Consider the following 55,972-nt stretch of genomic DNA (forward strand, 5'->3'; position numbering starts at 1 on the left):
CCGCCCATCCGTCACGCCACAGGACGTTCAGAAACCAGACACCCTTGAACACCAGCTGAAGCCCGCCGGCTGGCCCTCAGGGCTGCCTCACGGCCGCTGACACAACCACCAGCGCCAGCTGGGACCCGGCGGCTGGTCCTCAGGGGTACTTCGTGGGCGCGGGCCCCAGCAAGGTCAGCCGGCCTCTTGCCACGGTCAACAGGAACGTGCCTCCGACCACGACCGTCAGCGCCACGAAGCCGAGGTTCGCAAATCCGGCCAAGACCGCCGAGGCCAGCAGCACGACCCGGCCCTCCAGGGCGAGCACCGCCATCCGGGCCTCGCCCCTCTCCATCCGCGCGGTCAGGTCGTAGTGCCGCAGCGCCAGCACGAACAGCAGCCCGAACACCACCGGCCACGAGACCCCACCGACCAGCCCGGCCAGCACCACGAGCAGGTACTCCGCACCCCGCAGCACCGCCGGCACCAGCCAGTCCAGGGGACGATCGTGCCGCGCGCGTGCGGTCATCCCGGCGGCGAGCACGGCCGGGATCGCACCGGCCAGCATCCCGGTTCGCAGTGGTTCACCAACAAAAATCCCGATTACCGCGTACGCCACCAGCACCGCCCCCACGATCAGGGGAAAGTCCATCCGCCCCCGGGCGAGCACGGTCCGCGCCAGCCACCCGTCATCCCGATGCCGCCCCGCATCGACCCCGTTCGGCACCGCACCACGCCCGGCCAGCGCACGCAGCGTCAACGTGCCGAGAAAGGCCAGCGCCCCGAACCCGACGAGCACCCCGAGCGCGACCCGCCCGTTGCTCAGCACCGCCGCCACCGCGATCAGCGCCCACCGCTCCCCGATCGGGAAGGCCACGATCCGTTCCAGCGGACCACGCCGCACCGCGGCCAGCCGTGCACCCAGCCCCACGTCCTGCGCCGCAGCGAGCCCCACGTCCTCAGTCCGGCGGCCATCCGCGCCCGCCCCGGCCGCCCGCAACGCTTCCACGCCACCCCCTGCGCCTGCGCCCGCTTCGTCGCGCAGCACGCCATACCACCGGTCAACCAGATCCCGGACCGTCTGCAGCACGATCGCACCGATCGCCAGCGGCCAAGCATGATCGAGCCCGAGCCGATCCGCCCCCGCCGCGAGGCCGGCGTAAACCAAATACTCCTTGGCCCGGTCGGCGATCGGCTCCAGCCGGCCGCCGAACCGACGGGTGTACCGCGCCAGCTGACCCTCCACACACCCCAGCACAAGTCCGAGGTAGACGAGGATCCCGCCGAGGATCATGCCCCCTCGCGAGCCCGGCCAGAACGCGAGCGCTGCCGCCCCGGCCGTCGCCACCGAGAGCATCGTCACCCCGGCCGGCCGCAACCCGAGCCGCGCCGCGGCCTGGGTCACCAGCGGAGACCAGCTGTTCACCGCGTACGTCAAAAAGAAGTCGTCTTGTTCGTCAACCGCGCTCCGCAGCCGCGCCTTGTCCTCATCGATCGCCGCAACCCGCTGCCGAGCCGCCGCAAGCTCCTCCCCGGTCCGGACCCGCTCCGCATGAAGAAGCCGCGCTTCCACTCCGACAGCCGCCAGCCCACCTTCGAGCAACGCGTCGAGCAGAACCCCTTCCAGACCGTTTTCGCCCACACCCGCCGCCGCGTCGGCCGGGGCCGCGACCTCCGCCTCGGTCCGGGTTTCGGCCTCGGCCCCGGCGTCCGCTTCGGGCCAGATCAACTTCCCCTTCGCGTACGCGGTGAGCTGCTCAGCCGCCTTCTCCAGCAACGGAAGATCGCCCGTGGCCAGGAACAACGCCCCCAGGTAGCGAAACTCCCCCGGCTCGGCCGCGATCACCCGCCCGCGATCCACACGGAATTCGCCCGCCGGGTCAGCGGCGAGCAGCACACCGCTGCGACCGCCCGGATCGGTGGCCAGAATCCGCAGCAGGCTGTGCTGGGTGACCAGGTCGTCCACGCAGATCAGCAGCGGCTCACCGGCGTCCCGCGCGCGACGGGCGGCAGCCCGCAGGCGCTCCGGCAGGTCAGCCCCCCGCTCGACCCGGTCGATGATCGACGCCCCGGCCTCGCGCAGCGCCACGGTCAGGTCGTAGGCCAGGAGACCAGCGTCACTTGAGGTGAGCGCGGCGCCGGAACTCGCGTGAAGTACGGCCAGCGTCACCGGTTGTCTCCCATGGATGTGCAGCTGAGGGGCCCTGCGAGGGGCTAAAGGTTAACAGCGAGACCCATTCGGGTACGGGTCCCCCTTACGGGAACTCGGTCGTCGCTCTCCCCCTCGGGAATGAGGGACGGCCGCGCCACCGTACCTACCGTCTAAGTGGTCCAGGGCAGACCGCCCCGGCCACCACTGAAGGAGTGGATTTACGTGACCCGCCCCCTCACTCGCCCCCGCGACAACCGCATGCTCGGCGGGGTCTGCGCCGGCTTGGCTCGCCGTTTCGGCCTCTCCACCGGCGTGGTCCGACTGCTCTTCGTCCTGTCGTGCCTGCTCCCCGGCCCCCAGGTCATCGCCTACTTGATCCTCTGGGCCCTGATGCCCAGCGAGTAACCACCTCGCCGCCCTGATGCCCAGCGCGTAACCACCTCGCCTGCGGCGGCCCCGCCCGGTGTTCACGGTCACCATCCGACCGGAAACGCCCACCAGCACCAGGCGGGGTCCGCGCAGCTGGGCCGGCTTCCTCGATCAGGGGCGAGAATTCGCATCGATCCGGGTGAGTAATTCGCCGGCCATCCGGGCACATATCCGATAAGCGACACCAGACCGCAGGAGCCCCAACACATCGGACATCTGCGGTCCGCCCGAGAACTCCCGGCCGGGCGGAAGCCGGGCTGGCAGCCCGGCCGGGACCAAGCCCCACCACAACCAGCCCAACCCCACAACCAGCCCAACCGCTCAACCAGAACACCGCCCGACCGCAACACGGCTCCACCCGCAACGCCGCAGGTCAAACGCAGCGCGGGCGCAGGCCACCCGCGGCACAGGCCAAGCGCAGCGCGGCGCAGGCCAGGCGCAGCGCGGCGCAGGCCAACTGCGGCGCAGGTCGGGCGCAGCGCGGTCGACCGCGACACCGCCGGCCCACGGCGTGGTCACGGCGTGGGCCGACTGCGGGCCCGCCGCACAGGAAGACGTGAATCGTGACCCGGCCACCACCGGGGCGCGGTTCCCGGCGCCGCCGCCCTATCCCCCGAGGGCGGCGGCGTCACCTGTCTCAGGGGTTGGTGAACGTAACCGTCACCGTCGAATATCCCAGCCGCGTGAACAGGCTCTCCAGCATCTGCTGCGTGTTCTGCTGCGCCCGCTGATCAAGCCCGCTCGACTTGGCCGCCTCGGTGATCTTCTGCTGAGCCATCTCGTACACCCGCTGCTGTTTGTCGGTGTCGCTGCGGAAAGCGTCACCGATGCTGGTCAGCAGGCCCCGATTCTCCTCGACGACGTAGCTCTTGGACATGTCGAGCGCCGCCTGGGACTGCTGCGGCGGGGGCAGGGTCAGCTCGATGGTCTTCTTCTCGTTGTCGACCTTGAGCGCGTCCCCGCTGAGGGCGCTGAAGTCGACATAGGTCTCCACGGTGCCCGAGCCGACGAACAGGATCCGCCGGTTGACCAGGAAATCCGGAATGTTCTCCTTGTTCTGCTGCAGGTCGACGATCACCTGGAAGGTGCCGTCGGCGGCGACGTAGCGATGCAGATCGCGCATGGACTGCAGCAGCACGGGCTGGCTGCGGTCGACGGTCTGGTCGGAGAACGGGTTGTCGAAGGAGGGCAGCACGTTCATCGCGCGCAGCCCGAAGCAGGACGCGACGATCAAGGCGAAGACGACGAAGACAAAGATCAGCAACCGCGCGAAGAAGCTCGGCTTGTGCTCGGGCGGCACGGCCGGAGCAACCGGCTCGGCCTCCTCGGGCACGGCCGGGTACTCCGTCGTCGGTTCTTCGACATCCGGTGAGTGGGCCATGCCTAAAAGGTACGGAGGGGGTACGACAATTCGCATCCCGAGGCCCGTCCACCGCTGGCTAGTGCGAAAAAGCGTTCAATCCGGTCAGTTTCTGACCAATCGACAGTTGGTGGATCTCCGAGGTCCCCTCGTAGGTCAGCACGCTCTCCAGATTGCTGGCATGCCGCATCACCGGAAGCTCCCCGCGGATCCCGTTGCCTCCGAGGATGGTCCGGCACTGCCGAGCGATCTTGATGGCTTCCCGTACGTTGTTGAGCTTCCCCACGCTCACCTGCTCCGGCCGTAGTGGCTTGCCCACGGTGTCCCGCAGCCGGCACAGGTGCAGTGCGAGCAGGAACCCTTTCTGCAGCTCCAACGCCATGTCGGCGAGTTTCGCCTGGGTCAGCTGGAAGCCGCTGATCGGCCGCCCGAACTGTTCCCGCCCGGCCGCGTAGTCGAGCGTCGCGTCCAGGCAGTCCCGGGCCGCCCCGAGCACCCCGAAGATGATGCTCAGCCGGGCCTCGGTCAGGCAGGAGAGCGGCGCCATCAGGCTGCGCGCGCCCGGGAGCCGGGCACTGTCCGGCAGCCGCACCCCGTCCAGCACCAGCTCGCCGACGCTGGACGCGCGCAGCGACATGTTGTGCCGGAATTCGTGGGCGGTGAAGCCGGATGCGCCGGCCGGCACGACGAACCCGACCACGCCCTTCTCGGCTTTGGCCCAGATCACCGCCACGTCGGCGATCGGCGCGTTGAGGATCCAGGTCTTCACCCCGTCGAGGACCCAATCGTCGCCGTCACGGCGGGCCCGGGTGGACATCCCGGTCGGGTCGGAGCCGTGGTCGGGCTCGGCCAGGCCGAAGGAGCCGATCGAGCGGCCGGCCGCCAGCGCGGGCAGCCAGTGGTCCTTCTGCTCGTCCGAGCCGTAGCGCCAGATCGCGTACATCACCAGGGAGCCCTGCACCGACACCAGGGAACGGATCCCGGAGTCGGCCGCTTCCAGCTCCATGCAGGCCAGGCCGTAGGCGACGGTGGAGACGCCGCCGAGGCCGTACCCCGTCAAATGCATGCCGAACAGGCCGGCCTTTCCCAATTCGAGCGCAAGATCGCGAATTGGCGGATTGCCGTTCTCGAACCAGTCGGCCACGTCCGGGCGAATATGATCATTCGCTACCTGGCGGGCCAGAGCGCGCGCGGCACGCTCGTCATCACTCAGCAGGTCGTCAAGATCCAGCAGGTCAAGCGGTCGAACAACCATGCATTTCAAATTAACGGAGTTGTCAGCCCTCTACGACCAATACACGGGCGTGAATCTGATTGCGCTGCTGGAGCGCAGCGCGTAATGCACGGTGCAAACCGTCCTCGAGATACAGGGCGCCCCGATACTCCACCACGTGCGGGAAAAGATCTCCGTAGAAGGTCGAATCCTCGGCCAGCAGCTTGTCCAGCGCCAGCTCACGCTTGGTGGTGATCAGGTCGGCGAGCCGGATCGGCCGCGGCGGAATCTCCGCCCACGCTTTCAGCGTGGTGTGGTGATCAGGGTACGGGGCGCCGTCCCGAACCGCTTTGAAGATCACGGCGGCTGCCCCTCTCCCTGCGAAACGTCATCGTTGCTATCAGCCTAGCCGCGACAAAATCATGCCTCCGCGGCCGGAGCCCATCGGCCATGATGCACCACATCGTCCACCGGCCGGTGGCCGCGCTTGAGTGACGGAGACCTCTTGTCGTCTCCCCGATAGCCGACGCTGAGCACGCCGACCGGGTTGAACTCCTCGGGCACCCCGAAAGCGGCCCGGAAGTTCGGGATCCGTGCAGGCGGGATGCCGAAGAAGCACGATCCGAGCCCCTCGTTCACCGCGGTCAGGTGCATCAGCAGCGCGGCGAAGCCGGTGTCGACGTCCCAGTACGGCACCGGCCAGCGGTTCTCGTCCCGATCCGTCCAGCCTTTGTCGCTCTGCGCGTAACGGTCCAGGTAGACGGACTTGTTGGAGAGCGCGACGATGAGCAGCGGGGCGGTCCGCATCCGGTCCAGCCAGCCGCCGGCCTCGAACTCCGGAGTGGCCGTCACCGACCAGTAGAGCTCCCGGTCCTCGGGCGAACTGAGGACCAGGAAACTCCAGCCCTGCGAGAAGCCGGCCGACGGCGCGCGCAGCCCGTGCCGGACGATCTTGTCGACCAGCTCCGGCGGCACCGGACGCGTGGGGTCGTACGCCCGGATCATCCGGCGCCGGCGGACCACCTCGTCGAACTCCATCAGGCGCGAATCCCCCACGCGGTGGTCCAGGTCTCGCCCGGCGCCAGCACGATCAGGTCCCGGCCGGAGCGGAACGCGTCCGGCGGGCAGGTCATCGGCTCGACCGCGACGGACCGGCGGTGCCGCTCGCCGTGCAGCGTGTCGCCCGAGAAGACCTGCCAGTACTTGAACTTCTCGTCGGCCCAGACGGTGATCTTGGTGTCCGAGTCGGGATCGGCCAGGACGACCTCGGTGATCCCGTCCGGCCCGAAGTCGATGTCGCCGAACGTGGTGTCCAGGACCGCGGTGCCGATCCGGCGCGGCTCGGCGTAGTCGAACTCGGTGCCGGCCACCTTGACCGCGCCGAGCGGGAGCAGCCGCGAGTCGGCCAGCAGCCGAGTCTTGGCCGGCACCTGCAGGACGGTGTCGTCGACCGAGACGCCGGGCAGCCGCAGGTACGGGTGCACGGAGTAACCCCACGGCGCGTCCGACTCGCTGGTGTTCACGACCTCCTGCACGCTGCGCAGGCCCTCGGCCGAGACCGACCAGCGGGTCCGCAGGGTGAGGCCCCACGGGTAGCCCACCTGCGGCGGCAGGTCGAATTCGAGCGTCACCGCGGACGCGGTGTGCTCGGTGGCCCGCCAGCGGGCCCAGTTGACCAGGCCGTGGATGGCGTTGTGCCGGGCCGGCTCGGAGAGCGCGAGCTGGTAGGTCTGCTCCTGGAAGGTGTAACGCCCGTCCCGGATCCGGTTCGGCCACGGTGCGAGGATCTGGCCGGCGGAACCCGGGGAGATCTCGTCCACGCCGAAGCCGTCGAGCAGCTCAACGCCGCCGGACGAGAAACTGCGCAGCGTGCCACCGACCTCGGCCAGGACGGCACGTCGGCCGTCCGCCTCGATCGACCACTGAACCCCGGATTTCGCGGCTGTCTGTGTCATACCCGCGACACTATCGTTCGGCGTTCTCCACGGGTTCCGGGACGGGCCGGTAGCGGATCAGCGCCGGGAACGCGAGCGCCAGCACCAGGGCCAAAGCCGCGGCGACCAGGCCGCCGCCCACCCAGGAGGCGCCGACGCCGGTGAACTGGGCGGTCGCACCCGCGCGCAGGTCACCCAGACGGGGACCGCCGGCCACCACCACGGTGAACACGCCCTGCAGCCGGCCACGCAGCCGGTCCGGGGCGAACGTCTGCATGATCGTCTGCCGGTAGACCGCGCTGACCAGGTCGGCCGCGCCGGCCACGGCGAGCAGCAGGACGGCCAGCCAGAGCTGATGGGCCAGGCCGGACAGGGCGATGGCCACACCCCAGCCGACCACCGCGGCGGTCAGCGCGATGCCCTGCCGCCGCACCCGGCTGATCCAGCCCGAGGTCAGGCCGCCCAGCAGCGAGCCGATGGCGATCGCGCTGAACAGCCAGCCGACCGCGGTCGGGCCGCCGAACCGTTCCTCGGCCACCGCCGGGAACAGCGCACGGGGCATGGCGAAGACCATGGCGATCAGGTCGACCGCGAACGAGAGCAGTAGCACCGGCTGGGTGACCAGGAACTTCAGGCCGACCACGATGCCGCGCAGGCCGGCTGTGGGCTTCTCCCCGGACTCGTCCGGCTCGATCGGCGGGATTGGGGGCAGCCGCCAGGTGGCCCAGAACGTGAGGGTGAACAGCAGCGCGTCGACCGTGTAGGCGACCGCGACACCGGTCCCGGTCGACCAGATGCCCATGATCACACCGGCGGCCAGCGGGCCGAGCACGCCACCGGCCGTCGTCGTCGTGTAGTTCAGCGTGTTCGCGGCCGGCACCATCGGCGTCGGCACCAGGCGCGGGACGATCGACTGCCGGGCCGGGGAGCTGATCGCGAAGCCGACCGACTGGACCGCCGTCAGCGTCAGGAGCAGGTGCGGACTCCGTACGCCAAGAATCGCCTGCGTCAGCAGGCCTAGAGTGACCACCCAGGTGAGCGCTGAGCTGGTCAGCAGCAGCCTGCGCCGGTCGACGACGTCGGCGATGGCACCGCCCCAGAGCCCGAAGATCAGCAGCGGGACCAGGCCGGCGACGCCGAGCAGCCCGACCCAGAACGTCGAGTGCGTGATCGCGAACATCTGCACCGGCACGGCCACGGCGGTGAACTGGAAGCCGAAGAACGACGCTCCGGTGCCGATCCACATCCGGCGAAAGGCCACCACCCGCAGCGGGGTGGTGTCGATCATCCAGGACTTTTTTTTATTTTCCTCGACCACGCTCACGGGGCCAGCCTTTCCACGATCCAGTCCCCGTTCTGCCTGCGGAAACGCAGCCGATCATGTAGCCGGTTGCTGCGCCCCTGCCAGAATTCGACGGTCTCCGGAATCACCCGCAAACCGCCCCAATGCGGCGGAGGCGGCACCGGCCCGTCACCGAACCGGTCGGCCGCCGCGCTCAGACCGGCCTCCACCGCGTCGCGATCGGGCAGCACCCGCGACTGCGGACTCGCCCACGCGCCGAGCTGCGAGCCGCGCGGACGCGACGCGAAGTACTCCTCGGTCTCGGCCCGGGACACGCGTTCCACCTGACCGGAAACGATCACCTGGCGTTGCATGACGAACCAGGGAAAGACCAGGCTTGCGTACGGGTTGTCGGCCGCTTCCGTGCCCTTGCGGGACTCATAGTTCGTGAAAAATACGAATCCCGCCGAGTCGTACCCCTTGAGGAGCACTGTCCGGGCCGACGGGTGACCGTCCGCGCCCGCGGTCGCCACGATCATCGCGTTCGGCTCGGGCAGTCCGAACGCCGTCGCCTCGGCGAACCAGGCCGCGAACTGGGCCGTCCACTCCTTCGCGAGCGAGCTCTCCAGCAGCGGCCCGTGCTCGGTGTAGTCACGGCGCATCCCCGCGGGGGACGGCGGATCGGATGACATCCGGGTACTTCCTTTCGGCTGCAAGCACGTTAAGTCCGCAACCGCGTGGTGTCAGTTGAACCAGGATGGGTGTCATCGAGAGCACAATCGCCACGGGTCGACCCGGCCGTTACCCGCCGGGCAAGATGAATCACTCACCGCAGCTCACGTCTCCCAGGGAGTGCCGTGTCCGACTTCAAGCCGGGACTCGAGGGCGTCACCGCGTTCGAGACCGAGATCGCCGAGCCCGACCGGGACGGTGGCGCTCTGCGGTATCGCGGCGTCGACATCGAGGACCTGATCGGCCAGGTGTCGTTCGGCAACGTCTGGGGCCTGCTGGTCGACGGCAAGTTCGGGCCGGGGCTGCCGCCGGCCGAGCCGTTCCCGGTGCCCGTGCACTCCGGTGACATCCGGGTCGACGTGCAGTCCGCGGTCGCCATGCTGGCGCCCTACTGGGGGCTCGACCAGCTGCTGGACATCACCGACGAGCAGGCCCGCAAGGACCTGGCCCGGGTCTCGGTGACCGCGCTCTCGTTCGTCGCCCAGGCGGCCCGCGGTCTGGGCCTGCCGGCCGTGCCGCAGAAGGACATCGACAAGGCCGAGACCATCGTGGAGCGGTTCATGCGCCGGTGGCGCGGCGAGCCCGACCCGCGGCACGTCAAGGCCGTCGACGCGTACTTCATCTCGGCCGCCGAGCACGGGCTGAACGCGTCCACGTTCACCACCCGCATCGTCGCCTCCACCGGGGCCGACGTGGCCGCCTGCATCTCCTCCGGGATCGGCGCGCTCTCCGGTCCGCTGCACGGCGGCGCACCCACCCGGGTGCTGCACATGCTGGAGTCGGTCGAGCGCGCCGGCGACGCCGAGGGCTATGTGAAGGACGTGCTCGACCGTGGCGAGCGGCTGATGGGTTTCGGTCACCGCGTCTACCGCGCCGAGGACCCGCGGGCCCGGGTGCTGCGCCGGATCGCCAAGGAGCTGGGCGCCCCTCGCTTCGAGGTGGCCGCCGCGCTGGAGAAAGCGGCGATGGCCGAGCTGCGCGAGCGCAAGCCCGACGGCGAGCTCTGGACGAACGTGGACTTCTGGGCCGCCGTGGTGCTCGACTTCGCCGAGGTGCCGGCCCACATGTTCACCTCGATGTTCACCTGCGCCCGGGTGGCCGGGTGGAGCGCGCACATCCTGGAGCAGAAAAAGCTCAACCGGATCCTGCGACCCAGTTTGAGGTACGTGGGTCCGGCGCCGCGCACGCCCTCGGCGGTCGAAGGCTGGTCCCAACTCACGCATAATGTGTGACCGTGGCTGAGCTAATCCGCGGCGGAAAACCGAGGCAAAATCGTGAATGAGATCCGGATCCCTGACGCGATCAAACCAGTCGACGGCCGTTTCGGCTCGGGGCCGAGCAAGGTCCGGCCGGAAGGTGTCGAGGCCCTCGCCGCGGTCTCCCGTACCTTCATGGGCACCTCGCACCGCCAGAAGACGGTGAAGGAGCAGGTCGCCCGGCTTCGGAAGGGTCTGGCCGAGTTCTTCTCGATGCCTGATGGGTACGAGGTGATCCTGGCCAACGGCGGCACCAGCGCGTTCTGGGAGGTCGCCACGTTCGGCCTGATCCGCGACAAGGCCCAGTTCGCCGAGTTCGGCGAGTTCGGCGCCAAGTTCGTGCAGGCCGTCACCGACGCGCCGTTCCTGGCCGAGCCCACCGTGCACAAGGCCCCCGGCGGCCAGGCCGCGTTCCTGACCGCCGAGGCCGGCGTCGACGTCTACGCGACCGTGCAGAACGAGACCTCGACCGGCGTCTCCGTGCCGGTCCGGCGGGTGGCCGGCGCCGACGAGGGCGCGCTGCTGCTCACCGACGCGACCTCCGGCGGCGGCAGCCTCGACGTCGACCTCAACGAGACCGACGTCTACTACCTGGCCCCGCAGAAGGCGCTCGGCTCGGACGGCGGGATCTGGCTGGCCCTGATGTCGCCGGCCGCGATCGAGCGGGCCTTCGAGATCAAGGCGTCCAAGCGGTACATCCCGCAGTTCCTCGACCTGGTGACCGCGATCGAGCAGTCCCGCCTGGAGCAGACGTACAACACCCCGGCGTTGGCCACCGTGTTCCTGGCGGCCGAGCAGCTCGACTGGATGAACGCGCAGGGCGGCCTGGCCTGGGCGGTCAAGCGCAGCTCGGAGAGCGCCGCCGCGATCTACGGCTGGGCCGAGCGGTCGTCGTTCGCCGAGCCGTTCGTGACCGATCCGGCCCTGCGCTCCTCGGCCGTGGCCACCATCGACTTCGCCGAGAGCGTCGACGCCGCGGCCATCGCCAAGGTGCTCCGGGCGAACGACATCGTGGACACCGAGCCGTACCGGAAGCTGGGTCGCAACCAGCTGCGGATCTCGCTCTACCCGACCGTCGACCCGACCGATGTCACCGCCCTGACCACGTGCATCGACTACGTGGTGGAGCGTCTCTAAAGCGACTTGGTGACCTGGCTCATTGCGCTGGGTAAGGCACAGTCCGTACGAAGGAAATCGGTCTGCGGAGAATGAAGATCATCTTCGCTGGTCAGCCACTTTGACGGCGTGGCTTACCCCCATTGAGTGACCAAGGCGCGTACCGTGTTCCGAAACGCGCCCGGGTGGCTGACTCTCGGGAGCACAGGCCAACGCCAACGCGACGGGACGGAGGCAACGCATGCGGCCAGTACGCTTCGTCGCCCTTTCCGAGGACGGACAGGCCCTCGTGCTCGCCGATGAGGTGGGCCGACTACTCGCGCTTCCCCTGGACGACCGGGTCGCGGGAGTGTTCAGCGAGAGCCCCGCGGCGCCGGGAACAGCGGTTGCCGTCATCGCGCCCGACGCGGTGCCCTCACTGTCACCGCGCGACATCCAGGCCCGGATCCGCTCCGGCGAGTCCGCCGAAGATGTCGCCCGCATCGCCGGTGTCCCGGTCGACCGTGTGCTGCGCTACGCCGGCCCGGTGCTGCAGGAGCGGGCCATGCTGGCCCAGCACGCGCGCCGCACCCGCCTGAAGACGTCCGATTCCGGTCAGCCGCTGGCCGAGGTGGTGGACAGCCGCCTGGCCCAGCACGGCATCGACACCGAGAAGATCTCCTGGGACGCGTTCCGCAAGGACGACGGCACCTGGCGGATCGTCGCCACCTGGCCCTCCGGCAAGGCCACCGCCCAGGCCATCTGGGATCTCGACAAGGGTCGTCAGGTCGTCGCCCCGCACGACGACATGGCGCAGTACCTGTGCGCCGAACGCCCCACCCAGATCCTCGGCCAGGACCCGGTCCCCGAGCGTGGCGGCCACGGCCTGCCCGGCCCGGTCCGCAGCCCCGAGCCGATCCGTGGCGGTCACGGCCTGCCCGCGGCCGACAACAGCCCGGCCCGGCCGACCCGCGACCCGATCCGCGCCGGTCGCGACGCCCTGCTGGCCTCCCTGGACCGTCCGCTGGAGGGTCAGTCCGGCCGCAGCCTCGAACCGATCTCGCCGGCCGCCCGACGCCCGGTCGCCGGCGGTGCCGCGGCCCTGCTCGGCGGCGGTTCCGGCTCGGCCTTCGACGACGACGCCGACCTGCCCAAGGAGGTCCCGGCCGTCCCGTCACTGGCCGTCCTCCGCCCGCGCCGCACCGTCGGGCAGAACACGCAGGGCAACGGCGAGGGCGAGGAGAACAAGCCCCGCAAGCGCCTCCCCAGCTGGGACGACGTGCTCTTCGGCGGCGGCCCGGCCGCCCGGGAGTCCTCCTGATCCCGACCGCGGGCCACCCGGCCGCAGCGACAGCCCACCCCCACAGCTCGACCCGTCCCTTCAGCCACGGCTCAGCGCAGGCCCACCGCCTCAGCCGGCTCCCCCGGCTTGCCCGCAGCCTGGAGCAGGTCCGCTGGGCTGGCCGGGGCCCGGCGCGGAACCTCTGCCGTGGTCGCGGTCCGGCTGCGGCCCGCGTCCTCCTTACGCTCCTCGGGGGCGGTTCGGTCGTGCGGGAGTCCTCCTGAGCAGCCTTTTCGTAGCCGTCCACCCGTCGGCGGCGGCCCGCGAGGATCTGCTACGCCGCCTGCCGCCCGGAGCACGAATGACGCGCCCCTCGAAGTGGCACGTCACGCTGGCTTTCCTCGGTGAGATCTCCCGCAGTACGGACGAGGTCACCCAAGCCCTCTCGACAGTCCCAACCCATCCGGCCTTCCGCCTCCGGGTATCCGGCGGTGGCCGTTTCGGATCAGTCGCGTGGGCCGGCCTGTCCGGTAACGTCCCGGCGCTCACCGACCTGCGCGAATCAGTCCGAGTCGCCCTGGACAACGCCGGATTCGCAATCGATCCACGCCCGTTCCGCCCCCACTTGACGGTTTCGTACCGCCTGGAGCCCAGCATCCTCGCCGCTTTGAACGGCTACACGGGCCCGGAGTGGGACGTGACAACGTGCGCCTTGGTCGAGAGCATTCTCGGCAATTACCACACTCTCCACGAATGGCCCCTACCCACTCCCTGATCCCACCGAACCCCGCCCCGCGGCACACAGCTCTACGGGCAGGCGCCACACGGGGGCAGGCACTTCCCACGGTATGCCCTGCTGCGGGACAGAACCCGGTCGGAACATGCGCGCTAGCCGGGAAAGCTCATGATGGCCAGCCAAGAGTGGCCGGGGCGGCCGGAGGGATCAGCCGCGGAGGGCCAGGCCGGCGGCTTCGAGTTGGGTTTCGAGGCGTAGGCGTTCGATCTCGCGGTCGACCCCCTGGAGCAGCTGCAGGTGTTCCGGAACGCCGAGGCAGCGGCAGGCCAGACGCAGCCGGGCGTCGTAGGCGCGCATCAGCGCGGCCATGCAGGTTTCCGACGAGCGCAGCGGGCCGGACCGGCGCTGGCGGTCCAGGCGGCGCAGGTCGAAGGCGAGTTGTTCGATCGGGACCGCGGGCAGGGTGTCCATCCGGGCGGTGAGGTCGAGGCCGGCCAGGTCACGGTCGAGGCGGCGGAGGTCGCGGCCGGGCGGGCCGGGCCGGCGAGCCCAGTAGGCCTGGGCCGAACCTTTGCGGGGCTGTCGGTTCGGTGCGGGCACCCGGCGGAATGAGGTTCGCCGTCGGGGCAGGTGGCCCGGGCCGGCCGGTCGGCGTGAATCGGGACGCCGGCGCAGGATCCGGGCACACGGCAGGATCAGCAGCGTCGTCCACGCCGCTAAGATCACGACCAGTTGCGCCATCGCCACGTATTGACGTTAGGCCGGGACCGGCCGGGGCGGGAACACCCGTTCGGCGGACCTGATCTGCCAACTACCTGAATGCCACGTTTCTGACCGACAGCGGGCAGGCTGTGGGGTGCACTTATCCAGAAATGGTGCCTGGAATGCGAAAATCCGCGCCACCCCTCGAACGGGTGACGCGGATTCGGGCGTGAGCCTCAGCCCTTGACCACCGGCTCCGGGGTGCGGGCCGGGGGCTCCCGACGCACCTGGACCGCGAGGGCGGGAGCCGGCCCGACAAGAACGGCGGCCTCGGAGTGCACCGAGGGCGACCCAACCGGCGACGACGCGACCGGGGGTGACACCACCGGGGACGCGACCGAGGGTGACTCGATCAGCCGCAGGGAGGGCCGGGGCCGCAACCGGAACCGCAGCCGATCCCCGCTGGCCCGCAACTGCCAGACCAGCGTCGCCACCGCCGCGACGAACGACACCAGCCCGCCCACCCAGATGCTGGAGGGCACCCCGAACTGCTCCCCCCACCATCCGGCCAGGGAGGCCCCGATCGGCGTGGTGCCGAGGAAGACCAGCACGTAGAGCGCCATCACCCGGCCGCGGTATTCGGCGTCGACGCCCATCTGCACCCGGTGGTTGGCCGCCTGGGCCAGGTAGATCGAGAAGAAGCCGGTCGGGACCAGCAGGAGCATGGCGACCACGAAGTTCGGCGCGAAGCCGACCGCGAACTCGAACACGCCGAAGGCGATCGCGGCGCCGATCACCCGGTATGCCCCGGGGCGGGCCCGGCGGGCGCTGCCGGCCAGGGCGCCACCCAGCGCGCCGACGGCCAGGGCGGTGGTGAGCAGGCCGAACGACGAGGCGCCGGCGTGGAAATTGATCTTCGCGAGGGCGGCCAGGGTGACCGGGAAGTTGAAGCCGATCATGCCGACCACGGCCATCAGGGTGATCGGGAGCACCAGGTCGGCGCGCTTGCCGACATACTTCAGACCGTCCAGGACCTTGGCGTTGCCGCGGTGCTTGCGTTCGATGCCGAGGAGCTCGGACGTGTTCATCCGGGTGTAGGTGAAGATCGGCGCGATCGCCAGGACGGTCGCGAGAAGGAACACCACGCGCATCGGGAACGCGGCCAGCAGCACGCCGGCCAGCGCCGGGCCGCCGATGCGGGCCGAGTTGAAGGTGGCCGCGGAGAGCGCCAGCGCGTTCGGCAGCAGCGGCAGCTCGACGAGCTCGGAGACGAACGCCTGCCGGACCGGGGTCTCAACCGAGTTGGCGATGCCGAAGAGCAGGGCGAACATGAACACGTGCCAGAGCTGCACGATGCCCGAGGCCACGATGATCGCGAAGGCGATGGCGGTGGCCGCGAAGACCGAGTTGGCGATGATCAGGAGCTTGCGCTTGTCGTAGCGGTCGGCCAGCCGCCCGCTGTAGAGGGTCAGCAGCATGACCGGGACGAACTGCAGGGCGGTGACCACCCCGAGCGCGCCCGGTGAGTTGTGTGACAGGTCCAGGACCAGCCAGTCCTGCGCGGTGAACATCGTCCACACACCGACCAGCTTGATCAGCTGCCCGAGGGAGAAGAGGCGATAGTTCCGGACTCTCAGGGATCGGAATGTCGTGTCCAGCACTGCCCGCATGCGGTGTGCCTCCTCGCCTCGGTCGTACGCGTCATCGTCGTGTGACGAAGCGGAACGACCGGACGTAAGAGTCAGGCGCGGGCGACGCGTTGCAGAATCTCCGCAGCGCGGGCCAGGGTGTCCCGTTCCTCGGGCGTGAGCTGGTCCAGCTGCACGGCGAGCCACTCGTTACGAGCGTTCTCGTGCACCGCGTAGACCTCGCGCCCCTGATCGGTGGCGGCCAGGATGACCTGGCGCCCGTCGGTGGGATGCGGGGTCCGGGCCACGAGCCCGCGGTCCTCCAGCTTGCCGACGATCTTGGTCATCGTCGGGGGCTGCACCCGTTCCACATCGGCGAGCTCACGTGGAGTCAGCGCGCCGTGCAGTTGAAGGCTGGTCAGCGCGGAGAGCTGACTGAACGTCAGATCGCCGACCGGCCGGGCCTGCCGGACCCGCCGGCTGAACCGGATGATCGCTTCCCGCAGCGTCTTGGCCAGCGATTCCGCTGTGCGCTCCGTCGTCATCACCCGCTCCGTCACGATACTTAGCCTAGCTAATGAGCATGGCTAACGACATGTGTTCGACCATGTAAGAACCGTCACCGGGCACGCTAGCGCACCCGGTGACGGCGAGTGAATCAGAGCACCCAGGATTCCAGCGGACCCCGGGCGAAGTAGAGCACGAACAGGACGGCAACCCCGTACAGAATGGGGTGGATCTCCCTGGCCTTGCCGGTCGTGGCCTTCAGGACGACGTACGAGACGATCCCGGCCCCGATCCCGTTCGAGATCGAGTACGTGAACGGCATGATCGTGATCGTCAGGAACGCCGGCACCGCGATCGTCCAGTCGGTCCAGTCGATCTGCCGCACCGAGGTCATCATCAGGAACCCGACCACGACCAGCGCCGTCGACGCGGCCTCGAACGGCACCACCTGCACCAGCGGCGCGAAGAACATGGCCAGCAGGAACAGCGCGCCGGTGACCAGGTTGGCCACACCGGTGCGGGCACCCTCGCCGACACCGGAGGCGCTCTCCACGAACGACGTGTTGCTGGAGACGCTGGCCGCACCACCCGCGGCGGCGGCCAGAGAATCGACGAGCAGAATTTCCCGCGTACGCGGTGGCATGCCCTCCTCGTCGAGCATCTCGCCCTCCTGGCCGACCGCGACCATCGTCCCCATGGTGTCGAAGAAGTCGGCCACCAGCAGCGTGAAGACGAACATCAGCGCGACCAGCCAGCCGGCGTGCTGCCACGAGCCGAGCACGTTGAAGTGCCCGAGCAGCGACAGGTCGGGGGTGTCGACGACCTTCGCCGGCATCTTCGGCACGTTCAGCGACCAGCCGTGCGGGTTGGTGACGACCGAACCGACGCCGGTGATCGCCTCCACCACGATGGCCAGCACCGTGGTGCCCAGGATGCCGATCAGGATGGCGCCCTTGATCTTGCGGACGAAGAGCACCAGCGTGAACAGCAGGCCGATCGAGAAGACCAGGGTCGGCCAGGTGAGCAGCTTGCCGCCGAGGCCCAGCTCGACCGGGACGGTGGTGTTGGACGCATCCGGTACGCGGTGCACGAAGCCGGAGTCGACCAGACCGATGATCATCAGGAAGAGGCCGATGCCGACCCCGATCGCGGTCTTGAGCTGCGTGGGTACGGCCTTGAAGACCGCCGTCCGCAGCCCGGTGAGCACGAGCACCCCGATCAGCAGGCCCTCGATCACCACCAGGCCCATCGCGTCGGCCCAGGTCATCTGGGGCGCGATCTCGTAGGCGACCAGCGCGTTCACACCCAGGCCGGCGGCCAGCGCGAGCGGGAAGCGGGCCACGACGCCCATCAGGATGGTCATCACACCGGCGACCAGTGCCGTGCCGGCGGCGAGCGCGGCGAGCGGCAGGTGGGCGCCCTTCTGGTCGGCGCCGCCGGCCAGGATCAGGGGGTTGAGGACGACGATGTACGCCATCGTGAAGAACGTGACGAACCCGCCACGGATCTCGCGGCTCAACGTTGAGCCGCGCTCGGTTATCTGGAAGAAGCGGTCGAAACCGTTTCGCGTGGACATGCTGGCCCTTTCGGGTGGCACTCTGAGGACGCGAGCATGGTGCCTTACGCGATTGACCTCGGCAAAAACGGAGTGATGTTACAACTCTCACGTCCTGCGCCGAGACGTTCCGTAATGGCCTTACCCTGTCGGAGTGAGTGACCTGTCTCCCGCGACCCGGGCTGACGATCCGCCGTCCGGTCTGACCGTCGTGACCGGTACCAAACCACGTGTCGAGCCGCTCGACCCGCCGATGGTCCCGTTCGCGCTCGCCGGGCTGGCCGCGTTCCTGGTGGCCGCGCTCGTCTGCCTGCTGGCCGACGCCCCCGACTCCTGGCTCGACACCAGCGTGGCCGGGTTCCTCGTCGGCATCCCCGGCCTGATCACGATGATCGTGCACGACCGGAACCGGAAGCGCCGCCGGGCGCTGTCACACCCGGAGTTCCACGCCTCTTAAACCGTCAGCTGTGGCCGTAATCCTCGGCCGGCTCACCGGACTCGACCGAACCGTGGCCACGGCTCACGGCCACGGTCTCGACCTCGCTGTCGTCGTAGACCGTCGGCAGCTCGTCGACCGGCTGCTCGGTGGTGGCCAGCAGCGCCTCGGAGTGCGCCCCACAGCCGTGGTCGGCGCTGACCGCGCGGCCGTCGTCCGGCGCGTAGAGGTTTCCGCAGACTCCGAACATCAGCCGCATCGAACCGGCCAGCGGCAGGTAGAAGCCGCAGGCACCGCAGCGGGCGTTGCGCGGGGCGGCCGTGGAGATCGGCGCCTCCGGGCCGGCGTCGCCGTCATACCACCTCTGGGCGGTCTCCATCCGGCCGTCCTTGGACATGACCCGGGACCGGCCGAGGCCGAGCTCCCAGGAGACGTCCTCGACCGCGGCGTCGTCGCTCAGCACATAGCCCGGGGCCAGCCGGTCGTCGTCCGGCGCGGTCGGCATCAGGTCGCCGACGCCCAGGTCGCCGGGCTGGACCCGCTCGTTCCAGGGCACCCAGCCGGGGGCGAGCAACGCGTCCGGCCCGGGGAGCAGCACGGTCTCGCAGACCGTGACGTGCCGGCTGCGCGGGACGCGGGTCACGGTGACCGCCCAGCGCCAGCCGCGGTAGCCGTCGAGGTGGGACTCGAAGAAGTGAGTCACGACACGATCGCCCTCGGCGATCGCTTCGAGATGGTCACCGATGTCTGCCGGGTCCACATCGGTGATCGCGCCACGGGCCACCCCGACGGCATCGGCACAGACCTGGTCGAGTCGGGCGGCGCGGGTGGTGGTCCTGGAGGTCACCCGCCCATTGTTGCCTACCGAACCCCACCGGTCGCAACGACTCCCCACATACCTGTGGACAGAAGGGGGCCGACCTCGCCCGGATCAGTCAGGATGGTTGCCATGCCGCTGCTTCCCACTCTCGGACGCACCGTCGGTTCCGGCGTCAAAGCCGTGCGCCTGGTGGTGCGCGGCTCCGTGCGTGGCGGCGCCTGGGCGACCCGCCGCGTCGGCACCGCGCGGGCCCGCGGCGCCGCCAACGAGATCGGCATGATCCGCCTCTTCGACCTGCACGCGGTCTCCTGCGCCGGTGACGCGCTGATCGCGATCGGCCTGGCCGGCACCATCTTCAGCGTCCCGCTCGGCGAGGCCCGCAGCAAGGTCGGGCTCTACCTGCTCATCACCATGATCCCGTTCGCGCTGCTGGCGCCCGTGGTCGGCCCGCTGCTCGACCACTTCCGCCACGGCCGGCGTTATGCGTTGGCCGTCACCATGCTCGGCCGCGCCTTCCTGGCCTACGTGATGTCCGACAACCTGCTCGGCTGGGGTCTCTATCCGGCCGCGTTCGGCGTGCTCGCGCTCTCCCGGGCCTATGGTGTGGCCCGCTCCGCGGCCGTGCCCCGTCTGCTGCCCGACGGGGTCGGGCTGTCCCAGGTGGGTGCGCGGGCCAGCGTCTACGGCACGTTCGCGGGTGCGGTGGTCGCCCCGATCGGTCTGCTCGCCTTCAAGTTCGGACCACAGTGGCCGCTGCGGGTGGCCAGCATCATCTTCATCGTCGGCATGGTCGTCTCGCTGCGCCTGCCGCCCCGCGCCGACTCCGACCCGCCCGAGGCCATGCCGCGCGCCTGGCGCACCGTGCTCGGCCTCAACCGTGGGTCGGACCGGCCGCTCTCCGGCCGTCTGGTCCTGGCCACGCTGATCGGCAGTTCGTCGCTGCGCCTGCTCTACGGTTTCCTGCTGCTCTTCATGACCTTCGCGATCATGGCGGGGGACGTCGACACCACGATCCTCGGCTGGGCGATCGGCCGGGGCACCGCGGTCGGCGTGGTCGGCGGCGCGCTGGCGCTCGGCACGTTCCTCTCCACCGCCGCCGGCACCGGTCTGCACATCCGCCGCCCGCTCGCCCTGCAGTCCAGCGGCCTGATCATCACCGCCGGCGTGGCCGTCCTGGCCACGATCTTCTGCAACCTGGCCACCATCGCCCTGCTGGCCCTGATCACCGCCGTCTTCAGCGGCATCGCGAAGCTCGCGGTCGACGCCAGCATCCAGGAGCGGGTGCCCGAGCGGCTGCGCGCGACCGCTTTCGCCCACTCCGAGACGGTTCTCATGCTGGCCTGGGTCGCCGGTGGCGGCATCGGTCTCATCCCGCTCACCGGGCGGCTCGGGGTCGCGCTCGCCGCGTTGCTCGCGGTGCTGGCCGCGGCGCGGGCCGCCTGGTCGGCCGCGCGCCTGCGCAGCGAACGTCTGGCCGGTCGCCCGGAAGGCTCCGCGGGAGACCCGGGCGGTTCCGGCAAGGCCGATTCCGATCAGGGCCGCGACGCCCCTTCCCGTACGACGTCAGCCCGCCTCGATTCCACGCCGCCGGGCTCGGAAACCACCGAGTCCCGGGCCACTTCCTCCCGGGCCGACGACGAGGATCTGTTCTACGAAGCGGCCGACCCCTGGCCGGACGCCCCCACGGTCACCGAGCGCAACGCCCCCCACCAGCGCCCCGCCACCGAGTCCGACCCCACCCTGGTCGAGGAGCCGCACGGCCGCGCCCGGTGGGGCCGCCGCAAGCCGAAAGCCGCGAAGAAGCCCGCCCCGGTCGAGGAGCCCACCCGGCAGTTCGACACCGGGAGTGCCGCCGCTCCCCCGGGCTATCACGTCTACCGCCCCTCCTCCGCCGCCTCGAACGGCAACTCCGAGAACAGCGAGTCCGCGTGACCCTCCATCCCGTCCTGGCCGTGACCGCGGTCGCCGCCGAAGCCGACGCCCTGCGCCCCACCCTCGACCCGGATCTGGTCGTCGTCGAGGCGGTCGGGGTCGGCCCGGCCGCCGCCGCCGCGGGAACCGCCCGCCTCCTCGCCCGCCGCGACTACCGGGCGGTCATCAGCGTCGGTATCGCCGGGGGTTTCCCCGGCCGCGCCGACGTCGGCGCCACCGTCCTGGCCACCCGCACCATCGCCGCCGACCTGGGCGCGGAGTCCCCCGACGGCTTCCTCCCGGTCGAGGAGCTCGGTTTCGGCAGCAGCGTCCTGGAGACCGACGCCGCCCTGCTCAAGGCTCTCGTCGCGGCTCTCCCGCACGCGATCACCGGCGATGTCCTGACCTTGAGCACGGTCACCGGCACCGCCGGGACCGCCGCCCGGCTGGCCACCCGTTTTCCCGACGCGGTGGCCGAGGCCATGGAGGGTTATGGCGTGGCGATCGCCGCCGCCGGTGCCGGTGTTCCGTTCGCCGAGCTCCGTGCGATCTCCAACCCGATCGGCCCCCGGGACCGGGCCGCCTGGCGACTGGCCGACGCGTTCGCCGCGCTCCGAACCGCAGCCCCATCCCTGCAATTCTGATCATTTATGTGAATTGCCCGCTTTCGCGGGCACACTGGGAAACACCAAAGGTGAATTCTTTTACAGAAAATTGTTGCCGTTGATGATCCGGCCCGGCATGCTGCGCTGAATACGATGTGACTTCCGTCGCTTTAGCTCCTGAGCGAGGCACCATGAACGAGATGAGCGCCGGCTCCCGGGCCCGCCTGATCGGCGCCGGCTACGCGGCCCAGGGGCTCGGGTATGCCGCGGTCGTCACCGCGGTGCCCGCGTTCGAGGACCGGCAGGGCCTCAGCGACGCCTTCGTCTCGGCGATCCTGCTGCTCATGTGCGTGGCCGCGGCCGCCGGTTCGGTCGTCGCCGACCAGGTCGCCGCCCGCTGGGGCAGCCGATACGCCCTGGCCGGGGGCCTCTTCGTGATCGGCGCCGGGCTGGCCGGCACGACGGTGCACACCCCGACCGCCGCGTTCGTGGCGATCCTGCTCTTCTACGGTGTCGGCCTCGGCACCGTGGACGCGTCGCTGAGCATGCAGGGCGTGCTGGTCCAGGCCCGGCTGGGTCGCAGCGTGATGAGCCGGCTGTTCGCCGCGTACACGGCCGCCGCGATCGCCGCCGCCCTGATCACGTCCGGCTCGCTGGCCCAGGATCTCGGGGCCGGCGTTCCGCTCGGGGTGGCCGCCGCGTTCGCCGTTCTCGTCGGCCTGGCCGGTTGGCGCGCGTTCGAACCGGGCCGCACCGAGCGCTCCCATGTGGTGCACGAGACCGGCAGCCGAGCCGTCCGCCGCGTGATCTGGGTCTGCGGCATGCTCATCTTCACCGCGTTCCTGGTCGACTCCGCGGTCAGCACGTGGAGCTCGGTCTACCTCAAGGACCTGGCCGCGACCGGCTGGATCGTCCCTCTCGGCTACGCCGCGTACCAGGTCACGGTCCTGATCAGCCGCCTGATCGCCGACCACATGGTGCCGCGCGCGGGCCGCCTCTCGATGGCCCTCGGCTCGCTCGCGGTCTCCGGCCTCGGCTGCGCCCTGGTCGTGCTGATCCCGACCAAGGCCGCCGCGATCACCGGCTTCGCGATCGCCGGCATCGGCGTCGGCGTCCTGGTCCCGCTCGCGTTCAGTGCCGCCGGCGAGGCCGCCAAGGAGAGCAGCGACGAGGTCATCGCCCGGGTCAACCTGTTCAACTACGGCGGCGCCCTGCTCGGCGCGGTCCTGCTCGGCGCCCTCTCCGACCCGATCGGCCTGCGGATCGCTTTCCTCATCCCGGTGGTCGGCGTCATCCTGACCCTCCCGATCGCCCGCCGCCTGACCCAACTCACGGTCGCCGAACCAGCCCCAAGACCAACCCCATAAAACCCCTTCGCTTGTACGTCCTAGCAACCCCTCAACCGCAAACATCCAGCCCCTGGTCCTGGGCCGCGACCATGTCCCGGTGCCGGGCCGCCCGGCGACCGCCGGCCGGGTCGCGGGAAAGGTGCGGCCGGTACGCTTGGCGGGTGCCGAGGCTGGTCGATCGCGACGTTCGCCGGGCGGAGCTTCTGGCGGCCACCTGGCGGGTGGTCCGGGCGCGGGGTGTCGAGGGCACGACGACCAGGGCGATCGCCGACGAGGCGGGCTGCTCGCTGAGTGTTCTCGCGCATTTTCTCGGCGGCAAGGACGACATTCTGGTCGCCGCGCAGAAAGCGGTCTACGACCGGATCGTGGAGCGGGCTTTCCGCATCGGTGGCGATCTGAACGGGCTGGCCGCGTTGCGTGCCGCGCTCGACGCGGTGTTGCCGATCGACGACGAGCGGGCGGCCGACGCGCACGTGAATGTGGCGTTCGCCGGGGCCGCGCTGTCGCATCCGCTGCTGGCCGAGTCGCGGCGGGAATCGCACCGGGCCATTCGCGTGCATCTGATGAATTGCCTGCGTGAGGCCCGTGAGCTGGCCGAGCTTCGACCGGCGGTGGCCGACGACGCGGTGATCGACGATTTCATCATTCTCGTCGAGGGCAGTTCTCTGCTGAGTCTGGTGGACGGCTGGGCCGAGGAGGGCCGGGCGGAACGCCTGACCCGCCTCGCCGACAGCTTCGTCGGTCAGCTCAGGATTTAGCCGCGCCGGAATCGGCCGCGATCAGGTCGCGGTACCAATACCAGGAATCCTTTCGGGTACGCGCGAGCGTCTCCTTGTCCACGTGCACGAGTCCGAATCGCTCGTCGTATCCGGCCGCCCATTCGAAATTGTCGAAGGCCGACCAGACGTAGAAGCCGTCCACGCGCACCCCGGAGTCGATCGCCGCCCGCACCGCGGTCAGATGCGCGTCCAGGTAGGCGATCCGGCGCGGGTCGTGGATCCGCCCGTCGTCACCGGGCCCCGCGTCGTGGAACGAGGCGCCGTTCTCGGTGACGATGATCGGCGGGAGGGCCGGATAGCGTTCGTGCAGCGCGACCAAGATCTCGGTCAGCGCGGACGGCACGATCGCCCACCCGAAGTCGGTGCGTTCGTCGCTCTTGACCGGCACCGGCGAGAACGGCAGCCCGTCGGGGATGTCGACCTCCAGCACCCCGGTGTAGTCCTTGCCTTCGCGGGGCGCCTCGATCGCGGTCGGCTCGTAGAAGTTGACCCCGTAGAAGTCCAGCCGCGCCCCGATCAGTTCCAGGTCCCGGTCCAGTTGCGCGCCGGTCGTGCCGACCCCGGCCCGGATCATCTCGTCCGGGTAGTCGCCGAGCAGGATCGGGTCGGAGAACGTCCAGTTCGTCAGGCCGCGGAACATCTCGGCGGCGAACGCGTCGGCCGGGTCGTCACTGGCCGGGTAGACCGGGAAGTGCTGGTTGGCGATCCCGATCGAGCCGGCGTCGTGGGTGCGCAGCACCTGCACGGCCAGCCCGTGGGCGAGCAGCTGGTGGTGCGCGACCGGCAGCGCCTCAAGGCCGAGACCGCGGGCCGGGGCATGGTCGGTCAACGCGTACCCGTAGAGGGTCTGGACGTTCACCTCGTTCATGGTGATCCAGTCGCGGACGCGGTCGCCGAGGCGCAGCACGACGGCGCTGGCGTAGTCGGCCAGCCGGTGCGCGGTGTCCCGGTTCAGCCAGCCGCCCTTGTCCTCCAGGTCCTGCGGCAGGTCCCAGTGGTAGAGCGTGGGCACCGGGCGGACCCCGGCCGCGAGCAGTTCGTCGACCAGCCGGTCGTAGAAGTCCAGCGAGGCCAGCGCCCGCGGCCAGGAGATCGAGAACCGGTAGTCGCGCACCCCGGACTCGGCGATGTGCGTGACGTCCTCGGCGTACCGGTGGTAGTGATCGATGGCGACCCGGGCGTTCTCGCCGTGCCGGACCGTGCCCGGCCGCGCCGTGAACGTGTCCCAGATGCTCGGGCCCTTGCCGTCGGCGTCCCAGGCGCCCTCGATCTGGAAGGCCGACGTCGCCATGCCGAACCGGAAGCCGGGTGGGAATCGCATGGATGATCCTTTCAGGACAGAACCTTGAGCCGGGGCAGACAGACCAGCGCGAGCACCGCGATCGCGGCCGTAAGCAGGTAGAGCGTGGGGTAGCCGCCGAGCCGGGTGACGATCGGCGCGGCGATCACGGGGGCGAGCAGCTGCGGCAGCGTGCCGGCGATGTTGGCGACGCCGAGCATGGTGGCGCGGGTCTCGGCGTCCGGCAGCACCTGCGTGATCACCGCCATGTCGACCGCCACGTACGCACCCCAGCCGGCCCCGACCAGCACCGACGCCGCGATGGCGACGGCCACGACCGGGACCAGGGCGAGCAGTGCGGTGCCGGCGGCGAGGACCACCGCGGCGACCGCGACGAAGATCTTCCGGCGTTCCCAGCGGTCCGAGAGCACGCCGCCGGCGAAGCCGAAGATGCCCGCGAACAGCACGTTCACCACGGTGAGGACGAGCACCCAGGTGGCCGCGTCGGCCACGCCGATCTCGTCCGACAGGTAGTAGAAGAGGTAGACGAGGACGAGCGCGTTGACCAGGTTGAGCAGGAAGCGGATCAGCCAGGCCCAGGCGAACTGGGAGCCGGGCCAGCGCAGCGTGATGCGCGTCTTCTCGGCTACCCGGGCCGGTTCGCGGTGGATCAGCAGCAGGGCCGCGCCGAGGGCGGGCACGGCCACCGCCACCGCGATGTAGCCAGGGGTGCCCTGGCCGACCGCGACGGCCAGAGCGGTCCCGAGCACGACGCCGACGATCTGGGCGACGCCGAACAGCGCGCCGACGGTTCCGCGTTGCCGCTCGGGCACCCGGTCCCCGATCATCGCGGCCAGCGCGGCCAGCGGGCCGTTCAGCCCGACCTGCACCAGCACCCAGCCGCCGATCATCGGGCCACGGGTGTCGGCGACGGACAGGACCAGCAGGCCGGCGACGCCGACCACGGTCCCGGCGACGAAGATCGGCCGCCGGGAGCCGAGCCGGTCCGACAGCGCGCCCCACAGCGGGTTGGCCAGCAGGGAGGCCGCCGCCCCGATCGCGGTGACCAGGGCGAGCAGCGATTCCTTACCGTCGGCACCGGCCAGTCGCGCGGCCTGCTCGGGCAGCAGGATCTGGATCGGCCCGAACCAGCCGGCCGCCACCCCGATCATCGCCAGGGAGTAGGCGACCATCCAGCGCGTACGGACCGGCGCCTCGGTGAGGGTCATGAGCGGGCTTTCTCCCACATCTCCACGTACGCCTCGGCCCCGCTCATCAGTTGCTTGGTGAGCAGCGCCTTGTCCGAGCCGGCCTGGTTGGTCAGGTCGGTGATCCAGTCGGTGTAGAGGCCGTACTGGGCGACCCCGTCGGTGTTCAGGTCGAACGTACGTGTCCCCCAGACCTGCTTGGTGACGGTCGTCCCGTTCAGCGCGGTGAACGGGTAGGTGAGCGGGCTGGACGCGGCGGTCAGGCGGGGCTCGGCCTGCGGGCCCAGTCCGTTGACGTCCGAGCCGACGCCGTACCCGGTGATCTTCGAGCCGTTGGCCAGCGCCTTGTTGGCCCGCCACTCGTCGAGGAAGGTCGGGGTGCCGGAGCCGTCGTCGGTGGCCGCGAAGGCGTACGAGGCGACGAACCCGCCGAGCCCGAGCACCCGGTTGACCAGGGCCCGGTCGGCCCAGGTGTGCACCGAGGTGACCCCGGCGTAGCCGCGCTGCTCGGCCAGGTCGAGTACCGCCGACGCGGTCTTCACGCCCATGTGGTCGATGTGGATGATCATGCCCCGGTCCATCATCTTCTGGACCAGGTATTTACCGAGCGCGGTGAGCCCGCGGACGTTGCAGATCTTCCCGCTCGGGTAGACCGGCAGGATCGTCCCGGCCGGCAGGTCGACGCCGAGGCTGAGCAGCTTGGCCAGGTCGTCGCTGACGATCGGCTGCTCGTTGTCGGACGGGCCGGTGCAGCTGGTCGCCTGCCACCAGTGGCCGCTGGAGAGCAGCTGGCCGACGTTGATCGCGGCGCCGGTGACGCCCTCGTCGAAGCGGGTGCCGCCGAACGCGTTGTCGAACTTGTGCACCGGGTAGAAGCCGCTCACGCCCATCGCCTGCAGCTCGTCGAGCCCCTTGTCGATGTCGGCGGTGGTGCACTGCGCGACGTCCTTGATCTCGCGGCAGCCGAAGATCTCCGAGTTCTCCACGCCGATGGTGACGGCGAGTTTGCCCTGGGCGGCGATCGCCCGTACCTCGGAAGGGGTTGTCGCCAAGCGGAACCACCCGCGACCGGGACCGCCGCTGCGAGCGTCGATGTAGTCCTGCATGTTCCGCAGGTAGGTGGACTGCGCGCGGATCTGGTCCATCTCGTCGCACGAGGTGTGCTGCAGCGTGAGGTCGCAGATCACCCGGTTGGCCACCAGCAGCACGTTGAGCACCCGCTGGCCGGACTGCCAGGCCCGTTCCAGACTGCGGAAGTACGAGGCCTCGTGCAGCATGGTGTCGGTCTGCGGCCAGTCCGTGAACGTCGGCCAGCCCTGCTCGGACGAGTTGATCGGGTCGGTGCCGGCGATGATCGCCTCCAGCAGCGCTCCCCAGCCCAGGGTCGAGTGCGAGGCACAGCCGGCCAGCGCGACCGGGGCACCGCCCGAGGCCCACGCGTCACCGCAGTGCATCGAGCCGCCGAACGCCTCGCCGGCGGTGATGTGCGCGTGCGCGTCGATCCAGCCGACGAGCTTGCCGCTGGAGTCGACCGCCGGGGACGGGGTGCCGCTCACGCCGGTGGCGATGTCCGGGATCGCGGCGCATCCGGTGGCCGCGGTGAGCTTCATGGTCGCGCTTCCGGCGCCGAGACCGCCGAGGTACGAACCCATCTGCTGACCGGTCGACGTCGAGACGAGCTTGTAGTTGCCGGAGGATCCGCTGCTTACGGTCCAGTCGGCGCGATCACCGTAGGAGTCGCCGGCCCAGATCCAGCCGAGCATGCTCTGGTACGGCGGGGCGCCGGTGTGGTCGCGGAGCAGGTAGCGGCCGAGCTGGGTGGCCTCGAAGCGGAACGGTTCGGCCTTGGACGCCGTGCCGGTGAAGCCGTAGCCGACCGAGTCCTTGAACACGTAGCCGAGCGAGCTGGTTCCGTTGAAGGCCTGCAGGGTGACGCATGCGCCCTCCAGGTTGTTGGCCGGCGTCCAGGTCTCGGCAGCGGCGGCGGGCGCGGACAGCCCACCGACGAGGCCCAGCACCAGGACGCCCGTGAGCAGCTTGCGACGCACGGGCACCCCCTTGGTAGATCAAATGATCCGACAAGCGGAGTGTAGAAAATCACACCCTGGTTAAACCAGAGGTGAATGTGAATATTTTTACGGGCGGCCATTCGGATGTCCCCCGAGGTGCAGAGCTAGCGTGGGCATGTGGCGCTCTCTCTCGCGGTCTCCCCATGCCCCAACGACACGTTCGTCTTCCACGCCCTGATCCACGGGCTGGTCCCCGGCGCGCCCGCCGTCGACCTGACCTTCGCGGACGTCGACGTGACCAACACGGCCGCCGAGCGGGGCGATTTCGACCTGGTCAAGGTGAGTTACGCGGCGCTGCCCTGGCTGCTCGACAAGTACGAGCTGCTGCACTGCGGCGGCGCGCTCGGGCGGGGCTGCGGGCCACTGGTGCTGACCCGGGACAAGCGGGCCGACCTGTCCGGCGCGACCGTGGCCGTGCCCGGCGACCGGACCACGGCGTACCTGTTGATGCGCCTCTGGTCCGAGGGGAACCCGCCGGCCAAGATCGAGGTGGTTCCGTTCCACAAGATCATGCCCGGGGTCGCCGACGGGACCTGGGACGCCGGCCTGGTCATCCACGAGGCCCGCTTCACCTACCAGCGGTATGGGCTGACCGCCCTGGCCGACCTCGGCGAGTGGTGGGAATCGGACACCGGCCTGCCGATCCCGCTCGGCGCGATCCTGGCCCGCAAGGGCACGGTCGACCCCGGGCAGGCCACCGAGTGGATCCGTGACTCGCTGCGCAAGGGCTGGCTCGACCCGGCCGCCAGTCAGGACTTCATCCTGGCCAACGCGCAGGAGATGGAGCCGGCCGTGGTCAAGCAGCACATCGAGCTCTACGTCAACGAGTTCACCCTGGACCTGGGTAAAGACGGACTCGCCGCCGCCGACGCCCTGTTGGGACGCGCGGCCGCGGCGGGTCTCACGCCTGCTGTGCCGAGCCTCGGCTAACCCTTTTCGAACTCGTCGGCGATGGCGTGCAGCAACTGGCCGATCTTCTGCGAGACCTTCTTCTCGGGGTAACGGCCGCGCTGGAGAGTCGGCTGGACAGTGTTCTCCAGCACTTTGATCATGTCTTCGATCATGCTGGCCGTCTCCTCCGCGGGCCGGCGGCGCGCCTCGGCATCCCGAGCCGCCAGCGACGGCGGAGCGTCCAGGAGCTTCACGCCGAGCGCCTGGGCGCCCTTGCGACTGTCGACCACCCCGAACTCGATCCGCTGGCCCGTTTTCAGGTCGGTGACCCCCGCCGGCAGCGCACCCTTGGGCAGGAACACGTCTCCGCCCTCATCACTGGTGACGAATCCGAATCCCTTCGTCGCGTCGTACCACTTCACTCGACCCGTGGGCACCGCTGACCTCAACTTCACTCAATGGACACAACTGCTCACGGGGAGCCTATCTAGCGCCAGGGCTCCGACCCAACTGCAATCTCATCCAGCAGGGCCGGGAAGGCCGTCAAGTCGGACAGTACGTACGTGGCCCCGGCCGCCCGGAGCTCCGGCTCCGAGCACGGTCCCGTGGCCACGCCGATCCCCGGCACCCCGGCCGTGCGCGCGGCCGTCATGTCGGCCACGTGGTCGCCGACGTACCACCGCACACCGTGCTCCACCAGCGCTGATGCCTTGCCCTCGGCGAAGAGATCACCGGCCAGCTCGTCGAACCGCATACCCAGATGGTCGAGGTGCAAGCGCGCCAACCGGCCCAGTTTCGAGGTGACCACGACGACGCGCAGCCCGGCCGAACGGACCGCGGCCAGCGCCTCGACGGCGCCCGCGGTCGGGACGGACGGCTTGATCGCGAACTCCGGGTAGAGACCCCGGTAGGTGGTGACCGCCGCCTCGACGTCCTCGGCCGGGAACCAGTGGCTCAGCTCGGTCCGCAGCGGCGGGCCGAGCCGGGTGACGACCAGGTCGGCGTCGACGAAGACGCCGGTCCGCTCGGTCAGCGCCCGGTAGGCCGCCCGGATGCCCGGCCGGGAGTCGATCAGGGTCATGTCCAGGTCGAACCCGACTGCTGGAATCAATGCTTCTGCGACTCCGGCAGGTGCCGCAGCCGCTCGATCGGCAGCGGGAAGGTCTGGTCGTCGCCGAACGGCGACGGGGCGGCGGCCCGGTCAGAGACCAGCTCGGACACCTGGAGGTGCCCCTTCAGAGCCGGGCTCTCCTGGTTCTTGGCCTTCGACGCCACGTTCGGTCCTCCTCTGATCGAGGTCCGGCCACGCCCGGACCCGTCACCATCGTCCCATGAACGTTAGCGTTGAAGACGATGGCCACCACATTTGCGGATCAACTCCGGTCGCTGCCCGACGAGGCACTGGGCGGGCTCCTTCAGCTGCGCCCTGACCTCGTCGTCCCGGTCCCTGCCGACATCTCGGCACTGGCTGTCCGCGCGCAGTCGCGCGGCTCGGTCGCCCGCTGTCTGGACGGGCTGGACGAGTTCACCCTCACGATCCTCGACGCGGCCCGGGTCACCCGGGCGGCTGACACCGCCCTGACCTCCGTGGACGCCATCGTGGCCCTGGCCACCGGGGTGGCCGAGGAGGACGTCCGGGTCGCGGTCGACCGCCTCCGCGTACGTTTCCTGCTGCACGGCCCGCCGGAGGCGCTGCAGGTGGTGAGCGCGGTCGACGAGGTCACGTCGCCGTACCCGGCCGGGCTGGGTCGTCCGGCCGACTACCTGGACCCGTACGCCGCCACCCTGGTCGCCGACCGGGCCCGGCTGCGCCGCACCGTGCTGGCCGCGCCGCCGGGCGCCCGCGCGGTGCTGGACCGGCTGGCCGCCGGGCCGCCGGTCGGCTCGCTGAACAGGAACGCCGGTGAGGTCGCCGAGCCGATCCGCTGGCTGGTCGACGAGCACGTCCTGGTGCCGATCTCGGAGGCCGGCCGGGCCCCGCGGGCCGACGGCGAGCTGGTCGAGCTGCCGCGCGAGGTCGGGCTGCTGCTGCGGCGGGACTCCGGGCCGCTGGGCGCGCTGCGGCCGTTCCCGCCGATCCCGGACGCGACCGTCCGGGACATGAAGGCGGTCGACTCGGCCGGGGCCGGGCAGACCATGGAGGCGGTCCGGGCGGCCGAGGCGGTGCTGGAGGCGCTCGCGGCCGAGCCCGCGCCGATGCTGAAGACCGGCGGGCTGGGCGTGCGCGACCTCAAGCGGCTGGCCAAGGCCGCCGGTCTGGACGAGGCCGGCGCGGCCCTGATGATCGAGGTGGCCTACACGGCCGGCCTGCTCGGCGAGTCCGAGACGTCGGTGCACCGGGCACCGGGCGCGGTGCAGGACATCTTCCTGCCCACCGGGGCGTACGACCTGTGGCGCGCGGCCGGCATGGCCCACCGCTGGACCGCCCTGGCCCGCGCCTGGCTGATCATGACCCGCCAGCCCGGCCTGGTCGGCAAGCGGGACGAGCGGGACCGGCCGATCAACGCGCTCGCCCCGGACGCCGAGCGGGCCGGAGCCCCGCAGGCCCGGCGGGAGGCCCTGGACGCGCTGGCCGAGCTGGAGCCGGGCGCGGCACCCACCGTCGACGATCTGCTGGCGCTGCTGTCCTGGCAGGCGCCGCGGCGGGCCCGCGGGCGCGAGCTCGGGCATCGGGACGGTTACGCGGGGGCGGCCCTGCTCGGGATCACCGGGCTGGGGGCGGTCACGTCGTACGCGCGGCTGCTGCTCACCGACCCGGAGGTGACCGAGAGCGATCCGCTGGGCCTGCACCCCGAGGAGACCCCGGCCGACGCCGTCCGGGCCCTGGACGTGCTGCTGCCCGCCCCGGTCGACCACATCCTGGTCCAGGCCGATCTGACCGTGATCGTGCCCGGCCCGCCCGAGCCGGAGCTGGCCGGCGAGTTGGACGTGATCGCCGAGCCGGAGTCGGTCGGCGGGGCCAGCGTCTTCCGGGTCACCCCGGCCAGCGTGCGGCGCGCGCTGGACGTCGGTTACACCGCGACCGAGCTGCACGCCCTGTTCCGCCGCCGGTCCCGCACGCCGGTGCCGCAGACGCTGGAATATCTGATCGACGACACCGCCCGCAAGCACGGCGGGCTGCGCAGCGGCTCGGCCGGGTCGTACCTGCGCAGCGACGACGAGGCGCTGATCGCCGAGGTGCTCAGCGAGAAACGGCTGATCACCCTGGACCTGCGCCGGATCGCGCCGACCGTGCTGGTCAGCCCGCGCCCGGTGGCCCGGCTGCTGGGCGCGCTGCGCGAGGCCGGTTTCGCCCCGGTCGCCGAGGATGCGGGCGGCGCCGCGGTGCTGACCCGGCCCAAGGCTCGTCGGGCGCCGTCCCGGACGCCGCGGATCGCCGAGCCGGCCGGCCCGCCGACCCTGTTCGGCCCGCGTCTGGCCGGCGTGGTCGAGCAGCTGCGCCGCGGTGACGTGGCGACCCGGGCGGCCCGGCGGGCGCCGGTGACCGTGCGGGCCGCGCAGGGGCAGGCGGTGCCCGGGCTGACCGCGGTGCAGCAGCACAGCCAGGCGATGGCGGTGCTGCAGCAGGCGGTCCGGGACCGGGCCAAGGTCTGGGTGGGGTACGTGGACTCGCACGGCGCGACGCTGTCCCGGCTGGTCCGGCCGGTCTCGCTGAGCGCCGGCTACCTGCGGGCCGAGGACGAGCGCGGCGAGAGCCTGCACACGTTCGCGCTGCACCGGATCACGGCCGCCGTCACCGAGGAGTGAATTTCTGGCCGGGCCGTGTACGCCCCCGTCGCGTCACGACCCGGCCGAATAGGTACACGCACGCGGCCGCCGAAATGTTGCACCCGAGTTCCGTGGCACACTGAATGGTTGGCTTTTCTCCTTCGGTGAAGGACATACGCGTGACCAACGGACCACTGATCGTGCAGTCGGACAAGACCCTCCTCCTCGAAGTCGATCACCCGGACGCACAGGCCTGCCGGATGGCGATCGCGCCGTTCGCCGAGCTTGAGCGGTCGCCCGAGCACGTGCACACGTACCGTCTGACCCCGCTCGGGTTGTGGAACTCGCGGGCCGCCGGCCACGACGCGGAGAGCGTGGTCGACGCCCTGCTCAAGTTCTCGCGCTACCCGGTGCCGCACGCGCTGCTGGTCGACATCGCCGAGACGATGGATCGGTACGGCCGGCTGCAGCTGCTCAACGACCCGGTGCACGGGCTGGTCCTGCGGGGGCTCGACAAGATCGTGCTGCTCGAGGTGTCGAAGTCGAAGAAGCTGGCCGGGATGCTCGGCGCCAAGGTCGACGACGAGACCATCCTGGTCCACGGCTCCGAGCGCGGCCGGCTCAAGCAGGCCCTGCTCAAGCTCGGCTGGCCGGCCGAGGACCTGGCCGGGTATGTGGACGGCGAGGCCCATCAGATCGACCTGGCCGAGGACGGCTGGACCCTGCGGTCGTACCAGCAGGAGGCGGTCGACGGCTTCTGGGCCGGCGGCTCCGGCGTCGTCGTGCTGCCCTGTGGTGCGGGGAAGACGCTGGTCGGCGCGGCCGCGATGGCCACCGCCAAGGCGACCACGCTGATCCTGGTCACGAACACGGTGGCCGGCCGGCAGTGGAAGCGGGAGCTGATCGCGCGCACGTCGCTGACCGAGGACGAGATCGGGGAGTACAGCGGCGAGCGCAAGGAGATCCGGCCGGTCACCATCGCGACGTACCAGGTGCTCACGTCCCGCCGCGGCGGCGCGTTCACGCACCTGGACCTGTTCGGCGCGCGGGACTGGGGCCTGGTCATCTACGACGAGGTGCACCTGCTGCCGGCGCCGATCTTCCGCTTCACCGCCGACCTGCAGGCTCGCCGCCGTCTCGGCCTGACCGCGACGCTGGTCCGGGAGGACGGGCGCGAGGGCGACGTGTTCTCGCTGATCGGGCCGAAGCGCTACGACGCGCCGTGGAAGGACATCGAGGCGCAGGGCTGGATCGCGCCCGCCGAGTGCGTCGAGGTGCGGGTCACGCTGACCGAGGCGGAACGGATGGCGTACGCGGTGACCGACGCCGAGGAGCGCTACAAGTCGGCGGCCACCGCCCGTACCAAATTGCCGGTGGTGAAAGCGCTGGTGGAGAAGCATCCGACCGAGCAGGTGCTGGTCATCGGCGGCTTCCTCGATCAGCTGCACACCCTGGGTGAGTACCTGGACGCCCCGATCGTCGAGGGCTCGACCACGAACAAGGAGCGTGAGCGCCTGTTCGATGCGTTCCGCGCCGGTGAGCTGCGCACGCTCGTGCTGTCCAAGGTCGGCAACTTCTCCATCGACCTGCCCGAGGCAGCGGTGGCGATCCAGGTCTCGGGCACGTTCGGCTCGCGGCAGGAGGAGGCGCAGCGGCTCGGGCGGGTGCTGCGCCCCAAGGGCGACGGGCGGCAGGCGCACTTCTACACCGTGGTGTCCCGGGACACCATCGACACCGAGTACGCCGCGCACCGGCAGCGGTTCCTGGCCGAGCAGGGGTACGCGTACAAGATCGTGGACGCGGACGACGTGCTCGGCCCGCCGCTGCCCCAGGTCGACTAGGGCAGCGCCGTTGATCAGGGGGTTTGCGGCGCGTCGGGCGGGTTGGGCGTCGCGAACTCCACGGTCGCGGGTTCCGGCGGTGTGCTGGTGCCCCGGCTCACCATGAGGGCCGAGCCCAGGCACAGCACCAGCACCACGCCGACGGCCGCCAGCACCGCGAAGATCCACTTCGGCGGCCCGGGCCGGCTCGGCGTGGGCGGGACCACGAACGGCGGCGGCGTGGAGATGAACGGCGGCGGGGCGGTCGCGGCCATCCGCGGCGCCCCGGCCTCCTCGTAGGCCGCCGCGGCCACCACCTCCGGGCTGCCCAGCCGTTCGAGGATCTCGATCAGCTCGGCTTCGCTCTGCACGTTCCGATCGGTCCGCTCAGTCGCGATGTGCGCGGCCAGATCGGCCAGCAGTTCCCGGCGCTGCAGCAGCGGCAGGCCGCTCAGGCGCAGGTCAACCTCGTGCAGGTACTCACCGACCAGGTCGGGCTGGTTGGGCTTCATGCGATCTCACCGGTTCCCACGAGACGGTCGACGGTCTGACGGAACGACACCCACTCGGCGCGGAAATGCGCGAGCGCGGACCGCCCGGCCGGAGTGAGGCTGTAGTAGCGCCGGGGCGGGCCGTTCGGCGACTCCGCCCATTTGCTGTCCAACATGCCGCCCCGGCGCAACCGGGACAGCAGTGGATAGATCGTGCCCTCGGTCGCCGCGAGCGTCTGCTCCTCGGCCAGCCGCCGGACGACCTCGGTGCCGTAGCGATCCTCGAACTCCACCATCGCGAGCACACAGAACTCCAAAGTCCCGCGGCGGAGCCCGGAGGCCAACTGCGCTCCCTCTGCCATGCACGACAGAGTACCTTGCGACGCAAGGTACAAAAATTCAAAGACCTGATTCGCGTACGGGAGTGAGCCGCCCCGAAAACAGCACCGCCCCGAGCACCGGGCCCGGGGCGGTCGTTTGCTCGGTCAGCGGCGGATCGTGCGAGCGCTGGTGTAGACGTAGTTGCCGGCTCGGTCGTACGCGCGAAGCTGGATTTTGATCGTCTTTCCGTACTTCGCGGAGTTGAACGAGAACGCGTAACCGGCTCGGGAGTCGGTCGCGACCAGCTTCCCGTTGATCAGCAACTGCACCCGCGCGACCCCGTTCCGGTCCGCGGCCGAAGCCCCGATCCGCACGGTGCCCCGCACTTTCGCGCCGCTCCTCGGCCCCGAGGTGATCTTCAGGGTGGGCCGGGTGTTGTCCACGATCACCGTGCGCCGCACGAAGGTCGTATGCATCCAGAGGTCGGTCGCCGACCATTCCAGCGTGAACTTGCCGTCCTTACCCAGCGGGAACCGCCCGGTGTAGGGCGCCCGGTAGCCCGAGATCGTCTCCCCGTTGACCGGGAAGGCGAACTGAATTCCGGATATGTCGGTCGCGCTGAGGACGCTGGTGACGTACTTGCCGCGGACCAGCGCGTTGCTACCCGGCGTGATCGACGTGACCGTCGGCCCGTCGGCGTCGACGGTGACCGGGACGTCGGTCGTCGAGGCGTAACCGTTGACGTCCCGGGCCCGGACCTCGATCGTCGTCCGGCGCGACACCTGGCCGAAGTCGTACCGGAACCCCGCGGTGCTTGTCGATCGCAGGGCTCCGTCGATCCAGAACTCGACGTGATCGACCCCGGACTCGTCGGCCAGCACCGGCTGGAACCAGAAGTTACCGGCGCTCACCACATTCGGCGGGCTCAGCTCGGGAAAGACCTCCGGACCCTCGTCGTCGATGCGGTAGTAGCGCTGGTAGGTCGTGGTGTTGCCGGCCCGGTCGATGACGTCGATCATCACCGAGGTGCTGCCGGTGGCCGGCCTCGTGGCCGTCGTGGTGTCCCAGGTCAGCTCCCACGGCGCGGCCGTGGCCCGGCTGATCTCGTGGCCCTGCCGCAGCACGACCGCGGCCACGTCGTCCGGCAGGTCGGAGGCGGTGATCGTGGCCATGCCGTGCAGCAGCGTGTAATCGGCGGGCGCGATCGTCGCCGTCGGCGCCGTGTACTCGGTGTGCACCGTGGTGGTCAGCTCGGCATAGTGCTGCGTCGCGTCGTAGACCCGCACGGTGACGTCGACATCCGTGTCGTCCGGCGTCGTGTCCAGGTTCACCGGAACGCCACGGCTCCGGGCCACCGTCGCGTTGACGAAGTCGAGGTGGCCGTCCACCTCGGTGCTCACCCGCACGACGTCATCGCTGAAGACGGGCTTGAAGTACACATGCCGGCCGAGGGGCTGATGCGGGGTGAGTCCGGTGAAGTAGAGCTCCGGCGCGGTGGTGCCGGCCGGCTCGTCGGCCAGAGCCGGGGTGGCCGGGTTGATCAACAGGATCGGGACGACGATCGCCGCGGCGATCCGCCGGGAAGCACGCACGTGAGCAAGCTACGCGCCCGGCCACCAGTTGTCGATCATGAAGTTGGCACCGCCGGGCCCGGTAAGCGCAGGTCAGCCAAGAGGTCGCCGTGCTGTTCGGCGCGCTCCAGGACCTCGGCGGCGGCGAACTGGCGGGCCTCGGCGTCCCCGGTGGCCATCGCCTCGGTCTCGTCCCAGGTCAGTGGCGTCGAGGCGGTCGGCGACGAGCCCGCTCGCAGCGAATACGGCGTCACCGTGGTCTTGGCCGCGTTGTTCTGACTCCAGTCGATGAAGATCTTGCCCGGGCGCAGCTGCTTGGCCATCTTCGCCGTGATCGAGCCCGGCACCAGGCGGGCCAGCTCCTCCGCGACCCGCTTGGCGTACCCGGCCACCACGAACGCGTCCTGCGTCCCGGCGATCGGGCAGCAGAGCTGCATCCCTTTCTTGCCCGAGGTCTTCGGGTACGCGGTGATCCCGTCCTCGGCCAGCCGATCGCGCATCAGCACGGCCACCGCGCAGCACTCCCGCAGCCCGGCCGGCGCGCCCGGGTCCAGGTCGACGACGAGCATGTCCGGGTCGGCCCCGATCCGCCACTGCGGGGTGTGCAACTCGATCGCGGCGAGGTTGGCCAGCCAGACGAGGGTGGGCAGCTCGTCGACGACCACGAAGTCGATGGTCTCCCGGCTCTTGGTGGAACCGGGCACGGGCAGGGTCTCCCGGCGCACCCAGTCCGGCGTGCCCCCCGGCTTGTTCTTCTCGAAGAAATGCACGCCCTCGACGCCGTTGGGGAAGCGGATCCGGGTCACCGGGCGGTCGCGCAGGTGCGGCAGCAGGACCGGGGCGATCCGGGTGTAGTAGTCGATCACCTCGCCCTTGGTGAACCCGGCCGCCGGGAACATCAGCTTGTCCAGGTTGGACAGCTCCAGATCCCGGCCCTCCAGGTGCACCACGAATCGGTCAGGCATCGTCGGTGCACTCTTCCGGCTTCTTGTCCTCGCGGAGCCGGAGGAACCTCGGGAAGCGGAGCCGGCGGTCGGGTGTCCGGTTGCCGTATCGGATCTCGGCGACCAGCTCAGGCCGTACCCAATTGGCGTTTTTGGCATCCTCTCGGGGCACCGCGCCGGGAGCGAACGGCGACTCCTGAGTGGCGAGCGGCGCCAGCCGCGAGAGCAGATCTTTTTCGGCCGCCGCGCCGATGCCGCCGCCGACCCGGCCGCGGAAGGCGAGTCCGTCCGGGGTCGGCACGCCGATGAGCATCCCGCCCAGCTTGCGGACGCCCGGACGCCAGCCGCCGATCACGTAGTCGCCGGTCCGGTCGAACTTGACCTTGACCCAGTCGGACGAGCGGCTCCCGGGCAGGTAGACCGAGTCCGAGCGCTTGGCCATCACGCCCTCCAACCGGTTCTCCCGGGCGGCCGCCGCGGTCGCCGCGCCGTCGCCGAACGAGGGCGGCACCATCCAGCGCGGGCCGGCCAGATCGAGATCCTCCAGACGCTCGCGGCGGGCCAGGTAGGGCAGGCCGGTGTAGTCCATACCGTCGAGAAAGAGCAGGTCGAAGATGAGATAGGTGGCCGGCAGAGCGGCGGCCAGGCGGGCGGCGCGCTTTTTGTCCCGTACGTGCATGCGCTCCGCGAGGGCGGTGAACGAGGGCCGCCCGTCCGCGTCGAAGCAGACCATCTCCCCGTCGAGCAGGGTCCCCTCGGGCAGGTGCAGGTCGGCGATCTCCGGGTAGGCCGCGGTGACCACCGCCCCGGAACGCGCGAACAGCTCCGGCGCGCCCCCGCTGAACAGTGCGAGAACGCGAACCCCGTCCCACTTGAACTCGTAACTCCAGTCCGCGCCCATGGGCAGCTGGCCCGCGGTCGCGAGCATCGGGGACAACGGAGTTCCCGTCACCCGATCACCATAGGCAAAAGCATTCACCTTACGCAGGTGTCTCAGTAATGCCATCCTGATCAGGTGCCGTCAACCGGTCTTTGGAGTTGATCATGCGAGCGATCTGGAAAGGTGCGGTCTCGTTCGGTCTGGTGTCGATCGCCGTACGTCTGTTCTCCGCCACCGAGGAGAAGGACATCCGCTTTCACCAGGTCCATCGCACCGACGGGGGCCGGATCAAGTACCAGCGCACCTGCTCGGTCGACGGCGAGGTGGTCAGCTTCGACGACATCGCCAAGGGGTATGACATCGGCGGCGGAGAAATGGTGATCTTGACCGATGAGGATTTCTCCGAGCTCCCGTTGAGCACGTCCCGAGCCATTGACGTCCTGGAATTCGTGCCGGCCGAGCAGATCGACCCGATCCTGTTCGCCAAGGCGTACTACCTGGAGCCGGACGGGCAGGCGGCGAAGCCGTACGTGCTGCTCCGCGACGCCCTGCGGGACGCCGACCGGGTGGCCATCGTCAAGATCGCCATCCGCCAGCGCGAGCAGCTGGCCACTCTCCGCGTCCGCGACGACGTGCTGGTCCTCAACACCATGCTCTGGCCCGACGAGGTCCGCGTCCCCGAGTTCGGCTTCCTCGACGACGACATCGAGACCCGGCCGGCCGAGCTGGCCATGGCGAGCTCGCTCATCGACTCGATGGCCGGGGACTTCCAGCCGGACGAGTTCACCGACAACTACCGGGCGGCACTGCAGGAGGTCATCGACGCCAAGGTGGAGGGCCGCGAAGTGGTCCAGCCGGAGGAGGCCGAGGAGGCCGCGCCGGCCGCGGTCGACCTGATGGCGGCCCTGAAGGCGTCGGTCGAGCGGGCCAAGAAGGCCCGGGGCGAGGCGGAGGCCGAAGCAAAACCGGCCAAGAAGGCCGTGAAGAAGGCCACCCCGGCGAAAAAAGCCACGCCCCGCGCGACGAAGGCCGCGAAGAAGTCAGCGTAAGTAGTCTTCACCCGTGGCATTGACATGGGCTGAGTCGTACCTGGGCAAGGTGCGCGCGAGTGTCGGCGACACCGACACGATCTTCTTCGTCGGCGCGCGCGCCGTGGTCTTCGACGAGCAGGGCCGGCTGCTGCTGATCCAGCGCTCGGACAATCACCGCTGGGCCATCCCGGCCGGGGCGATGGAGCTGGGCGAGAGCCTGGAGGAGTGCGCCATCCGGGAGCTGTGGGAGGAGACCGGGCTGCGGGCCACCTCCCTGACGCCGTACGCGTTCTACACGGCGTACACGTACACCAACGACTACGGGCACACGTACCAGCAGGTGCTGATGACGTTCATCGTGCACACCTGGGAGGGCGAACTTGTCCGGGTCACCGATGAGAGCGTGGACGCCGGCTGGTTCCCGCTGGACGACCTGCCCGGCGGGAAATCGTTCGTGATCGACGAGGCGCTGGCCGACCTGGAGACCTTCAACACAACGGGTCGCCTGGTGATGAAGTAACCCGATTCGGCAGGATGGCCGATCATGGCTGACCGCAAACGCCGCTTGAGCGTGGATCTCACCCCGTTACGCACCTCCCGGGATTTCCGGCTCGTCTTCCTCAGCGGCGCGGTGACCAGTTTCGGGTCGTTCATCAGCTACGTCACCATTCCGTACCAGGTGGCCAAGCTGACCGACGACCCGCTGATGGTCGGCCTGATCGGTGTCTGCGAGCTCGCCCCGATCCTGATCATGGCGTTCGTCGGCGGCGCGCTGGCCGACTACGTGGACCGGCGGCTGCTGGTCCGGGGCAGCGAGGCGGCGCTCGCGCTGATCTGCGGACTCCTGCTGATCAACTCGCTCTCCGACGAGCCGCACCTGTGGCTGCTCTACGTCTGCGCGTTCCTCACCGCCGCGTTCGCCGGCCTGCAACAGCCGGCCATGGGCGCGATGCTGCCCCGGCTGGTGAAACCCGAGGAACTGCCGGCGGCGATGGCCCTCAAGTCATTGAGCATGCAGTTCTCCCAGCTGATCGGCCCGTCCCTGGCCGGCATCCTGATCGCCACGCTCGACCTGGCCTGGGTCTACACGTTCGACCTGCTCACGTTCGCGGTCTCGCTGGTCCTGCTGACCATGGTCAAGGCCGTGCCGCCACCCCCGGAGGCCGACCGCCCGTCGCTGAGGAGCGTGGTCACCGGCCTGAAGTACGCGAAGTCCCGCCCCGAACTGCTCGGCACGTACCTGGTCGACATCAACGCGATGTTCTTCGGCATGCCGTCCGCGCTCTACCCGTTCCTGGCCGACCGGCTCGGCGGCCCCGAGGTGCTGGGCCTGCTCTACGCCGCCCCGGCGGTCGGGTCGATGCTGGCCACGGTCGGCTCCGGGTGGACCGAGCGGGTGCACCGGCACGGCCTCATGGTGATCATCGCGGCCGCGTTCTGGGGCGTGGGCATCGTCGGCGTCGGCCTGTCCCACATGCTCTGGCTGACCCTGTTCTGCCTGGCCTTCGCGGGCGCGGCGGACATGGTCTCGGGCCTGTTCCGCATGATCATCTGGAACCAGACGATCCCCGACCACCTGCGCGGACGCCTGGCCGGGATCGAGATGCTGTCGTACACCACCGGACCACTGCTTGGGCAGCTGCGGTCCGGCCTGATGGCCCGTACGTCACTGGGCGTCGGCGGCTCGATCTGGGTCGGCGGCGCGCTCTGTGTGGCCGGCAGTGTCGCGCTGGCGGCGGTCCTGCCCAAGTTCGTCCGGTACGACGGCGAGCACGGTCTGGCCCTCAAGCAGGCGGCCGACGCCGAGTGGGCCGCCTCGGCCGAGGCCCGCGCGGCATCCGCCTGAAAAGATGATCGACGTTGTTGATCAAGCGACGTAGCCTGGCGCCGCTTGATCAACAATGGGGGATGCGGCGTTGAAGACGCTTCGCGCGGCCGCGATCGCGGCGCTTTCTGGTTCCTTGCTTCTTCTCGGAGGCACGCCGGCGCTGGCCGGCGACACCGAACCGGTCACCAACGCCACCGGGCTCACCGAGAGGCAGGTCCTGGGCCGCGGTGTCTATTTCAAGCCGGTCTTCGGCGACGAGGTCAAAGGCATCCGGACGCTGGTCAACGGCGCCAACCCCTTTGTCACCAGCGCCGCCACGGCACGCGCAACCGGCGTCCTGGCGAACTTCACCGGGGTGGCCGACGACACCGATGCCGACGTCACGGTCCAGTTCTTCACCGCGACGGACGTGCACACCGACCTGACCACTCGGGTGCACACCGACTTCGTCCTGCCGTCGGGCAGGTTCTCGCCGGGCGGCGGGATCGTGCACGACATCACCACGATCACCGCCAGCGGCCTGTCCGACGACGTCGCGGCCGTGGTCATCTCCCGGGCCGGCGCCGAGATCGACCGAGCGACCGCGGCGCCTTGGCAGCTGACCTGGGACACCAATGGGTGGCCGGTTGACAGCTGGGCAACGTTCAAAGTGATCGACAAGGCCGGCAACGTCACGGTGACGACCAACTACTTCACGATCGACAACCAGGGCCCGGCCGTCGACAACCGGCCGAGGATCGTTCGCGCCGGCCAAGGGTTCCTCAGCGCCTGGATCCACGACGTTTCCGGCGTGGACCGCGTCGAGTGGTGGGTGAACGGGACGCCGGTCGGTAACACCGAGAAGGTCCCCTACGACTTCGGCACGACCAGCCGCGTTCTCGACGTGGTCGTCAAGGCCCGGGACCTCAACGGCCACGAGTCGACCACGCCGTTCCAGGTCACGGTCGACGCCGACGCTCCGGCGATCACCTCGGCGACCCCGGCCGACGGCACGCTCGTCCGTGGCAGCAACGTCACGGCCACGCTGAGCCTGCAGGACGTCTCGGGCGTGCTGAACGCGATTCCGTACAACGGCTGGAGCGTCTCCGACTCCACCTCGCCCTACGTCGGCATGTTCACGCTGGGCAAGGACGGCGTGCACACCCTGAAGTGGTGGGTCGAGGACTACCTGAGCCAGGGCCGCTACGTCTACCAGACGGTCCTGGTCGACAACACCCGCCCGACGCTGGCGATCACTTCCGGTCCGAAGAACGGCGCCAAGGTCAAGGGCACGGTGAAGGTCGGCGCCAAGGCGACCGACCGGAACGGCGTCGCCCGGGTCGAGCTCTGGATCAACGGCAAGCGCATCGCCACCGACTACCGGTCGGCCTACGCCTTCTCGATCAACAGCGCGAAGTACGGCAAGAAATTCAAGATCCAATTGCGCGCGTACGACCGAGCGGGCAACTCGATCGCGACCAGCACCCGCACGTGGCACCGCTGATCGCCGTACCGTAAGCAATCAAGGCGCCGGGTCCACAGCGGACCCGGCGCCTTTCCGTGTTCCTAAGCCAGCGCCGGGACCAGCACTTCCTCGCACCACGCCCGGAACGTCGTCGGTGTCGTGTTCCGCGGCGTCCGCGGCTCGGCGTTGTCCAGCCCGGCCGCCTTGGCGGTCATCATGTCGGCCATGCCCTGGGCGACCGCCGCCGACATCCCGGCGTTGGCGATCAGGTTGTCGCGAAACGCGTCGACCGGCACGTGCTGGAACCGGATCGGCCGCCCGAGCACCTCGGTGAGGATGCGCGCCTGGTCGTCGTTCGACAGGTCTTCCGGCCCGAGGACGGGCACCTCCTCGAAGCCGGTCCAGCCTCCGGCGAGCAGTTCCCGCGCGGCCACCGCGGCGATGTCCCGGGTGGCGCAGGTCGGCAGCTTCTTCTCGCCCGGAATCGACGAGAAGAACATCCCGTTCCGCAGCGCCCCGGCCTGGTTGAGCAGGTTGTCCATGAAGGACGGCATGGTCAGCGCCCGGTAGGCGACACCGCTGGCCGCGATCCGGTCGTCCATCTCCAGCGACCAGGTGACGTGCCCGGCGTGCGCGGCCATCGGTGTGCCCCGGCCGAGCGCGGAAATCCCGACCACGCGGGCCACGCCCCGCTTGCTCCAGGCCGCGAGGGCCGGCTCCAGGAAGTCCAGGTAGACGCTGCGCAGGCTCTCGGCCTGATCGTTCGGCGGGGCCAGCCAGAAGACCGCCTCGGCACCGTCGAACGCGGCGTCCACGACGTCGGCGTCCCCGTGCGAGCCGGGCACGATCTCGACGCGCTCGCGCACCTCGGGCCGGATCCGGCTCGGATCACGGGCGATCACGCGTACCTCGGCTCCACCGTCGATCAGGTGGTCGAGCAGCTGCGATCCGATGCTGCTGGTGGGTGCGGTGACAACGATCATTTCGATTTACCCCAATTTTCCGGTACGGGAGATTTCCCGAGACCAGTCAATCCCCGGACGCCCTCACCGTGAAGGACCGATCCGGGCGCAATTGATACCGTGGCGGTATGAGTGACGTAGACCTGGAGGTACGCCAGCTCCGCTACTTCGTCGCCGTCGCCGAGGAGCTGAACTTCGGCCGCGCCGCCGTGAACCTGCGCATGGCCCAGCCCCCGCTCTCCCGGGCGATCAAGGAGCTGGAGCGCCGCCTGGGCGTGACCCTGCTGGAACGCACCACCCGCCAGGTCACGCTCACCCCGGCCGGCGAGTCCCTGCTGCGGGACGCCCGTGTCGTGCTCGACGCGGTCGAGGCCGCCGTTCGCCGGGCCCAGAACGCCGGACGCCCCCAGCCCGTGCTGCGCGTGGCCCTGAAGGCCGACTACGACGCCGGCATGCTGCCCCGGATCCTCGACGAGTTCCGCCGCGATCCGGCCGCGATCCCGGTCGAGGTGCTGCTCGGCGGGCGCGGCGATCAGGTGGCGGCGCTGCGCGACGGCCGGGCCGACGTGGGGCTGATGCCGGGCCCGTTCGACGAGCGCGGTCTGGACACCGAGTCGCTGCTGACCGAGCCGCGGGTGGTCGCATTGCCGGCCGGCGACCCGCTCGCCGCCCACACCGAGTTGTGCCTGGCCGACCTCGCCGGTCGCACCCAGCCGAGCGGCGCCCCGGCCGATCGCGCCGACAGCGGTGAGGTCGTCCCGGCCCGGCAGCTCGACCTGGCCCAGATCTTCAACCTGATCGAAATCGGCAGCATGGTGTTGTTCACGCCGGTCTCGGTGGCTCGTCGGCATCAGCGACCGACGATCGCCTATCGCCCGGTGCGTGATCTCGGGCCGAGCACCCTGAAAGTTGCCTGGCCACAGGACAGTCACTCGTCAGCGGTCGCCGCTTTTGTCAGGATTTGTGGCACAGTGGCGGCATCGACCGGAGATCTGCCGACAGGCAACCTGCAGCATGGCACTATGTCTGCTGGCGAACAGCCGGATGGCGTGCTTGACTTGATTCAAGGAGCTACGCGGGCGGATGCGTAGCGTGGAGCAGTTCGGCACCCGGCGGCAACCGGGTGCCTGTTCCTTTTCTGGGGTTCAGTCCCGGCCAGGCGATGCAAACCGCACCCCGCGTGCGGTTGTCACTACCGTGCGCTTGCGCCAGCTGTTCTGATAGGACAGTAATAGGGGTTGACCCCTCGCGGGCATCCGCTCGCCGAGGAACCGACAAGCTCATGTTGAAGGACTCATGCCTGAGGGCGATTCACCCACCGTCGCACGCCGGCGCGTCCGGCTCGCGCTCCGAGAGGCGCGTGAGAAGGCCGATCTGACCCAGAATCAGGTCGCCGAGGAGATGGAGTGGTCGCTCAGCAAGGTGATCCGGATCGAGAACGGTGATGTGTCGATCTCACCGAATGATCTGAAGCCGCTGCTGACCTACCTCGGCGTCCGCGACAAGCCGATCGTCGCCGCGATGGTGGCCGACGCCCGCATCGCCCGCACCCGCCAGCGCCAGGTCTGGTTCCAGACCCCCGAGTTCCGGGAGAACCTGACCGACGCCACCCGCAAGCTGGTGGAGTATGAGCACGAGGCCTCGCAGATCAAGTCCTACGCGGTCTACTACGTCCCCGGCCCGCTGCAGACCCCGGACTATGCGAAAGCGCTGATGACCCGGTTCGAGGACGAGCTGACCGCCGATCAGATCAGCCGTCGCATCGAAGCCCGCAAGCTGCGTCGCGAGGCACTGCTGGCCCGGGCCGAGGCCGGTCAGGTCCGCATCCTGGTGATGCTCGACGAGTCGGTGCTGTGCCGCACCATCGGCGGCGACACGATCTTTGCCGCGCAGCTGCGTGAGCTGCGCCGGCTGATGGCCGCCGAGATCATCACCATGCGGATGGTCCCGTTCCGGCTGGACGCCCCGGTCACCAACAACGCCAGCTTCGACATCCTGACGCTCGGCGAGGGCGAGGTGCTCTACCGGGAGACCGGGCTGGGCGACGAGATGCTTGAGGACAAGGACAGCACCGCCAAGCACCGGACGCGGTACGACAAGGTGTGGGAGGACGTGGCCGATGAGGCGACCACACTCGCCTTCATCGACCACCAGATCCTCTCGCTGGAGGGTCCTCAGTAACCCGTCCCGGGGTCAGAACTCGCGGGCACCGGCGGCCGCGCGGGCGAACGCCGGGGTGTTGCCGTTGGCCAGCTGACCGGCGAACCAGGCGCCGAAGACGGCCAGGCTGAGCGCAAGCACCTCGATCAGGAACAGCCCGACCCCGGCGACCCGATCCGCGGCGCGGACCCGGACCATCAGGATCACCGCGAAGGCGACGAGCACACCGATGTTGATCAGGGTGCGGAGCGCGCCCAGCCGGCGGGCCTGTGGACGGCGCAGGAACATCACGTCGACCGCGCCCGCCACCGCGGACAGCACGCCGACGACGAGCCCGGCGGCGATGTTCCAGTAGGCCAGTGCGCCAAGGATGTTAGGACCACCGAGCAAATCGGCGAGATCGAACAAAACGGCCATGGCGAACAGGCCCAGCGGGAACATGACCAGTACGGGTTGCACCGTCTGCCCCGCGACACTCAATCGGCTCTCCATCCGGATTCGCCCTTCCTACCTGCGGAAATACAGGTTTGTCGCGGCTTCCTCGGTTGGCTTGCCCGGTACCTGTGGCGATGAAACGCCATCGTGCGTGCCGAGCGCCACACGCTCGGTCCGTCACCGGGTTCTCCGTAATCTGCAACATGGCAGTTAGCCCTGTGGCGGAGCGATACGTGGCGTGCTTCACTGAGCGTAGAGCAACAAGGGCGGAGTTGGAGGGAGAGACACAACAACGGCACCCGGCGGCAAACGGGTGCCGTTGTCCGCTCTCTCCAGCACTTCGCACTGTCCGACGTTCCCATCGCGACCGTTCCAGTGCTGTATGAGCGAGGCGGGGTTGGTCTCTCGAGCCAATGGTGGTCCCGGTCTTCTCCTCCTCGCAAGGTAACGCGAGAAGGAGTGCGCCATGAGCACACGCGGCACACGCACCTACTACCTCGGGTCGGACGCTGAAGTCACCAATGCGCTGTTCACCTGGCGCACTTCACCCGAGCCCCTGAGCTTCGCCGTCTCCGAGCTCCGGCAGGTCGGGCTGGTGCAGACGCCGGCGCGAACCCGCCCCTACGCTCCCCATCTCGCGGCCGGCGTGCTGCTGTCCGTCGCGGCCGGCTGGACCCTGCTGGCGAACCCGACACTCTACGTGATCATCGCGCTGGCGATCGCCGGTCCGCTCCTGGCTTACTTCTGGCGCGAGCCACGGCGCTGGGAACTCCACGCGCAGTATCACGGCACCGCTGTGGTGCTCTACTCCTCAAGTGACGTGAGGGTCTTCAATCAGGTCGGTCGCGCTCTGCGGCGTGCCATGGAGGACGGTCGCCGTACTCCTTGGGGGTACGGGCTGGCTGCCGCCTGACCAGGCCGAATGGCATTTTCCTAATGGGTGACACCGGGGAATCGAACCAAAACCCCACCCGCCACGTCTCGTTCTGATAGGACAGTACTAGGATGTCCGCGACCTCGCTGAGTGCCAACTGGCATTCAGCGAGGTAGCAAAGTGACTAGGTTCCACCGCAGGCTCGGTTCGACCACTTCAACGATGAAGGTCCCATGGCTGAGGGTGACTCACCCCGCGGCGCGCGTCGATGCGCCGCACGGCTCGTGCTCCGCGCAACGCGGCAGCGGGCTGGGTTCACCCATTCCCGGGGCACGTCGTCGGTCACCGCTCCGGTCACTGACACCTGGACCGTCCCGTTCGATCTCGACACGACGGTCTCCCGAAATGCCAGTCCCGGCCGCTTCGCGCACAGCGGGAGGCCCGGTCACGGTAGTGCCGATTCCGGACAGAGTAGACACGATCCCCTTATCCGGCAGCAATCGGCGGCCCTGGGAACACGGAACCACCACCGACGACCAGGTCCATAGACAATCATTGATGTCGGGCCCAATGTCGGGTGCGGCGAGAAAACCGTGGAGAGTCCCCAGATGGAGAACATGAACGCGCCCGCATGGCGGAAGAGCAGCCGCTGCGGCACGTCGACCTGCGTCGAGGTCGCGAAGATCGACGACAACTACATGATCCGCGATTCGAAGAACCCCGAAGCCGCCGCCCTGACCTTCACGAAGGCCGAATGGGATGCGTTCGTCGAGGGCGTGACCGCGGGCGAGTTCCGTTTCTGAAGGCTTTAGGGCGGCCCGTTCCAGCCGGGAGCGGGCCCGTCAAAATACTCGCGATTTACATATTTCCATTCTAATCAACGCCGCATAACTCACAATTCGTGAGATAAGCGGCGTACTTTTGTTTTCATTCATGCCAGTGACCTTCCGTATCCGGATCCATCACTTAACGTGGTATCCGAACCGTCACGGAGGTGCACAGACATGATCAAAACGACCGGTGAATCGAACTGGCGACGGAGTAAACGCTGCTCCAGCGGAGCCTGCGTCGAGGTTGCGCGGAACGGCGAGCGGTTCCTGATGCGGGACTCCAAGAGCCCCGCGACCGGGCCGCTGGACTTCGACCAGGAGGCCTGGGCGGCGTTCATCGCCGGAGTCAAGTCCGACGAATTCAGCAAGGCGTGAATCCGTCACCACCGGAGCGCATGAACGTCGCGGGCCGAGCGCGGCATACTGCTCTGGTGGAGGGCAACCAGCACGCCACCGATCCGGACCGCTTCACCGTGCTGCACGAAGCGGCCGACACCCTGCTGGACGAGCTCACCGAGCGCTATCAAGTGGAGCGCCGGGAGAGCAAAGAGCCGCCCGGGCTCGACGAGGCGCTCGCGCGGACCGTCCGGCTCATCCCCCGCACCCCCGCGGCCGCGCCGCTGGGCGTCCGGTTCACCGACACCGGCCTGCACCTGCACTTCGGCCGGTGGTGGACGGAGACCCTGCCGCTGTGCGGGTGCGACACCTGCGGTGAGAACCCCCGCCAACTCACCGAACAACTGCGCTCCCACTCGTACGCCCTGGTCGAGGGCGGATTGTGGGAACGGGTCCGCCGCGGCCTGAGCGGATCCTGGTTCAAGGCCCGGCTGATCGGCGCCGACGTGCTGGCCGACCGGGAGGGGCCCCTCTCCCCGGCCGGAGCGCGAGAGGCACGGCGGGGCGGTTTCGCCGCGCCGGTGCAGTGGGGCCCCTGGCAAGTTCGTCCCTGAGTCCCTGAGTCCCTGAGTCCCTGAGCCCCGGACCCCGGCTCTTGACCGTCAGACGGCAGCCGGCTGGACCTGTACCGGCCGGCTGCCCAGCAGGCGCAACGCGGTCCGCACGGTCGGGCGGCCCAGAGCGCCGGCCATCGAGAAGTCGCCCCGGCAGAAACCGCTGAACGCGCGCCAGCCCAGCGAGCTGGACATCGCGGTGTGCACGATCGACGGGTGCCGGGCGAACACGCCGAGCAGCCGACGACCGGCAACCATCTCCGGTTGGAGCTCGGTGGTGACCTTCAGGTCGTACGCGGAAAGGTCTTGATTTTTGGCCGCGACCTCGCCCGCCCACAACCCGGACCGGATCGCATAGCTGATGCCCTCCCGGGTCCACGGTTCGAGCAGGCCCGCGGCGTCGCCGGCGACCAGGATCCGCCCGGCCCGCACCGGGGACGTCTCGGCGCGGCAGCGGGTCAGATGCCCCGAGTCGCGCAGCACCGTCCGGTCGCTCAGGCCCAGCTGCTCGACGAAATCACGCAGGTAGCGCTTGGTGTCGGCGCCGTGACCCTTCTCCATGATCACGCCGACGGTGAGCTCGTCCTCCTTCGGGAAGACCCAGCCGTACGACCCCGGGAACGGCCCCCAGTCCAGGAGCACGCGACCGCGCCAGCGTTCCCGGTCCTCCGCCGTGGCCGCCAGCTCGACCTCCAGGCCGAGGTCCTGCTGCTCGAAGACGACACCGACGTGGCGGCTGGTGATGCCGGCCGAGCCGTCGGCCCCGATCGCCACCCGCGCGGTCACCGCCGAGCCGTCGGCCAGCGTCACGGTGACCCCGTCGGCATCCTGCGACAGGGCGCGGACCTGCGAGTTCGACCGGACGACGGCACCCGCCTTCTCGGCCGCCTCGCACCAGGCCAGATCGAACTCGTCCCGCCGGACCAGCGACACCAGCGGCTCGGAGGCGGTGCGGGTGAACTCGCGGCCCCCGGCCAGGGTGAAGGTCAGGCTGGTGATGGTGTCCCGCACCGGCACCGTGGCCAGGCGTTCCGTGCTCAACCGCAGCGAACTGCCGAGCAGACCACCGCCGCACGTCTTGTACCGCGGGTGCTCGGCCCGCTCCAGCACCACGACCCGCGCGCCCTCGGACGCGGCGGCCTGCGCGGCCGCCAGCCCGGCGGGACCCGCCCCGATCACCGCGACGTCCCACTCCGGTTCCCCCAGCACGGACTGAAGTCTAGACACGTGCCGGATGCGGCGGCCCGGGCACTTTGGCCACCCGGGCCGCCGGTCCGGATCACGCCGTCGCGAGGGCCTTCAACAGGGCCTCGGCCGCCGCCGCGGCCGACTGCGGATTCTGGCCGGTGATCAGGTTGCCGTCGACCACGGCGTAGGACCCGAACGCCGGGCCGGCCTCGTAGACCGCGCCGGCCGCGCGCACCCGGGACTCCAGCAGCCAGGGCGCGTTCGCGGCCAGGCCGACCTGCTCCTCCTCGGCGTCCGAGAACGCGGTCATCCGGCGCCCGCGGAACAGCCAGCCGCCGTCCGGGGCACCGGCCGGCAGGAACGCGGCGATGCCGTGGCAGAGCGCGGCGACCGTCTTCGACTCGTCGGGCAGCATCGCCTCCAGGATCCGGGCCATGTCCGGATCGACCGCGAGATCCTGCATCGGCCCGTGCCCGCCCGGAATCAGCACGGCGTCGAAGTCCCGCGGGTCGACATCCTCGAGCCGGGCGACCTTTTCCAGATCAATTTCCTTGAGGTACGACGTCTGAACGTCATCGACGCTGATGACGTCCGCGACCGGGACCCGCCCGCCCGGAGTCGCGATCGTGATCCGCGCCCCCGCCTCGGTGAGGATCCGGTACGGCGTCGTGAACTCCTCGGCCCAGAAACCGGTCGGGCGCTGGGTGCCGTCCTGCTGAGTCCAGGTACGGGCGCCGGAGAGAACGATCAGAACGGTGGACATCGGTTTCTCCTTGCGGTGGGGATCTGCAACGACCGTACGGGGATAGCAGGCAACGTGGTTATGCTTTCTCGGCATCCTGGTTAGGGGCGTCTGGTCTATGCTCGGCACATGGAGGATTACTGCGCGGCGAGCGACCTGATCGTGTCGTTCGTCAACGAGCCGCCGGCCTTCCCGGCCGGCTCGGATGTCGCCGCCGCCACGGAACTACGGGCCAGCCTGGTCACGCTCCTGCGCGCGCACTCCGGGTGCACGCTCGACCCGGGCGACGTGCCCGCCGCCGAGGCCCACCTGCGCCAGGTCGCGGTGCGGTACCCGCTCGTCCCGGTCATCGGCGTCGACACCTGCACCTTCGAGCCGGTCCACGACGGCGCGTTCGGCCTGTTCGCGCGGGTGCTCGCGGCGGTCGCCGACCTGTCGTACCGGGAAATCTGGGGTCGGGTGAAAGTGTGCAAGAACGAGGGATGCCACCGCGGGTTCTTCGACAAGACCCGCAACACGTCGGCGCTGCACTGCAGCCCGGCCTGCTCGTCACAGGCGTCGATGCGCGCCTACCGCAATCGGCAGAAGGCGTCCTGACGTGGAATTACGTCACCTGCACACATTCGTCGCGGTCGCCGAGGAGCGCAGCTTCTCCCGCGCCGCCGACCGCCTCCGGATCGCCCAGTCCGCGGTCTCCCGCACCGTCCAAGCCCTGGAACGCGAACTGGGACACCCGCTCTTCGAACGCAGCCGGCACCACGTGGCGCTGACCGTGGCCGGGCTGAACGCCCTCAACGTCGCCCGCGCCACGATCGAAACCGCCGAGTCACTACGCGGCGCGGCGTCCTGCAACGAAAGATGCCCAGGTCGCTGACCTGGGCATCCGTGGAGCCGCCTGACGGAATCGAACCGTCGACCTACGCATTACGAGTGCGTCGCTCTAGCCGACTGAGCTAAGGCGGCAACGAGGTCTAAGTGTACGACACTCTTCCGGCGCGGCTCGCCGGGGTTCGCATCAGGCGTTCCACAGGCCGCACCGCGCGGGGGTGCCGATGTCAGACCTCGGCACTACTGTGCCTTTTGTGACGGACGATCAGTCGAAGCCTGTCATTCCCCCACCACCGTTCTCCGGGGCGGAACACACCGTGCCGACCCGCCCGATCAGCCTCGATCCGCAGGAGCTCGGCTTCACCCGGCGCAAGCCGATCGGGTGGCTGGCGCCGCTCCTGCTGCTCAGTACCGGTCTGCGCGCGCTCCTCGCCATCCTCTTCGGGGCGTACATGGACAAGCGCGAGCTGCAGAACGCGCTGGACGACGACCACTTCGACCATTCGCGGACAGCCGACGGCGAGATCTGGCTGGACTACGTGGCCGACCTGGGCGACGGCTTCGACGCGACGTATTCGATCGCCTGGCTGCTGGCCCAGCCGTCGCTGACCGTGGACGGCACGACCCTGCCCCGCGGGCGGCTGCTGCTCATGGGCGGCGACCAGGTCTATCCGCTGGCCAGCGGCGACGGCTACGAGAGCCGGATGAAAGGGCCCTACCGGGCGGCGCTGCCCGAGGCACCGGCCGGCGAGCCGCGGCCCACACTCTTCGCGCTGCCCGGCAACCATGACTGGTATGACGGCCTGACCGCGTTCCTGCGCCTGTTCGCGCGCCGCAAGGACGGGCACATCGGTGGCTGGCGCACGGAACAGCAACGGTCGTACTTCGCGGTGAAACTGCCCAACAACTGGTGGCTGTTCGCGGTGGACGAGCAGTTCGGGGCGTACATCGACGACCCGCAGCTGCTCTACTTCGAGAAGGCCGCCCGCCAGATCGGGCCGGACGATCGCATCATCCTGATGACACCGTCGCCGACCTGGGTGAAGGCCAAAGACGACCCGGAGATCTACGACTCCGTCGACTACTTCATCCGTACGATCCTGGCCCCCACCCAGGCGCAGATCCGGGTGCTCGTCTCCGGCGACCTGCACCACTACGCGCGCTACACCAGCGAGGAACGCGAACTGATCACCTGCGGGGGCGGCGGGGCCTACCTGCTCGGCACGCAGAACCTGCCGGACACACTCACCGTCCCGCCGCGCGAAACGCTGACCCGCAGTCGCAGCCTCAGCCGCGAATACCAGCTGGCCGCCCGTTTCCCCGACGCTCCGACCTCACGCAAGCTGGGCTGGGGAGTCTTCCACCGGGTGCCGCGACGCAACACCGGGTTCGCCACCATGCTCGGCATCATCCACACCCTGACCATGCTCCCGATGGCCGGCGCGGCCCGGCAGGGCGGCAGCATCCAACGCCTGTTCAGCATTCCGCTGCTGCTCATGCTCACCCTGATCCTGCTCGGCACGATCCTGTTCGCCCGGCCACCGGGCGCCGCCTCGGCGAAACACGCCCGGCACTGGATCCTCGGCGTCAGCCACGGCCTGGCCCAGATCGCCCTCGCCGCCGGCGGCACCTGGGTGTGGCTACGCCTGCCGTTCCAGGAATGGGCGTGGCCCGGCCCGTTCGTCGTCGCGGCCATCCTCTACGGCCCGGTGATCGCCGTGCTGGCCACCCAGTTGGTCGCGTTGTACCTGCTGGTGGCCGGCTTCTTCGACGTCAACGTCAACGAACTGTTCGCCGGCCAGGGCATCGAACACGCGAAAAGCTTCCTCCGCCTCCACATCGCCGCCGACGGCACCCTGACCATCCACCCGATCGGCGTCGACCGCATCTGCCACCGCTGGTCGGCCGATCCGGACGGCGAACCGCACACCCCATGGCTGCGGCCGGAGGAGCCGCTGACCCCTCACCGGATCGAACCCCCGATCATCATCACCGACCTGCCGGTGCCCCGCTTCTGAGCGGTAGCGCTGCGGCCCGAGCCCGGCCGAGTCGATTGATCATCGGCGATGCGTAAAGTTACCTCCGTGCGAATGACCTTCGATGTCGGTGTTCAGGAGCGGCACACGGTCGAGTTCTTCTTCAGCAAGGTCTGGGGCGGGCTGTCGATCAAGGTGGACGGGGTGAACGCCGTCCGGACCGTCCGGCTCCAGTCGGTCAGCCTGGTCAAGCGGTACGACTTCGTCGTCGGCGCCGAGGAGCGGTATGCCGTGAGGATCGAGAAGCATCGGGCTCGGCTCTTCGCCGGGTTTCGGCCGCAGCCCGTCTACGCCTACGTCGATGGGCGGCTCGCGGCCGAAGGGGTCGCCTGAGCTAGGCCGGCGGGTTGTATTGGGCGTCGTGGGCCTGGCGCGGGGCGCAGACCGAGGCGCGGGAGCAGGAGCAGCGGGAGCCGTCGGCGTCGAGGCGGACCACGACCGAGTCCTTCGGGACGCTGTGGGCGACCACCCGCCCGTCGCCCTCGGGGGTGGTGACTCGGCTGCCGATGGCCGGGGCGGTGGCCTGGAACTGCTGGTAGAGCGGGTGCTCATACTTCAGGCAGCACATCAGGCGGCCGCAGGCGCCGGAGATCCGTAGCGGGTTCAGGGGGAGGTCCTGGTCCTTGGCCATGCGGATGGTGACCGGCTCGAAATCGGTCAGGAACGTGGCGCAGCACAGGTCGCGGCCGCAGGAGCCGATGCCGCCCTGGACTCGGGCCGAGTCACGGGCGGACAGCTGGCGCAGCTCGACCCGGCAGTGCAGGGTGGCGCCCAGGTCGCGAACCAGCGAGCGGAAGTCGACGCGGTGCGGGGCGGTGAAATAGATCGTCGTGCGGTCGCCGTTGCCGCCGGTCGTGTCCAGCACGTGGTCCACGGCGACGACCTTCATCGGCAGCTCATGGGCCTTGATCAGTTTCTTGGCGGCGACCTTGGCCTCGGCCTTGCGTTTGCGGAGCGTCTCGTCCCGGCGCAGGTCGTCGTCGACGGCGAGGCCGACGATCTTGGGGAAGCCGTCGGTGTCCTCACTGACCCATTGCGGCGCCCAGACGCACTCCGCCACCTCGGGGCCGTCGTCGGTCGGGACCAGCACGCGGTCGCCGACGGACGGGGTGAACTCACCCGGGTCGAGGTAGTAGAGACGGCCGTACCGGTTGAAGCTGACCGCGCACAGCATTCCCATGCGATCAACCCTACGACTCCACGGTCCGTCCTGACGACCGAGCGGGGCGGCGGTGTTGGGGAGGACTGTGATTCCTCCGTACCAAATGCCGGTTTTGAACTACCCGCGAGGGTTGTCGCATAGATGCCGCGCAACCGGCCCAATCGACCTTCGTTGGCCAGTCCCGTAGACGCCCTCCGCGGCGGCCCGCGTCGAAAGGAACCGCCATGACACCCGCTAGGTCGCTGGCCGCCGGCGTCGCCGCGCTCGGGTTTGCGAGCACGCTCAGCGTCTCGCTTCCGGCCCACGCCACAACGCCGATCGCGGCGCCGGCCCAGGGTGCGCCCGCGCCGTGCGAACGGGCTGAACGGTATGCGGCCCAGGCCGAGGCCGAGTTCCTGCGGATCGAGCGGTTGGATCTTCGGGGCGGGGAGAAGCGGGAGCACGGGGCCGGGGTCACCAAGCGGGACAGCGGTGAGCGTCCGTCGGTCGTGGCCACCGATCCGGCCGGAGGTGCGGCCGGGAACTCGACGCCGACCATGCCCTCGGCCGAGACCGACGAATCAGACATTGATGTGGGT

The 55,972-nt window shown here is 69.7% G+C and carries 57 protein-coding genes and 1 tRNA gene (1 of these 58 running past the window's edge); 28 read left to right on the plus strand and 30 right to left on the minus strand.

The window, feature by feature from the left end:
* Nucleotides 1-139: 139 nt before the first annotated feature.
* Complete coding sequence (locus tag ACSHV8_RS39390; RefSeq protein ID WP_436524476.1) at nt 140-1,945, minus strand: DUF5941 domain-containing protein; 1,806 nt, start codon at nt 1,943-1,945, stop codon at nt 140-142.
* A gap of 408 nt (nt 1,946-2,353) precedes the next feature.
* Between ACSHV8_RS39390 and ACSHV8_RS39395 the strand changes: the two genes are divergently transcribed.
* Nucleotides 2,354-2,536, plus strand: a complete 183-nt coding sequence (locus ACSHV8_RS39395; protein WP_436524478.1) for a PspC domain-containing protein — start codon at nt 2,354-2,356, stop codon at nt 2,534-2,536.
* A 661-nt stretch (nt 2,537-3,197) separates the two neighbouring features.
* Here the strand turns inward: ACSHV8_RS39395 and ACSHV8_RS39400 are convergent.
* From ACSHV8_RS39400 to pdxH, 7 genes are read right to left on the minus strand one after another with little or no spacing between them, the layout of a single operon-like run.
* Nucleotides 3,198-3,941 (minus strand): DUF4230 domain-containing protein, encoded by a 744-nt coding sequence (locus tag ACSHV8_RS39400; protein WP_436524480.1) that lies wholly within the window; start codon nt 3,939-3,941, stop codon nt 3,198-3,200.
* A 58-nt stretch (nt 3,942-3,999) separates the two neighbouring features.
* Complete coding sequence (locus ACSHV8_RS39405) at nt 4,000-5,175, minus strand: acyl-CoA dehydrogenase family protein (protein WP_436524482.1); 1,176 nt, start codon at nt 5,173-5,175, stop codon at nt 4,000-4,002.
* A gap of 22 nt (nt 5,176-5,197) precedes the next feature.
* A complete protein-coding gene (locus tag ACSHV8_RS39410) occupies nt 5,198-5,494 on the minus strand; it encodes a type II toxin-antitoxin system VapB family antitoxin (protein WP_436524484.1) in 297 nt (98 codons plus the stop codon).
* Between the two features lie 59 nt (nt 5,495-5,553).
* A complete protein-coding gene (locus ACSHV8_RS39415; protein WP_436524486.1) occupies nt 5,554-6,171 on the minus strand; it encodes a nitroreductase family protein in 618 nt (205 codons plus the stop codon).
* On the minus strand, nt 6,171-7,088 hold the full coding sequence (locus ACSHV8_RS39420; protein WP_436524488.1) for an aldose 1-epimerase family protein: 918 nt from the start codon (nt 7,086-7,088) through the stop codon (nt 6,171-6,173). The genes ACSHV8_RS39415 and ACSHV8_RS39420 overlap by 1 nt, the downstream gene beginning before the upstream one ends.
* Before the next feature lie 10 nt (nt 7,089-7,098).
* Nucleotides 7,099-8,391, minus strand: coding sequence for an MFS transporter (locus ACSHV8_RS39425; RefSeq protein ID WP_436524490.1), 1,293 nt, complete (start codon nt 8,389-8,391; stop codon nt 7,099-7,101).
* A complete protein-coding gene (pdxH, locus tag ACSHV8_RS39430; protein WP_436524492.1) occupies nt 8,388-9,041 on the minus strand; it encodes a pyridoxamine 5'-phosphate oxidase in 654 nt (217 codons plus the stop codon). Before pdxH ends, ACSHV8_RS39425 begins: the two co-directional genes overlap by 4 nt.
* A 165-nt stretch (nt 9,042-9,206) precedes the next feature.
* Between pdxH and ACSHV8_RS39435 the strand changes: the two genes are divergently transcribed.
* From ACSHV8_RS39435 to thpR, 4 genes are all read left to right on the plus strand, one after another.
* On the plus strand, nt 9,207-10,313 hold the full coding sequence (locus tag ACSHV8_RS39435) for a citrate synthase 2 (protein ID WP_436524494.1): 1,107 nt from the start codon (nt 9,207-9,209) through the stop codon (nt 10,311-10,313).
* A 39-nt stretch (nt 10,314-10,352) separates the two neighbouring features.
* Nucleotides 10,353-11,474 (plus strand): phosphoserine transaminase, encoded by a 1,122-nt coding sequence (gene serC / locus ACSHV8_RS39440; RefSeq protein ID WP_436537110.1) that lies wholly within the window; start codon nt 10,353-10,355, stop codon nt 11,472-11,474.
* 220 nt (nt 11,475-11,694) lie between these two features.
* Nucleotides 11,695-12,753 (plus strand): septation protein SepH, encoded by a 1,059-nt coding sequence (gene sepH / locus ACSHV8_RS39445; protein ID WP_436524496.1) that lies wholly within the window; start codon nt 11,695-11,697, stop codon nt 12,751-12,753.
* 241 nt (nt 12,754-12,994) lie between these two features.
* Nucleotides 12,995-13,489: an RNA 2',3'-cyclic phosphodiesterase gene (thpR, locus tag ACSHV8_RS39450; protein WP_436537112.1), complete on the plus strand. Its 495-nt coding sequence runs from the start codon at nt 12,995-12,997 to the stop codon at nt 13,487-13,489.
* 168 nt (nt 13,490-13,657) lie between these two features.
* On the opposite strand, the gene ACSHV8_RS39455 is transcribed toward thpR, so the two are convergent.
* The 4 genes from ACSHV8_RS39455 to ACSHV8_RS39470 all read right to left on the minus strand — a co-directional run bounded on the left by ACSHV8_RS39455 (nt 13,658) and on the right by ACSHV8_RS39470 (nt 17,863).
* A complete protein-coding gene (locus ACSHV8_RS39455) occupies nt 13,658-14,191 on the minus strand; it encodes a hypothetical protein (RefSeq protein WP_436537114.1) in 534 nt (177 codons plus the stop codon).
* Between the two features lie 197 nt (nt 14,192-14,388).
* Nucleotides 14,389-15,822 carry an MFS transporter gene (locus ACSHV8_RS39460; RefSeq protein ID WP_436524498.1) on the minus strand — a complete coding sequence of 478 codons (1,434 nt, stop codon included), beginning with the start codon at nt 15,820-15,822 and terminating at the stop codon, nt 14,389-14,391.
* Nucleotides 15,823-15,893: 71 nt separating this feature from the next.
* Complete coding sequence (locus tag ACSHV8_RS39465; RefSeq protein WP_436524500.1) at nt 15,894-16,340, minus strand: MarR family winged helix-turn-helix transcriptional regulator; 447 nt, start codon at nt 16,338-16,340, stop codon at nt 15,894-15,896.
* A 98-nt stretch (nt 16,341-16,438) separates the two neighbouring features.
* Complete coding sequence (locus ACSHV8_RS39470) at nt 16,439-17,863, minus strand: NCS2 family permease (protein ID WP_436524502.1); 1,425 nt, start codon at nt 17,861-17,863, stop codon at nt 16,439-16,441.
* A 232-nt stretch (nt 17,864-18,095) separates the two neighbouring features.
* Between ACSHV8_RS39470 and ACSHV8_RS39475 the strand changes: the two genes are divergently transcribed.
* Complete coding sequence (locus ACSHV8_RS39475; RefSeq protein ID WP_436537116.1) at nt 18,096-18,299, plus strand: DUF2530 domain-containing protein; 204 nt, start codon at nt 18,096-18,098, stop codon at nt 18,297-18,299.
* Nucleotides 18,300-18,303: 4 nt separating this feature from the next.
* Here ACSHV8_RS39475 and ACSHV8_RS39480 read toward each other — a convergent pair whose 3' ends face one another.
* Nucleotides 18,304-19,125, minus strand: coding sequence for a DUF3027 domain-containing protein (locus tag ACSHV8_RS39480; protein ID WP_436524504.1), 822 nt, complete (start codon nt 19,123-19,125; stop codon nt 18,304-18,306).
* Nucleotides 19,126-19,227: 102 nt separating this feature from the next.
* Here ACSHV8_RS39480 and ACSHV8_RS39485 point away from each other — a divergent pair, with 102 nt between their 5' ends.
* From ACSHV8_RS39485 to ACSHV8_RS39500, 4 genes are all read left to right on the plus strand, one after another.
* The gene (locus tag ACSHV8_RS39485) at nt 19,228-21,030 is read left to right on the plus strand and encodes an MFS transporter (protein ID WP_436524506.1); all 1,803 of its coding nucleotides are present in this window, start codon (nt 19,228-19,230) and stop codon (nt 21,028-21,030) included.
* Nucleotides 21,027-21,653 carry a futalosine hydrolase gene (locus ACSHV8_RS39490; protein ID WP_436524508.1) on the plus strand — a complete coding sequence of 209 codons (627 nt, stop codon included), beginning with the start codon at nt 21,027-21,029 and terminating at the stop codon, nt 21,651-21,653. The genes ACSHV8_RS39485 and ACSHV8_RS39490 overlap by 4 nt, the downstream gene beginning before the upstream one ends.
* Before the next feature lie 152 nt (nt 21,654-21,805).
* Nucleotides 21,806-22,981 (plus strand): MFS transporter, encoded by a 1,176-nt coding sequence (locus ACSHV8_RS39495; protein ID WP_436524510.1) that lies wholly within the window; start codon nt 21,806-21,808, stop codon nt 22,979-22,981.
* A gap of 143 nt (nt 22,982-23,124) precedes the next feature.
* Nucleotides 23,125-23,721 (plus strand): TetR/AcrR family transcriptional regulator, encoded by a 597-nt coding sequence (locus ACSHV8_RS39500; RefSeq protein WP_436524512.1) that lies wholly within the window; start codon nt 23,125-23,127, stop codon nt 23,719-23,721.
* On the opposite strand, the gene ACSHV8_RS39505 is transcribed toward ACSHV8_RS39500, so the two are convergent.
* Genes ACSHV8_RS39505 through ACSHV8_RS39515 form a run of 3 tightly spaced genes read right to left on the minus strand, consistent with a single transcriptional unit; the run spans nt 23,711 to nt 28,277 of the window.
* Nucleotides 23,711-25,063 carry a GH1 family beta-glucosidase gene (locus ACSHV8_RS39505; protein ID WP_436524514.1) on the minus strand — a complete coding sequence of 451 codons (1,353 nt, stop codon included), beginning with the start codon at nt 25,061-25,063 and terminating at the stop codon, nt 23,711-23,713. The two genes, ACSHV8_RS39500 and ACSHV8_RS39505, sit on opposite strands and share 11 nt — an antisense overlap.
* A gap of 11 nt (nt 25,064-25,074) precedes the next feature.
* On the minus strand, nt 25,075-26,250 hold the full coding sequence (locus ACSHV8_RS39510) for an MFS transporter (protein ID WP_436524516.1): 1,176 nt from the start codon (nt 26,248-26,250) through the stop codon (nt 25,075-25,077).
* Complete coding sequence (locus tag ACSHV8_RS39515) at nt 26,247-28,277, minus strand: hypothetical protein (protein ID WP_436524518.1); 2,031 nt, start codon at nt 28,275-28,277, stop codon at nt 26,247-26,249. Before ACSHV8_RS39515 ends, ACSHV8_RS39510 begins: the two co-directional genes overlap by 4 nt.
* A gap of 138 nt (nt 28,278-28,415) precedes the next feature.
* Here ACSHV8_RS39515 and ACSHV8_RS39520 point away from each other — a divergent pair, with 138 nt between their 5' ends.
* Nucleotides 28,416-29,228, plus strand: coding sequence for a 1,4-dihydroxy-6-naphthoate synthase (locus ACSHV8_RS39520; protein WP_436524520.1), 813 nt, complete (start codon nt 28,416-28,418; stop codon nt 29,226-29,228).
* On the opposite strand, the gene ACSHV8_RS39525 is transcribed toward ACSHV8_RS39520, so the two are convergent.
* Genes ACSHV8_RS39525 through ACSHV8_RS39535 form a run of 3 tightly spaced genes read right to left on the minus strand, consistent with a single transcriptional unit; the run spans nt 29,225 to nt 30,464 of the window.
* Nucleotides 29,225-29,626, minus strand: a complete 402-nt coding sequence (locus ACSHV8_RS39525; protein WP_436537118.1) for a cold-shock protein — start codon at nt 29,624-29,626, stop codon at nt 29,225-29,227. The two genes, ACSHV8_RS39520 and ACSHV8_RS39525, sit on opposite strands and share 4 nt — an antisense overlap.
* 50 nt (nt 29,627-29,676) lie before the next feature.
* Nucleotides 29,677-30,300 carry an HAD family hydrolase gene (locus ACSHV8_RS39530; protein ID WP_436524522.1) on the minus strand — a complete coding sequence of 208 codons (624 nt, stop codon included), beginning with the start codon at nt 30,298-30,300 and terminating at the stop codon, nt 29,677-29,679.
* A complete protein-coding gene (locus tag ACSHV8_RS39535; RefSeq protein WP_436524524.1) occupies nt 30,297-30,464 on the minus strand; it encodes a hypothetical protein in 168 nt (55 codons plus the stop codon). The genes ACSHV8_RS39530 and ACSHV8_RS39535 overlap by 4 nt, the downstream gene beginning before the upstream one ends.
* A gap of 78 nt (nt 30,465-30,542) precedes the next feature.
* Between ACSHV8_RS39535 and ACSHV8_RS39540 the strand changes: the two genes are divergently transcribed.
* Both ACSHV8_RS39540 and ACSHV8_RS39545 read left to right on the plus strand, forming a co-directional pair.
* Nucleotides 30,543-32,936, plus strand: a complete 2,394-nt coding sequence (locus tag ACSHV8_RS39540) for a helicase-associated domain-containing protein (protein ID WP_436524526.1) — start codon at nt 30,543-30,545, stop codon at nt 32,934-32,936.
* Nucleotides 32,937-33,076: 140 nt separating this feature from the next.
* The gene (locus tag ACSHV8_RS39545) at nt 33,077-34,738 is read left to right on the plus strand and encodes a DNA repair helicase XPB (protein ID WP_436524528.1); all 1,662 of its coding nucleotides are present in this window, start codon (nt 33,077-33,079) and stop codon (nt 34,736-34,738) included.
* Between the two features lie 14 nt (nt 34,739-34,752).
* Here ACSHV8_RS39545 and ACSHV8_RS39550 read toward each other — a convergent pair whose 3' ends face one another.
* From ACSHV8_RS39550 to ligD (ACSHV8_RS39570), 5 genes are all read right to left on the minus strand, one after another.
* Complete coding sequence (locus tag ACSHV8_RS39550; RefSeq protein WP_436524530.1) at nt 34,753-35,229, minus strand: HAAS signaling domain-containing protein; 477 nt, start codon at nt 35,227-35,229, stop codon at nt 34,753-34,755.
* Nucleotides 35,226-35,570 (minus strand): PadR family transcriptional regulator, encoded by a 345-nt coding sequence (locus ACSHV8_RS39555; protein ID WP_436524532.1) that lies wholly within the window; start codon nt 35,568-35,570, stop codon nt 35,226-35,228. The genes ACSHV8_RS39550 and ACSHV8_RS39555 overlap by 4 nt, the downstream gene beginning before the upstream one ends.
* A gap of 123 nt (nt 35,571-35,693) precedes the next feature.
* Entirely contained in the window at nt 35,694-37,121 is a 1,428-nt protein-coding gene (locus ACSHV8_RS39560) for an Ig-like domain-containing protein (protein ID WP_436524534.1), read from the minus strand.
* A 35-nt stretch (nt 37,122-37,156) separates the two neighbouring features.
* On the minus strand, nt 37,157-38,065 hold the full coding sequence (ligD, locus tag ACSHV8_RS39565; protein ID WP_436524536.1) for a non-homologous end-joining DNA ligase: 909 nt from the start codon (nt 38,063-38,065) through the stop codon (nt 37,157-37,159).
* On the minus strand, nt 38,058-38,996 hold the full coding sequence (gene ligD, locus ACSHV8_RS39570) for a non-homologous end-joining DNA ligase (protein WP_436524538.1): 939 nt from the start codon (nt 38,994-38,996) through the stop codon (nt 38,058-38,060). The genes ligD (ACSHV8_RS39565) and ligD (ACSHV8_RS39570) overlap by 8 nt, the downstream gene beginning before the upstream one ends.
* 92 nt (nt 38,997-39,088) lie before the next feature.
* On the opposite strand from ligD (ACSHV8_RS39570), the gene ACSHV8_RS39575 reads away from it, so the two are divergent.
* From ACSHV8_RS39575 to ACSHV8_RS39590, 4 genes are all read left to right on the plus strand, one after another.
* Nucleotides 39,089-39,973: a Ku protein gene (locus tag ACSHV8_RS39575; RefSeq protein WP_436524540.1), complete on the plus strand. Its 885-nt coding sequence runs from the start codon at nt 39,089-39,091 to the stop codon at nt 39,971-39,973.
* Nucleotides 39,974-39,986: 13 nt separating this feature from the next.
* Nucleotides 39,987-40,475, plus strand: coding sequence for an NUDIX domain-containing protein (locus ACSHV8_RS39580; protein ID WP_436524542.1), 489 nt, complete (start codon nt 39,987-39,989; stop codon nt 40,473-40,475).
* A 24-nt stretch (nt 40,476-40,499) separates the two neighbouring features.
* Entirely contained in the window at nt 40,500-41,801 is a 1,302-nt protein-coding gene (locus ACSHV8_RS39585) for an MFS transporter (protein ID WP_436524544.1), read from the plus strand.
* Nucleotides 41,802-41,916: 115 nt separating this feature from the next.
* A complete protein-coding gene (locus ACSHV8_RS39590; RefSeq protein ID WP_436524546.1) occupies nt 41,917-43,266 on the plus strand; it encodes an Ig-like domain-containing protein in 1,350 nt (449 codons plus the stop codon).
* Nucleotides 43,267-43,328: 62 nt separating this feature from the next.
* On the opposite strand, the gene ACSHV8_RS39595 is transcribed toward ACSHV8_RS39590, so the two are convergent.
* Nucleotides 43,329-44,210, minus strand: a complete 882-nt coding sequence (locus ACSHV8_RS39595; protein WP_436524548.1) for an NAD(P)H-binding protein — start codon at nt 44,208-44,210, stop codon at nt 43,329-43,331.
* A 107-nt stretch (nt 44,211-44,317) separates the two neighbouring features.
* On the opposite strand from ACSHV8_RS39595, the gene ACSHV8_RS39600 reads away from it, so the two are divergent.
* Both ACSHV8_RS39600 and ACSHV8_RS39605 read left to right on the plus strand, forming a co-directional pair.
* Complete coding sequence (locus tag ACSHV8_RS39600; RefSeq protein ID WP_436524550.1) at nt 44,318-45,280, plus strand: LysR family transcriptional regulator; 963 nt, start codon at nt 44,318-44,320, stop codon at nt 45,278-45,280.
* Between the two features lie 205 nt (nt 45,281-45,485).
* Complete coding sequence (locus tag ACSHV8_RS39605; RefSeq protein WP_436524552.1) at nt 45,486-46,370, plus strand: helix-turn-helix domain-containing protein; 885 nt, start codon at nt 45,486-45,488, stop codon at nt 46,368-46,370.
* 12 nt (nt 46,371-46,382) lie between these two features.
* Here ACSHV8_RS39605 and ACSHV8_RS39610 read toward each other — a convergent pair whose 3' ends face one another.
* Entirely contained in the window at nt 46,383-46,841 is a 459-nt protein-coding gene (locus tag ACSHV8_RS39610) for a DUF2231 domain-containing protein (protein WP_436524554.1), read from the minus strand.
* A gap of 409 nt (nt 46,842-47,250) precedes the next feature.
* Between ACSHV8_RS39610 and ACSHV8_RS39615 the strand changes: the two genes are divergently transcribed.
* The 4 genes from ACSHV8_RS39615 to ACSHV8_RS39630 all read left to right on the plus strand — a co-directional run bounded on the left by ACSHV8_RS39615 (nt 47,251) and on the right by ACSHV8_RS39630 (nt 49,438).
* Nucleotides 47,251-47,697, plus strand: coding sequence for a DUF6232 family protein (locus ACSHV8_RS39615; RefSeq protein WP_436524556.1), 447 nt, complete (start codon nt 47,251-47,253; stop codon nt 47,695-47,697).
* 569 nt (nt 47,698-48,266) lie between these two features.
* Nucleotides 48,267-48,461 (plus strand): DUF397 domain-containing protein, encoded by a 195-nt coding sequence (locus tag ACSHV8_RS39620; protein ID WP_436524558.1) that lies wholly within the window; start codon nt 48,267-48,269, stop codon nt 48,459-48,461.
* Between the two features lie 201 nt (nt 48,462-48,662).
* The gene (locus ACSHV8_RS39625; RefSeq protein ID WP_436524560.1) at nt 48,663-48,863 is read left to right on the plus strand and encodes a DUF397 domain-containing protein; all 201 of its coding nucleotides are present in this window, start codon (nt 48,663-48,665) and stop codon (nt 48,861-48,863) included.
* Nucleotides 48,864-48,919: 56 nt separating this feature from the next.
* Complete coding sequence (locus tag ACSHV8_RS39630) at nt 48,920-49,438, plus strand: DUF6226 family protein (RefSeq protein WP_436524562.1); 519 nt, start codon at nt 48,920-48,922, stop codon at nt 49,436-49,438.
* Nucleotides 49,439-49,486: 48 nt separating this feature from the next.
* On the opposite strand, the gene ACSHV8_RS39635 is transcribed toward ACSHV8_RS39630, so the two are convergent.
* Both ACSHV8_RS39635 and ACSHV8_RS39640 read right to left on the minus strand, forming a co-directional pair.
* Nucleotides 49,487-50,647, minus strand: coding sequence for a geranylgeranyl reductase family protein (locus ACSHV8_RS39635; protein WP_436524564.1), 1,161 nt, complete (start codon nt 50,645-50,647; stop codon nt 49,487-49,489).
* A gap of 70 nt (nt 50,648-50,717) precedes the next feature.
* A complete protein-coding gene (locus tag ACSHV8_RS39640) occupies nt 50,718-51,389 on the minus strand; it encodes a type 1 glutamine amidotransferase domain-containing protein (protein ID WP_436524566.1) in 672 nt (223 codons plus the stop codon).
* A gap of 108 nt (nt 51,390-51,497) precedes the next feature.
* Between ACSHV8_RS39640 and ACSHV8_RS39645 the strand changes: the two genes are divergently transcribed.
* Both ACSHV8_RS39645 and ACSHV8_RS39650 read left to right on the plus strand, forming a co-directional pair.
* A complete protein-coding gene (locus ACSHV8_RS39645; RefSeq protein WP_436524568.1) occupies nt 51,498-51,965 on the plus strand; it encodes a CGNR zinc finger domain-containing protein in 468 nt (155 codons plus the stop codon).
* A 1-nt stretch (nt 51,966) separates the two neighbouring features.
* Entirely contained in the window at nt 51,967-52,242 is a 276-nt protein-coding gene (locus ACSHV8_RS39650; protein WP_436524570.1) for a LysR family transcriptional regulator, read from the plus strand.
* A 12-nt stretch (nt 52,243-52,254) separates the two neighbouring features.
* On the opposite strand, the gene ACSHV8_RS39655 is transcribed toward ACSHV8_RS39650, so the two are convergent.
* Nucleotides 52,255-52,331, minus strand: a tRNA-Thr gene (locus ACSHV8_RS39655).
* Nucleotides 52,332-52,420: 89 nt separating this feature from the next.
* Here ACSHV8_RS39655 and ACSHV8_RS39660 point away from each other — a divergent pair.
* Nucleotides 52,421-54,214, plus strand: a complete 1,794-nt coding sequence (locus ACSHV8_RS39660; RefSeq protein WP_436524572.1) for a metallophosphoesterase — start codon at nt 52,421-52,423, stop codon at nt 54,212-54,214.
* A 66-nt stretch (nt 54,215-54,280) separates the two neighbouring features.
* The gene (locus ACSHV8_RS39665; protein WP_436524574.1) at nt 54,281-54,565 is read left to right on the plus strand and encodes a hypothetical protein; all 285 of its coding nucleotides are present in this window, start codon (nt 54,281-54,283) and stop codon (nt 54,563-54,565) included.
* A 1-nt stretch (nt 54,566) separates the two neighbouring features.
* On the opposite strand, the gene ACSHV8_RS39670 is transcribed toward ACSHV8_RS39665, so the two are convergent.
* Nucleotides 54,567-55,412, minus strand: coding sequence for a PSP1 domain-containing protein (locus ACSHV8_RS39670; protein ID WP_436524576.1), 846 nt, complete (start codon nt 55,410-55,412; stop codon nt 54,567-54,569).
* 206 nt (nt 55,413-55,618) lie between these two features.
* Between ACSHV8_RS39670 and ACSHV8_RS39675 the strand changes: the two genes are divergently transcribed.
* Nucleotides 55,619-55,972, plus strand: the 5' end (the start) of a protein-coding gene (locus tag ACSHV8_RS39675; RefSeq protein ID WP_436524578.1) for a hypothetical protein. The gene runs 1,608 nt beyond the window's last position; only the first 354 of its 1,962 coding nucleotides appear in the window; its start codon is at nt 55,619-55,621; its stop codon lies off the right edge, out of view.

The organism is Actinoplanes sp. HUAS TT8 (assembly GCF_051380535.1).
Classification (GTDB): Bacteria; Actinomycetota; Actinomycetes; order Mycobacteriales; family Micromonosporaceae; genus Actinoplanes.

Coding starts and splice junctions, on each gene's coding strand:
- ACSHV8_RS39400 (WP_436524480.1), bottom strand. CDS start 3,941: ATGGCCCACTCACCGGATGTCGAAGAACCGACGACGGAGTACCCGGCC.
- ACSHV8_RS39405 (WP_436524482.1), bottom strand. CDS start 5,175: ATGGTTGTTCGACCGCTTGACCTGCTGGATCTTGACGACCTGCTGAGT.
- ACSHV8_RS39415 (WP_436524486.1), bottom strand. CDS start 6,171: ATGGAGTTCGACGAGGTGGTCCGCCGGCGCCGGATGATCCGGGCGTAC.
- ACSHV8_RS39420 (WP_436524488.1), bottom strand. CDS start 7,088: ATGACACAGACAGCCGCGAAATCCGGGGTTCAGTGGTCGATCGAGGCG.
- pdxH (WP_436524492.1), bottom strand. CDS start 9,041: ATGTCATCCGATCCGCCGTCCCCCGCGGGGATGCGCCGTGACTACACC.
- sepH (WP_436524496.1), top strand. CDS start 11,695: ATGCGGCCAGTACGCTTCGTCGCCCTTTCCGAGGACGGACAGGCCCTC.
- ACSHV8_RS39455 (WP_436537114.1), bottom strand. CDS start 14,191: ATGGCGCAACTGGTCGTGATCTTAGCGGCGTGGACGACGCTGCTGATC.
- ACSHV8_RS39460 (WP_436524498.1), bottom strand. CDS start 15,822: ATGCGGGCAGTGCTGGACACGACATTCCGATCCCTGAGAGTCCGGAAC.
- ACSHV8_RS39470 (WP_436524502.1), bottom strand. CDS start 17,863: ATGTCCACGCGAAACGGTTTCGACCGCTTCTTCCAGATAACCGAGCGC.
- ACSHV8_RS39475 (WP_436537116.1), top strand. CDS start 18,096: ATGGTCCCGTTCGCGCTCGCCGGGCTGGCCGCGTTCCTGGTGGCCGCG.
- ACSHV8_RS39485 (WP_436524506.1), top strand. CDS start 19,228: ATGCCGCTGCTTCCCACTCTCGGACGCACCGTCGGTTCCGGCGTCAAA.
- ACSHV8_RS39495 (WP_436524510.1), top strand. CDS start 21,806: ATGAACGAGATGAGCGCCGGCTCCCGGGCCCGCCTGATCGGCGCCGGC.
- ACSHV8_RS39505 (WP_436524514.1), bottom strand. CDS start 25,063: ATGCGATTCCCACCCGGCTTCCGGTTCGGCATGGCGACGTCGGCCTTC.
- ACSHV8_RS39510 (WP_436524516.1), bottom strand. CDS start 26,250: ATGACCCTCACCGAGGCGCCGGTCCGTACGCGCTGGATGGTCGCCTAC.
- ACSHV8_RS39540 (WP_436524526.1), top strand. CDS start 30,543: ATGGCCACCACATTTGCGGATCAACTCCGGTCGCTGCCCGACGAGGCA.
- ACSHV8_RS39550 (WP_436524530.1), bottom strand. CDS start 35,229: ATGAAGCCCAACCAGCCCGACCTGGTCGGTGAGTACCTGCACGAGGTT.
- ACSHV8_RS39555 (WP_436524532.1), bottom strand. CDS start 35,570: ATGGCAGAGGGAGCGCAGTTGGCCTCCGGGCTCCGCCGCGGGACTTTG.
- ligD (WP_436524536.1), bottom strand. CDS start 38,065: ATGCCTGACCGATTCGTGGTGCACCTGGAGGGCCGGGATCTGGAGCTG.
- ACSHV8_RS39575 (WP_436524540.1), top strand. CDS start 39,089: ATGCGAGCGATCTGGAAAGGTGCGGTCTCGTTCGGTCTGGTGTCGATC.
- ACSHV8_RS39585 (WP_436524544.1), top strand. CDS start 40,500: ATGGCTGACCGCAAACGCCGCTTGAGCGTGGATCTCACCCCGTTACGC.
- ACSHV8_RS39595 (WP_436524548.1), bottom strand. CDS start 44,210: ATGATCGTTGTCACCGCACCCACCAGCAGCATCGGATCGCAGCTGCTC.
- ACSHV8_RS39600 (WP_436524550.1), top strand. CDS start 44,318: ATGAGTGACGTAGACCTGGAGGTACGCCAGCTCCGCTACTTCGTCGCC.
- ACSHV8_RS39605 (WP_436524552.1), top strand. CDS start 45,486: ATGCCTGAGGGCGATTCACCCACCGTCGCACGCCGGCGCGTCCGGCTC.
- ACSHV8_RS39610 (WP_436524554.1), bottom strand. CDS start 46,841: ATGGAGAGCCGATTGAGTGTCGCGGGGCAGACGGTGCAACCCGTACTG.
- ACSHV8_RS39615 (WP_436524556.1), top strand. CDS start 47,251: ATGAGCACACGCGGCACACGCACCTACTACCTCGGGTCGGACGCTGAA.
- ACSHV8_RS39620 (WP_436524558.1), top strand. CDS start 48,267: ATGGAGAACATGAACGCGCCCGCATGGCGGAAGAGCAGCCGCTGCGGC.
- ACSHV8_RS39625 (WP_436524560.1), top strand. CDS start 48,663: ATGATCAAAACGACCGGTGAATCGAACTGGCGACGGAGTAAACGCTGC.
- ACSHV8_RS39640 (WP_436524566.1), bottom strand. CDS start 51,389: ATGTCCACCGTTCTGATCGTTCTCTCCGGCGCCCGTACCTGGACTCAG.
- ACSHV8_RS39645 (WP_436524568.1), top strand. CDS start 51,498: ATGGAGGATTACTGCGCGGCGAGCGACCTGATCGTGTCGTTCGTCAAC.
- ACSHV8_RS39660 (WP_436524572.1), top strand. CDS start 52,421: ATGTCAGACCTCGGCACTACTGTGCCTTTTGTGACGGACGATCAGTCG.
- ACSHV8_RS39670 (WP_436524576.1), bottom strand. CDS start 55,412: ATGGGAATGCTGTGCGCGGTCAGCTTCAACCGGTACGGCCGTCTCTAC.